Source organism: Streptomyces virginiae, from assembly GCF_040638905.1.
GTDB lineage: Bacteria > Actinomycetota > Actinomycetes > Streptomycetales > Streptomycetaceae > Streptomyces > Streptomyces virginiae_B.
The window spans coordinates 57,672-113,626 of sequence record NZ_JBEZYV010000003.1; the positions used below are offsets into that span (position 1 = coordinate 57,672).

Genomic DNA, 55,955 nt, shown 5'->3' on the forward strand with positions numbered 1-55,955 from the left:
GGTGCCCGCGGGCACGAAGAAGCCCAGCCGCGATGCGCCGCAGTCGGCGAGCACCGGGCCGGGCCGGTCGGTCAGCAGGGCAGCGCGGTCGGCTCAGCTGTCGAAGCCGAGGCCGAGCTTGTCCATCGCCTTCAGCCACAGGTTCCGGTGTCCGCCCCGGGCGTCCGCGCGGGCCAGCGACCACTTGGTGAGCGCGATCCCGGTCCAGGCGAACGGCTCGGGCGGGAACGGCATCGGCTTGGACTTCACCATCTCCAGCCGGGTGCGCTCGGTCGACAGGCCGTCGAGCAGGTCCAGCATCACGTCCGCGCCGAAGCGGGTGGCGCCCACTCCGAGGCCGGTGTAGCCGGCCGCGTACGCCACCTTGCCGGAGTGCGCCGTTCCGAAGAAGGCGGAGAAACGCGAGCAGGTGTCGATCGCGCCGCCCCACGCGTGGCTGAACTTCAGCCCCTCCAGTTGGGGGAAGGCGGTGAAGAAGTGTTCCGCGAGCCGGAGGTAGGTCTCGGGGCGGTGGTCGTACTCGGAGTCGAGCTTGCCGCGGTACGGATAGATCGCGTCGTAGCCGCCCCACAGGATCCGGTTGTCCCTGGTGATCCGGAAGTAGTGGAACTGGTTGGCGCTGTCGCCCAGGCCCTGCCGCCTCTTCCAGCCGATCGCGGCCAGCTGCGCGTCGTCCAGCGGCTCGCTCATCAGGGCGTAGTCGTAGACCGGGACGGTGAAGGGGCGGATCCGCCGGACCAGCGACGGGAAGATGTTGGTGCCCAGGGCGACCCGGCGGGCGAGGATCGTGCCGTAGGGGGTCTGCACGATCATCCCGCGCCCCGCCGGGGCGAGCTTCAGGCCGCGGGTGTTCTCGTAGATCCGCACCCCGAGGTCGAGGCACGCCCGCTTCAGGCCCCAGGCCAGTTTCGCCGGGTTGAGCATGGCGACGCCGTCGCGGTCCCACAGGCCGGCGAGGAAGGTCGGGGAGTCGACCTCGGCGCGCACGGCGTCCCGGTCGAGCCATTCGGACCCGTCGGCCAGGCCGAGGCGGAGCGCCTCCTCGTGGAGTTCGCGCAGCTCCTCGACCTGGTGGGGTTCGGTGGCGACGTCGATCTCGCCGGTCCGCTCGAAGTCGCAGTCGATGCCGTAGCGGGCGACGGCCTCCTCGATGGCGTCGAGGTTGCGGGCGCCCAGCTCCTCCAGCTTCGCCAGCTCGCCGGGCCAGCGGGCGATCCCGTTGCCCAGGCCGTGGGTGAGGGAAGCGGCGCAGAAGCCGCCGTTGCGGCCGGAGGCGGCCCAGCCCGCCTCCTTGCTCTCGATCAGTACGACGTCCCGCCCGGGGTCGCGCTCCTTGGCGAGCAGCGCGGTCCACAGGCCGCTGTAGCCGCCGCCGACGACCAGCAGGTCGCAGCGCTCGTCAGAGGTGAGCGCCGGCTCGGCGGCCGGCTTGCCGGGGTCGTCCAGCCAGTACGAGACCGGCTTCGCTTCGGAAAGTGACGCAGCAACACTACGCATGGCGACTGGGGCCATGGCTTCCAACTCCCTACGGAACTGACGACGTGCTTTTCCGAATTACTTCGGTTGTGCCTTCTTGCGGCGGTTGCCGGCCATCTGGCCGGCGAGGACCACCAGCACCGCGATGACGAACATCTCCGTGCCGATGACGTTGATCTGCACGGGCGTACCGCGCTGGGCCGAGCCCCACACGAACATGGGGAAGGTGACGGTGTTGCCCGAGTTGAAATTGGTGATGATGAAATCGTCGAACGAGAGCGCGAAGGAGAGCAGCGCGCCCGCCGCGATACCGGGTGCCGCGATCGGCAGGGTGACCCGCAGGAAGGTCTGCACCGGGCCCGCGTAGAGGTCCCGGGCGGCCTCCTCCAGCCGCGGGTCCATGGACAGGACGCGGGCCTTGACGGCGGCGACGACGAAGCTGAGGCAGAACATGATGTGGGCGATCAGGATCGTCCAGAAGCCCAGCTGGATGCCCATGTTGAGGAAGAGCGCGAGCAGCGAGGCCGCCATCACGATCTCCGGCATGGCCATGGGCAGGAAGATCAGCGAGTTGACCGCGCCGCGCGCCCTGAAGCGGTAGCGCACCAGCGCGAAGGCGATCGCGGTGCCCAGGGCGGTCGCCGCGAGCGTGGACCACAGGGCGATCTGCAGCGAGAGCCCGAGGGAGCCGCACATGTCGGCGACGCCGCAGGGGTCCTTCCAGGCGTCGAGCGAGAACTCCTGCCAGGCGTAGTTGAAGCGCCCGGAGGGGTTGTTGAAGGAGAAGACGGTGACGACGACGTTCGGCAGGATCATGTACGCGAGCGTGGCGAGCCCCGCGATCACGACCAGGTTGCGCCGCAGCCAGGTGAGGGGGGTGCGCATCAGACCAGGTCCTCCGTCCCCGCTCGGCGGATGTAGATGGTGACCATGATCAGCACGATCGCCATGAGAATGAAGGACAGCGCGGCCGCCGTCGGGTAGTCGAGGATCCGCAGGTACTGCGACTGGATGACGTTGCCGATCATCCGGGTGTCCGTGGAGCCGAGCAGTTCGGCGTTCACGTAGTCGCCGCTCGCCGGGATGAAGGTGAGCAGGGTCCCGGAGACCACGCCCGGCATGGAGAGCGGGAAGGTGACCTTCCGGAAGACCGTGGCGGGGCGGGCGTACAGGTCTCCGGCCGCCTCGTGGAGGCGGGTGTCGATGCGCTCCAGAGAGGAGTACAGCGGCAGGATCATGAAGGGGAGGAAGTTGTAGGTCAGGCCGCAGACGACCGCGAGCGGCGTGGCCAGCACCCGGTCCCCCTCGGTCATGCCGAGCCAGCTGGTGACGTCGAGGAAGCCGATCGCGTTGAGTCCGGCGACGACCGGTCCGCCGTCGGCGAGGATCGTCTTCCAGGCCAGCGTGCGGATCAGGAAGCTGGTGAAGAACGGGGCGATGACCAGGACCAGGAGCAGGTTGCGCCAGCGGCCGGCCTTGAAGGCGATCAGGTAGGCCAGCGGGTACCCGAGCAGCAGGCACAGCGCGGTGGCGGTGCCGGCGTAGAGCAGGGAGCGCAGGAACTGCGGCAGGTACTCGGTGAAGGCGTCCCAGTACGTCTGGAAGTGCCAGGTCACCTCGAAGCCCTCTTCGAGGGAGCCGGTCTGCACCGATGTGGAGGCCTGGTAGACCATCGGCAGGACGAAGAAGACCAGCAGCCACAGGATGCCGGGGAGCAGCAGCCAGTACGGGACCAGCCGCTTGCGCACGGACGGCTTGTGGACCGGGGGTCCGGCGGGGGCGGGCGCCTGGGGCGGCGCGGCGGTGGCGGTCACGCGCTCTCCTCGACCGTCTCGATGCCCGCGTCGCCCATCGTCCCTGCAAGCACGGACTGGCCGGCGTCGAGGCCGAAGGTGTGCTCCGGGTTCCAGTGCAGGACCACCTCGGCGCCCGGGACCAGGCGGCTGTCGCGCTCGATGTTCTGGACGTAGACCTCGAGCCGGGGGCAGACGGGGCTGTCGATGACGAACTGGGTGGAGACGCCGATGAAGGAGGAGTCCGCGACACGGCCGGTGATCTTGTTCCGGCCGGTGGCTATGGTGTGCTCCTCCTCGGCCGGGACCAGGGAGATCTTCTCCGGGCGCACACCGACCAGCAGCTTCCCGCCGGCGCTGGGCGTGGTCGAGCACCGGGCGGCGGGCAGCCGGAGGGTGGTGCCGCAGGCCGAGACCACGACGTCGGAGCCGGCGGACTCCACGGAGGCCTCGATGAGGTTGGAGGTGCCGAGGAAGTTGGCGACGAAGGTGGTCCGCGGGTTCTCGTAGAGCTCGGCGGGGGCGCCCAGCTGCTCGACGCGGCCGCCGTTCATCACGGCGACCGTGTCGGCCATGGTCATGGCCTCCTCCTGGTCGTGCGTGACGTGCACGAAGGTGATGCCGACCTCGGTCTGGATCCGCTTGAGCTCCAGCTGCATCTGGCGGCGCAGCTTGAGGTCGAGGGCGCCGAGCGGCTCGTCGAGGAGCAGCACCTGGGGGTGGTTGATCAGGGCGCGGGCGACGGCGACGCGCTGCTGCTGGCCGCCGGAGAGCTGGTGCGGCTTGCGCTGGGCGAACTGGCCGAGCTGGACCAGGTCCAGCATGTCGTCGACCTGCTTCTTGACCGACTTGATTCCGCGGCGGCGCAGGCCGAAGGCGATGTTCTCGAAGATGCTGAGGTGCGGGAACAGCGCGTAGCTCTGGAAGACCGTGTTGACCGGGCGCTTGTACGGCGGCAGGTCGGTGACCTCCCGGTCGCCGAGGTGGACCGTGCCGGTGGAGGGCTCCTCCAGTCCCGCGATCATGCGCAGGGTGGTGGTCTTGCCGCAGCCGGAGGCGCCGAGCAGGGCGAAGAAGGAGCCCTGGGGAATGGTCAGGTCCAGCGGGTGCACGGCGGTGAAGGTGCCGTAGTGCTTGCTGATCCCGGAGAGGCGGACGTCGCCGCCCGCGGTCTTGTCAGTCATGGATGGTCCCGGGGTTGGGTGGGCGAAGAGGTCGGGGGAGGAGCGGGCGCGGTGCGGCGCCGGCCGTTACGCGCCGATGAGCTTGGCGAACTTCTCCTCGTACGCCGTCTCTTCCTCACTGGTGAGGGAGCGGAAGGCGTGGGACTTGGCGGTCATCGCCTTGTCCGGGACGATCAGGGTGTTCTCCGCGAGCTCGGCGTCGATCTTCGCGAGCTCGTCCTTGACGCCCTCGACGGGGCAGACGTAGCTGATGTACGCCGCGAGCTGGGCGGCGACCGGGAGCTCGTAGTAGTAGTCGATGAGCCGCTCGGCGTTGGCCTTGTGCCGGGCCTTGGCGGGGACCAGCAGGTTGTCGCTGGAGGTGATGTAGCCGGCGGCGGGGATCGCGAACTTGATGTCCGGGTTGCCGGCCTGGAGCTGGATGACGTCGCCCGCCCAGGCGAGGCAGGCCGCGAGGTCGCCCTTGTCGAGGTCGGAGGTGTAGTCGTTGCCCGTGAAGCGCCGGATCTGGTTCTTGTCGACGCCCTTCTGGAGCCGGCCCATCGCCTCGTCGAAGTCCGCGTCCGTGAAGGAGGAGGGGTTCTTGCCCTGGTCGAGCATGGTCATGCCGACGCTGTCGCGCATCTCCGTCAGGAAGCCGACGCGGCCCTTGAGGGACGGGTCGTCGAGCATCTGGGTGACGGAGTCGACCTTTTTGCCGTCCGTCGCCTTCTCGTTGTAGGCGATGACGGTGGATATGCCGGTCCAGGGGTAGCTGTACGCGCGGCCCGGGTCCCAGTCGGGGCTGCGGAACTGCGGCGACAGGTTGGCGTAGGCGTGCGGCAGGTGCGAGGGGTCGAGCTTCTGGGCCCAGCCGAGGCGGATGAAGCGCGCGGCGAGCCAGTCGGTGACGACGATCAGGTCCCGGCCGGTGTCCTGGCCGGCCGCGAGCTGCGGTTTGATCTTTCCGAAGAACTCGACGTTGTCGTTGATGTCCTCGGTGTACTTGACCTTGATCCCGGTCCGCTTGGTGAACTCCTCCAGCGTGGGACGGGACTTCTCGTCCTCGCTGGTGTCCATGTACTCGGTCCAGTTGGAGAAGTTGATCTCCTTCTCCTGCGCCGAGTGGTCGTCGGAGGCGGCGGCCGCGCCGCCCTCCCGCTTGGCGGGCGGGATGCCGCACCCGGCGAGGGTGGACAGGCCGCCGAGGGTGAGCGCTCCGACTCCGGAGGCGCGCAGCAGCGAGCGGCGGGTGAGGGCGCCGCGCCCACTGCCGAGGCTGCGCCGCATCGCGGCGAGTTGCACCGCCGAGAGGCGGTCGGGCTCGTACTGCTCCATGCGCTGTGGCCTTTCGGGAGGTGGACCGCTGGTCAGGCGGTGATCGGTTATCGGTCCCCGAAGATCGTGCGGTGCCAGTCCTTCGCGGCTACCGCTGTGTTGTCGTACATCACGTGCTTGACCTGCGTGTACTCCTCGAAGGAGTAGGCGGACATGTCCTTTCCGTAGCCGCTCGCCTTGTAGCCGCCGTGGGGCATCTCGCTGATGATCGGGATGTGGTCGTTGACCCACACGCAGCCCGCCTTGATCTCGCGGGTGGCGCGGTTCGCCCGGTAGAGGTCGCGGCTCCAGGCGGAGGCCGCGAGTCCGTACGGGGTGTCGTTGGCCAGCGCGATGCCCTCGTCGTCGCTGTCGAAGGGCAGGACCACGAGGACGGGGCCGAAGATCTCCGACTGGACCACCTCGCTGTCCTGGGCGGCGCCGGTGATGAGGGTGGGCCGGTAGTACGCGCCGGGGGCGAGCTCGCCGCCCGGGACCTCGCCCCCGGTGACGACGGTGGCGTAGTGGCGGGCGCGCTCGACGAACCCGGCGACGCGGTCGCGCTGGGCGTGCGAGACCAGCGGGCCGAGGTCGGTGCCGGGGGCGAAGGGGTCCCCGAGGCGGACGGTCTCCATCAGCTCGGCGACCCGGGCGACGAAGGCGTCGTGCAGGGGGCGCTGCACGTAGGCGCGGGTCGCGGCGGTGCAGTCCTGGCCGGTGTTGATCAGGGAGGCGGCGACGGCGCCGTGCGCGGCGGCCTCCAGGTCGGCGTCGTCGAAGACGAGGAAGGGGGCCTTGCCGCCGAGCTCCAGGTGCAGGCGCTTCACGGTGGCGGTGGCGATCTCCGCGACCCGCTTGCCGACGGCGGTGGAGCCGGTGAAGGAGGTCATCACCACGTCGGGGTGGCCCACCAGGTGCTCGCCCGCGTCGCGGCCGGCCCCGGTGACGATGTTGATCACGCCGTCGGGCAGGCCCGCGTCCTTGGCCGCCTGGGCGAACATCAGGGAGGTCAGCGGGGTGAGCTCGGCGGGCTTGAGCACGATGGTGTTGCCCGCCGCGATCGCCGGGAGGATCTTCCAGGCGGCCATCTGCAGCGGGTAGTTCCAGGGGGCGATGGAGCCGACGACCCCGATGGCCTCGCGGCGAACGTACGAGGTGTGGTCGCCCGAGTACTCTGCGGCGGCCTGCCCCTGGAGGTGGCGGGCGGCGCCCGCGAAGAAGGCGGTGTTGTCGATGGTGCCCGGCACGTCGAACTCGGTGGACAGCTTGATCGGCTTGCCGCACTGGAGGGACTCGGCGTGCGCGAAGTCCTCGGCCTGCTCCGCCAGCACGGCGGCCAGCCGGTGCAGGGCGTCGGAACGCTCGCCGGGGGTGGCGCCGGACCAGGCCGGGAACGCGCGCTCGGCGGCGGCGACGGCCTCGTCGACGTCCGCGGTGCTCGCCAGCTCGTAGGTCAGGACCTCCTCGCCGGTGGCCGGGTCGACCACGGTGTGTGACCGGCCGGAGGTTCCGGCCCGGAGCTTTCCGTCGATGTACTGCGCGCCGTCCGCGAAGCGGTCCCTGACCTGGAAGCGGTTGCCCATCACGCTCTCACGCTCTCCGTAGCTACAGTTCGAGCTACAGCTCGAATTGAGTGCCGATCCTGACAGAGGCGGTGCCCTCGGCCAAGTGATTCCGTTGTTGCCTTTTGATTACGCGACGGAATCGGTCGACCATGTGTCGAGGCACGCCGAAAATCCCGTACGAAGTGTCAGTGGCGGGTGCCACACTCGCGTGCATGGAGATGATCGAGGACCTGATCAAGCAGGTCAGCCGTGGTGAGCGGGTGAAGTACCTGCCGTTCTGGGGGCACCGGGCGCGGCCCGACGGCAAGCTCGGTCCGAGCTGCCTGAGCCAGTGGTGGCCGTCCGCATTCACTGTCGGTGACGTCCGATATGCCACGGCCGAGCACTGGATGATGGCCGGCAAGGCCCGGCTGTTCGGGGACCCGGAGGCCGAGCGCGCCGCGGTGGAGGCGAAGAGCCCGGCCGAGGCGAAGAAGGTCGGGCGGCTGGTGCGCGGCTTCGACAACGCGGTGTGGGAGCGGGAGCGCTTCAGCCTGGTCGTCGAGGGCAGTGTGCACAAGTTCGGTTCCGACCCGGCGATGCGCGCCTACCTGCTGGGCACCGGGGACCGTGTGCTGGTGGAGGCGAGCCCGATGGACCGGATCTGGGGGATCGGGCTGGCCGCCGACGACGAGCGCGCCCTGGATCCGGCGCGCTGGCGCGGGCTGAACCTGCTGGGCTTCGCCCTGATGGAGGCCCGGGAGCGGCTGCGCGAAGGCGGCGCGTGACGAAACACCGCTGGTGGCGGCGGAGCCCCAGCCGGCGGTAATTGGCTGGCGGAGCCGGAAGGGCGCCGCATAACGTGTTCCTCGTCCAGGTGCGAAGGCGAGACCTACTTCGACTCCAGATCGGGCGGCCGCGGGTTCGAGTCCCGTCACCGGCTTCCGGCCGGTGTAGCTCAGTTGGCAGAGCACCTTGTGGTTTCGCCGGCCTTGTTCTCTGGACACCTACGTCACGCACCTCCCGGTGCGCAGGCTGCGGCTCCTTCTTTTGCAAAGAAAACCCAGGCCGCCGCCACCTTGATCTCGGGAGGCCGCGTGGGGGACGCCCGGTGCGCAGGCGACGGTTACTTCTTCTCATCAGCGGGTCGCGGGTTCAAGTCCCGCCCGGCTCCGGCCGGTAGCTCAGAAGATCAGAGCAGCTGACACAAGTCCGCCGCCGACTCCCGATCTCGGGCATCCTCCACGCAACGCCTCCCCCGCTTCCATCGAATTCGGGGGGATTCACATGGCTCGCTTCAACCTGCGCGCGCTCGTCAAGTCGGCGTCCGCCGCGCCCACTTCCCCGGTGCGCTCCACCGGACACGCCCGCACCGCCCAGGGCGGGCCGGGCCGTCTGCGCGATCCGCGCTCCGAACTCTTTCTGCTCGCCGTCGCCAACTTCGTCACGCAGCGCACCGCTTACGAGAGCGGTGAGGCGCGCGACGACCGCTTCGCCGCGCTCGTGCGTACCCTGGCCGTCGAGGACCCGGAGTGGACGGCCGGCCTGCTGGGCTGGCTGCGCGGGGACGCGAACATGCGCACCGCCTCCCTCGTCGGCGCTGCGGAGTACGTGAAGGCCAGGCTCGACGCGGGCGTAACCGACGGCCCGTCGAACCGCCGGGTCGTGGACTCCGTACTGCGGCGCGCGGACGAGCCCGGTGAACTGCTGGCCTATTGGACGGCCGCGTACGGGCGGGCGGTGCCCAAGCCCGTCAAGCGCGGGATCGCCGACGCCGTGCGCCGGCTCTATTCCGGCACCTCGCTGCTGAAGTACGACACCGACTCCAAGGCCTACCGCTTCGGTGACGTCCTCAACCTCGTGCACGCCTCCCCCGACCCCGACAAGCCCTGGCAGGGCGAGCTGTTCCGCTACGCCCTGGACCGCAGGCACAACCCGCAGACCGCGCAGGTCCCGGCGGGCGCCCGCACCCTCGCCGCCCATCGGGCGCTGATGGAGCTGCCGGTCTCCGAGCGGAGGGCCGTGGTCCTCGCGGCGGACGGCGCCGAGCGGCTCGCGGCGGCGGGCATGACCTGGGAGGCGCTGGCCGGCTGGCTGCAGGGGCCGCTGGACGCGGCCGCCTGGGAGGCGGTCATTCCGTCCATGGGGTCGATGGCGCTGCTGCGCAACCTGCGCAACTTCGACGAGGCCGGGGTCTCGGACGCGGTGGCCGCGCAGGTCGCCGCGAAGATCTCCGACCCGGAGGTCGTCGCCCGGTCGCGGCAGTTCCCCTTCCGCTACCTGGCCGCCTACCAGCACGCGCCCTCGCTGCGCTGGGCGTACCCGCTGGAGCAGGCGCTCGGCCACTCACTGGCCAACGTACCGGCGCTGCCGGGCCGCACGCTGGTCCTCGTCGACCGTTCCGGGTCGATGTGGTCCCCGCTCTCGGACCGCTCCCGCCTCAACCGGGCCGACGCCGCGGCCGTCTTCGGAGCGGCGCTGGCCCTGCGGGCCGAGCGGGCCGACCTCGTGCAGTTCGGGACGTCCAGCGAGGCGGTCCCCCACACCCGGGGCGAGTCCGTGCTGAAGGTGCTCGAACGGTTCGGGGACCTCGGTGGCACCTACACCGCCGAGGCCGTGAAGAAGCACTACCGGGACCACGACCGGGTGCTGATCGTGACGGACGAGCAGGCGGGCTCCTACGGCTACAGCGGGGACCCGACGGAGCACGTGCCGTCCGACGTGCCCGTCTACACCTGGAACCTGGCCGGCTACCGGGTGGGCCACGCTCCCTCGGGCAGCGGGAACCGGCACACCTTCGGCGGCCTCACGGACGCGGCCTTCCGGATGGTCTCGCTGATCGAGGGCGGCCGGAACGCCGACTGGCCGTGGCTTCAGACCCGTTCGTGAAGCCGTGAGTCCGAATACGGGCTCTCGCGGCGCGGGCCGTCGTCCCATCCGCCGTCGAGGAACGGGGCGAACATGGCGAACAGCATCAGGAGGCCCAGCGCGATGCCGACCGCGCCCAGGATGATGCCGGCGAGGGCCATTCCGCCGTTGTCGGCCTCGCCGCGGTTGGCCTTGCCCTTGCCCAGGGCGCCGAAGACGACGGCCCCGATCCCGAGCGCCACGGCTATGAAGCTGGTGATGCAGCCCACGACCGCGAGGATGCCGAGGACCAGCGAGGTGATGCCGAAGCCGTTGCTGGGCTGACGCCCGTACGGCGGGTAGCCGCCGGGGAACGGGTACCCCTGCTGGGCGGGGTACCCGGGATGGCCGGGATACCCGGGACCGGGATACCCCGCGTCGCCGGGGTATCCGTAGCCGGGCTGGGCCGCCGGGTATCCGTACGCCGCCGGGGCGGGGCCGGCCGCCGGGGCGCTCGCGGCGGGACCGGACGTGCCGGGCCCGGGCCCGGCGGGGGTCGTCGTCCCGTCGCCGGGCATCCCGGCGAGCGTCGGCTGGTCGTGCACGGACGGCGGGCCCGACCCGCTCGATGTGCCGTGCGCGGCCTGCGCTTTGCCCAGGTCCACCACGGGCCGCTCGGGCGGCGCCCACGGGTCTCGCGGCTCGGGACTGCTGTCGTTCATACGGAGCCCCCCTCTCTCGTACGGCCATGCTAAGCGCTGCCACCGACCGTCACGGCCGTGCCTACGATGAGGGCGTCCTGCCCGCACCCCCGCCCGTCCGGAGGCACCCCCATGACCGACCTGCACCCCTTCATCGCGGGGCTGCCCAAGGCCGAGCTCCACGTCCACCACGTCGGCTCGGCCTCCCCGCGCATCGTGGCCGAGCTCGCCGCCCGGCACCCCGACTCCAAGGTGCCCACCGACCCCGACGCCCTCGCCGACTACTTCACCTTCACGGACTTCGCCCACTTCATCGAGGTCTACCTGTCGGTCGTCGACCTCGTCCGCACCCCCGAGGACGTACGGCTGCTGACTTTCGAGGTCGCCCGTGACATGGCCCGGCAGAACATCCGCTACGCCGAGCTGACCATCACCCCGTACTCCTCCACCCGCCGCGGCATCGAAGAGAAGGCCTTCATGGAGGCCATCGAGGACGCCCGCAAGGCCGCCGAGAAGGAACTCGGCGTCATCCTGCGCTGGTGCTTCGACATCCCCGGCGAGGCCGGCCTCGAAGCCGCCGCCGAGACCGCGCGGCTCGCCGTGGACCTGCGCCCCGAGGGCCTGGTCTCCTTCGGCCTGGGCGGCCCGGAGATCGGCGTTCCGCGCCCGCAGTTCAAGCCGTACTTCGACGCGGCCCGGGCCGCCGGCCTGCACAGCGTGCCGCACGCCGGCGAGACCACCGGCCCGGAGACCGTCTGGGACGCCATCCGCGACCTGGGCGCCGAGCGCATCGGCCACGGCACGAGCTCCGTCCGGGACCCGGAGCTCCTCGCCCACCTCGCCGAGCACCGCATCGCGCTGGAGGTCTGCCCGACCTCGAACATCGCCACGCGCGCGGTGACCGACCTCGACCGGCACCCGGTCAGGGAGATGGTCGCGGCGGGCGTGCTCGTCACGATCAACAGTGACGACCCGCCGATGTTCGGCTCCGACCTCAACAACGAGTACGCGGTGGCCGCGCGCCTCCTCGACCTCGACGAGCGCGGGCTCGCGCAGCTCGCGAAGAACGCCGTCGAGGCCTCCTTCCTGGACCCGGCCGGCAAGGAGAAGCTCAACGCGGAGATCGACACGTACACCGGGCAATGGCTCGCGCGCTGAACTCCCCCGAGAATGGGGCCCATGCGCACCCTGACTGCCATCGGCCACCGCGGCGATCCCTACCGCATCCGTGAGAACACCCTTCCCTCGATCCGCTCCGCCTTCGCCCGCGGGGCGGACGCGGTAGAGGTCGACGTACGGCTGACCCGCGACGGGGTGCCCGTCCTCCTCCACGACGAGTCGCTCCAGCGGCTGTGGAACCACGACGTGCGGCTCGACGAGATCTCGGCCGCACAGCTCAAGGAGCTGACCGGGGGCGCCGTTCCGACGCTGCGCGACGCGCTGACGGCGGCCGGGGCGGGCCGGCTGATGCTCGACCTCCCCGGCGCCACGCCCGAGGCGGTCCGCACCGTCGTGGGCCTGGTCCGCGAGTGCGGAGCGCGCGAGCGCACGTTCTACTGCGCGGGACCGGGGTCGATGCTGGTGCTCCGCGCGGCCGATCCCGGCGCGGAGATCGCGCTGACCTGGACCACGCTCTCGCCGCCCCGGCGGGTCCTGATCGACGCGGTGGCGCCGCGCTGGCTCAACTACCGCTTCGGGCTGGTGAGCCGGGAGCTGGTGGACGCGCTGCACCGGGACGGCCTGCTGGTCTCGGCCTGGACCGCCGACACCAGGCGGACGATGAAGGGGCTCATCGCGGCGGGGGTCGACGCGATCACCACGAACCGGATGGACGCGCTGACGGCCGTGCGGGCCGAGTTCGGCCGGTGACAGCCGCGCTGGACGGAAGGGTCCGGCGCCCGCGCCGGGCCCGGCCGTGGGTGGACCTGGGCCGCAGCGGCCGGGTCGTGCCGCAGGCCCAGCTGGAGGCACACCTGGAGGCATGTTCACGGTGCCGGGCGTGAAGGACTTCGAGAGCGGGAAGCCGGCGGCGATGGCGGCCGGCCTGCCCAGGATCGTCCTGCCGGACGGCACGGCGGTCTGGGGCAGGGCGGGCAGCCGGCACGGCTGCACCACGCGATGGGCGCGACCCGGGACCTCTCCCACACCTCGGTCCACTCGGTGAACGCGACGGACGCCGAGGGCCAGGACGTGAACCCGGTGGCCCTCGGCATCGTCATGGCGGCGTTCACGAGGTAGTCGCGGTCTCCAGCCGTTGGATCATGCGGCGCAGGATCACGAGGGGGAGCACCCCGAAGACGCCGAACGACATGTCGATGACGCTCCACCAGAAGGGGATGCCGCGGATCGGCCCGCAGATCAGGGCGAGGGGGATCACTCCGACGCAGGCGATCATGCCGGCCTCGACGATCCAGATGTTGCGGACGGGGTCGCGGTACACGCCGTAGAAGAAGACGGCGATCACGAGGTGGGCGAAGGCGAGCCAGTCGGTCCCGTACAGGAGGAAGGGGTAGTCGGCGTCGGCCCGCTCCAGCCCTTCGCCCACCCGTCGCAGCCATATGTTGTCGACCAGGGCGTTGCCCCAGCGGACCTCGCTGACCAGGGGGAAGGCCGTGAGGCCGCTGAGCACCAGGCAGACGACGAAGACGATCAACCAGGCACGGATCCTGCGCTCGAGGGCGCTTGTCTCGCTCATGGAAGAAGCCTATGCAAGTTTCTGAACACGTTCAGCCAAATCACTGAACATGTTCAGTTCTGTGTCCGGACCGTGATCAGAGCCCGACGATCGCGTGCCACCGCCTGGCGAGGGAGCGCCGCTCGGCCGAGGAGATGTCCCGGGCGACGGCGAGCCGCTCGCGCATGTCGTCGTCGGGGAAGACCAGCGGGTTCTCGGCGAGAGTTCGCCGCCTTCTTCGGGGACCACGAACTCGATGTCCGGGTTGTCGGCCTGCAGCTGGACGGCGTCGCCGGAGTAGGCGAGGCGGGGGAACGCCGCATCCGGTGAGGGCGGCCGACAGGCCCGCGGCACCGAGTCCGGCGAGCGCGGCGCGGCGGGAGAAGGCGAGTTGAGGCATGGGCACGGCCTCGGCGAACGCGGAAGGGGCGGGCAATAGACATGTTGTCCACTGCCCGCCCCTTCAGCGCTCTGCTGTGATCGATGCGGCCGATCAGCCGTCGAGCGAGGTCATCACGTGCTTGATGCGCGTGTAGTCCTCGAAGCCGTAGGCGGAGAGGTCCTTGCCGTAGCCGGACTTCTTGAAGCCGCCGTGCGGCATCTCGGCGACGAGCGGGATGTGGGTGTTGATCCACACGCAGCCGAAGTCGAGGTTCTTGGACATGCGCATCGCACGGCCGTGGTTCTTGGTCCACACGGAGGAGGCGAGGGCGAACTCGACGCCGTTGGCGTACTCCAGGGCCTGGGACTCGTCCGTGAAGGACTGGACGGTGATGACGGGGCCGAAGACCTCGTTCTGGATGATCTCGTCGTCCTGCTTGAGGCCGGAGACCACGGTCGGGGCGTAGAAGTAGCCCTTCTCGCCGACCTGGTGACCGCCCGCCTCGACCTTGGCGTGGGCGGGGAGCCGCTCGATGAAGCCCGCGACCTGCTTGAGCTGGTTCGGGTTGTTCAGCGGGCCGTACAGCACGTCCTCGTCGTCAGGCGCGCCGGTCTTGGTGTCGGCGGCGGCCTTGGCGAGCGCGGCCACGAACTCGTCGTGGATCGACTCGTGCACGAGCACGCGGGTGGCGGCGGTGCAGTCCTGGCCGGCGTTGAAGTAGCCGGCGACCGCGATGTCCTCGACGGCCTTCGGGATGTCGGCGTCCTCGAAGACGACGACCGGGGCCTTGCCGCCCAGCTCCAGGTGGACGCGCTTGACGTCCTTGGAGGCGCTTTCGGCGACCTGCATGCCCGCCCGCACCGAGCCGGTGATCGAGGCCATCGCCGGGGTCGAGTGCTCGACCATGGCCCGGCCGGTCTCGCGGTCACCGCAGATGACGTTGAAGACGCCCTTGGGCAGGACCGAGTCGATGATCTCCGCCATCAGGACGGTGGAGGCCGGGGTGGTGTCGGAGGGCTTGAGCACGACCGTGTTGCCCGCCGCGATGGCCGGCGCGAACTTCCACACGGCCATCATCATCGGGTAGTTCCACGGCGCGACCTGGGCGCACACGCCGACCGGCTCGCGGCGGACGATCGAGGTCATCCCGTCCATGTACTCGCCGGCCGAGCGGCCCTCGAGCAGGCGGGCCGCACCCGCGAAGAAGCGGATCTGGTCCACCATCGGCGGCAGCTCCTCGCTGGCCGTGAGGCCCAGCGGCTTGCCGGTGTTCTCCGACTCCGCGGCGACGAGCTCGTCCGCGCGCGCCTCGAAGGCGTCCGCGATCTTCAGCAGCGCCTTCTGGCGCTCGGCGGGGGTGGTGTCGCGCCAGCCCGGGAAGGCGGCCGCGGCGGCGGCCATGGCGGCGTCGACATCGGCTTGGCCCGAGAGCGGGGCGGTCGCGTACACCTCGCCGGTGGCGGGGTTGACCACCTCGGTGGTGCGCCCGTCGGCGGCGTCCTTGAACTCCCCGCCGATGTAGTTGCGCAGACGACGCAGTTCGGTGGTCACTACAGCCACACTCCTGATCACATGTCCAACGATTGAGACGAATACCAAGCCTAGCCTCTCGGCGGAGGCTTTCGACAGACCCGAAGGCCACCACCTACGAAATCAGTGAGATCAGCATGGCCAAACAACGGATTTCATTGATTCCGTCTTGCGGAACAGACGACTCCTCGTGCACAGTGGGCTCGTGGTCAGTCGAAGCGCAGATTCCAGGAACAGACAACCGTCCCCTTCGGTCGATGCTGTGTCCCTGGCGATCATCGAGCAACTGCAGGAGGACGGCCGCCGTCCTTATGCGTCGATCGGCAAGGCCGTCGGCCTGTCGGAGGCGGCTGTGCGCCAACGCGTGCAGAAGCTGCTCGACCAGGGCGTCATGCAGATCGTCGCCGTCACCGACCCGCTCACCGTGGGCCTGCGCCGTCAGGCCATGGTCGGCATCAACGTCGAGGGCGACCTCGACCCGGTGGCCGACGCGCTGACCGCGATGGCCGAGTGCGAGTACGTCGTGATGACCGCGGGGTCGTTCGACCTGATGGTGGAGATCGTCTGCGAGGACGACGACCACCTGCTCGAAACGATCAACAAGAAGATCCGCACGCTCCCCGGCGTGCGATCAACCGAAAGCTTCGTTTATCTGAAGCTGAAGAAGCAGACCTACATGTGGGGAACTCGATAGCCCGTGAGCCAGGACCTCTCCAAGACCGCCTACGACCACCTGTGGATGCACTTCACCCGCATGTCGTCGTACGAGAACGCACCCGTCCCCACCATCGTGCGTGGTGAGGGCACCTACATCTTCGACGACAAGGGCAAGCGCTACCTCGACGGTCTCGCCGGACTGTTCGTGGTCAACGCCGGTCACGGCCGCAAGGAGCTGGCCGAGGTCGCCTTCAACCAGGCGCAGCAGCTCGCCTTCTTCCCGGTGTGGTCCTACGCCCACCCCAAGGCCGTCGAGCTCGCCGAGCGCCTGGCGAACTACGCCCCGGGCGACCTCAACAAGGTCTTCTTCACCACCGGCGGCGGCGAGGCCGTCGAGACCGCCTGGAAGCTGGCCAAGCAGTACTTCAAGCTCCAGGGCAAGCCCACCAAGTACAAGGTCATCTCACGCGCGGTCGCCTACCACGGCACCCCTCAGGGCGCCCTGTCGATCACGGGTCTGCCGGCCCTCAAGGCTCCCTTCGAGCCGCTGGTGCCCGGCGCGCACAAGGTGCCGAACACCAACATCTACCGCGCCCCGATCTACGGCGACGACCCCGAGGCCTTCGGCCGCTGGTGCGCCGACCAGATCGAGCAGCAGATCCTCTTCGAGGGCGCCGACACCGTCGCGGCCGTCTTCCTGGAGCCGGTGCAGAACGCCGGCGGCTGCTTCCCGCCGCCGCCCGGCTACTTCCAGCGGGTCCGCGAGATCTGCGACGAGTACGACGTGCTCCTCGTCTCCGACGAGACGATCTGCGCCTTCGGCCGCCTCGGCACGATGTTCGCCTGTGACAAGTTCGGCTACGTGCCGGACATGATCACCTGTGCCAAGGGCATGACCTCGGGCTACTCCCCGATCGGCGCCTGCATCATCTCGGACCGCCTCGCGGAGCCGTTCTACAAGGGAGACAACACCTTCCTGCACGGCTACACCTTCGGCGGACACCCGGTGTCCTCCGCGGTGGCCATCGCCAACCTCGACATCTTCGACAAGGAAGGCCTCAACCAGCACGTGCTGGACAACGAGGGCGCCTTCCTCAAGACGCTGCAGAAGCTGCACGACCTGCCGATCGTCGGCGACGTCCGCGGCAACGGCTACTTCTACGGCATCGAGCTCGTCAAGGACAAGGCCACCAAGGAGTCCTTCACGGACGAGGAGACCGAGCGCGTGCTCTACGGCTTCCTCTCCAAGGCGCTCTTCGAGAACGGCCTGTACTGCCGGGCCGACGACCGCGGCGACCCGGTCATCCAGCTGGCGCCGCCGCTGACCGCGGACCAGGGCACCTTCGATGAGATCGAGGGCATCCTGCGCACGGTGCTCACCGAGGCGTGGACCAAGCTCTGAGCAGGCTGTGAACAGTCTGCGGTAGTCCGATCACACGGCCCGGATCCTTCGTTCGAGTGAGAACACGGGGGTCCGGGCCGTGTGCTGTCACCATCCAAGCGGTTCATCTCTTTACATCTCAGTGCGGCGCCAGTGACCGAAAGGGCTCCGTTTCGTTCCCTCGGACGGAGGTGTACGCCATGGTGGCCCCACCGGACAATGCCCCGCCGGACAATGACGTTCTCTGGGCGCGGTCCCTGCACTACGCGCACGGCGGTGCCCCGGCCCTCGTCGGTGTCTCCCTCGGAGTCCGCCAGGGTGAGATCGTGGCCCTGACCGGAGCCCGCGGCAGCGGCAAGACGACGCTGCTGCGGTGCCTGTCCGGGCAGCTGCTCCCCACCGAGGGCGAGGTCTGGTTCAACAGCGTCCCCGTGCACACCATGGGGGACCTGTCCCGTGAACGGCTGCGCCGCGACCGCTTCGGCTGGCTCGGTCCCGAACCCCAGCTGCTGCCCGAGCTGAAGGTCTGGGAGAACGCCGCCCTGCCGCTGCTGCTCGCCGGGGCCTCCCACCGCAGCGCCAAGCACGCCGCCTGCGAATGGCTCGACCGCCTGGACATCGGCGCCTTCGCCCGCAAGCGGCCCGCCGCGCTCAGCCGCGCCGAGTGCCAGCGGGTCGCCCTGGCCCGTGCCCTGGTCACCGTGCCCTCGGTGATCTACGCCGACGAGCCCACGGCACCGCTGCACCGGGCCGACCGGGCCCTGCTGCTGCGGACGCTGACCACCGCGGCCCGCTCCCACGAGATCACCGTGCTGCTGGCCACCGACGACGGGGCCACCGCGGCCGTCGCGGACCGTCGCCTGACCCTGGTAGACGGCCGCCTCGCCGGGGCCGGCGACACCTCCGCGCTCCCCGACACCCCGGAGGGCCAGGCCGCGTGCTCGCTCTCCGCCTAGCCCGCGGCTCCCGGCCCGCCGTGCAGCTGCGGCGGCTGTTCGTCGCCGCCGCCTCCGCCGGGACCGGCTTCCTGCTGCTGTACGTACTCGCCGAAGCCGTGGACCGCCCTGCCGGATCGTTCCCTCGCCTGCTGTGGGCGCTGGTCCCGCTGGCCGCGACGGTCCACTTCGCCGTCGCCGTCGCCCGGGCCGACCCCGCGACCCGCCCCCGCGAGGGGCTGGACGCCGCCGGGCTGGGACCCGTACGGCTGACCCTGGCCGCCGCTATCTCCACGGCCGTCGCCTGCACCCTGGGCAGCGCCCTGGCCCTGGCCGTCTTCCTCCACCTGCGCGGGGACCTCGCCGGCCTGCCGTTCGACGGCTCCGGCGCCCGGCTGCTCCACGCCGAGCAGCCGCTGCCCCTGGCGGCCGCCCTCACCCTGCTGGCCCTCGTACCGGTGACCGCGTCGGCCGCCACCGTGCTCGCGCTGCGTCCGCACCGGCCACTGGCCCCGCAGACCGCTCTGCCCTGGGGCATCGCAGTGACCGCCTGCGGGCTCGCCGTCGAGGCCTACGCCGGCCGGGACGGCGGCGGGGTCCTCGCCGGCTGGGTGTTGACCGCCGTCGGGCTGGCCCTCGCCGGGCCGGGTCTGGCCTACGCCTGCGGCAGCCTGGTCCAGGCCGGGCGCCCGGGCGCGCTCCGGCTGCTGGCCGGGCGGTACCTGCAGGAGCAGGCCTCCCGGATCGGGCCGCCGCTGGGCGTGCTGTGCTCCGTGGCCGCCGGGGCCCTGACCGCCCTGGCCCTGCGGGACCGGGGCGGGCTGCACGTTCCGCTGGGGCCGCTGGCCTGGCCGGCCGCAGCCCTGGTGGCGCTGTGCGCCGCCGCGACCCTTCTCACATCCGCGGTGGAGGGCCGCCGGAGCCGGGCCGCCGGGCGGGAGGCCATGCTCGATCTGGCAGCTCCCGCAAGGGTCCTGCGGACGGCGGCGGGCCTGCGGGCCACCGCGCTCGTGGCCGTGTGCGCTCCGCTCAGCTGGGGTGTGGCACAGCTGACGTCGCTGGCGCTGACCCGCTGAGGCACACAGCCCTTAGGGTGGGCCGAATGGTCAACGCAGACATCGAGATCGAGACGCTCGCCGAATTCGACCAGGTCGTGGCACGCGGCTCGCTCAGCGGCTACCGGATCCAGTCGGTCAACCTGCTGGAGCGGACCTTCGCGCTGCTGGCCGCCGACACCTCGGCGGCCGTCTTCCTGGGCTGCGCGATGGAGCCCGATGCCTCGGCGAAGGTCCGCGCGGACGGCGCGCTGGTCTTCCCGCCCGTTCCGGACCTGCCCTTCGACCCGTACCGGGGCCTGCTCTACTCGCCGGAGGAGCTCTTCGACGGGCTGCCCGACGGGTACGAGGCCACCCCGGACGCCGGGGCATACGCCTGGTTCCAGGAGACCGCGACCGACCGCGACGTCTTCTCCTCGATGCTGCGCTCCGTGCACGACGACGCCATCTCCGACGCCCTCGACGAGCATCTCGCCGCCGCCCGCGTGGTGGGCGTGATGGGCGGCCACGCCATGTCCCGGGGCAGCGCCGACTACCGCGGTGCGGCGGAGCTGGGCCGGGCGCTGACCCGGTCCGGGCTGACCGTGGCCACGGGCGGCGGACCAGGCGCGATGGAGGCCGCGAACCTCGGCGCCTACTTGGCGCCGGCTCCGGACGAGGCCCTCGCGGAGGCCCTGGAGCTGCTGGCCAAGGCCCCGTCCTTCGAGCCGTCGGTGTCCGACTGGGCGCGCGCGGCCTTCGCCGTACGGGACCGCTGGCCCGGCGGCGGCGACTCGGTGGGCATCCCCACCTGGTTCTACGGTCACGAGCCGCCGAACGCCTTCGCCGCCCACATCGCGAAGTACTTCGCGAACGCCACGCGCGAGGACGGGCTTCTGGCCCGGTCAACGGCGGGCGTGGTGTTCCTGCCCGGCGCGGCCGGCACCGTCCAGGAGATATTCGACGCCGCGACGCCGAACTACTACGGGTCCCGGGGCGAGCCGGCGCCAATGGTCCTGGTCGGCCACACCCACTGGACCGAGCACCTCCCGGCCTGGCCCCTGCTCCGGGCACTGGCCCGGGGCCGGGCGATGGAGTCGCGGATCGCGCTCGTCGACTCGGTGGACGAGGTCCCCGGCGTCCTCGCCTCGATGCGCTGAGCCGGGCTTTCGACGAACTGGGCTGCGGAGGCAACTTCCGGGCCGATATCCGCGTCTGGCAGAGGTACCGCAAAACCTGCCAGACGTGAACGGAGCCATCGGTGCTCATAGGCCTGCTGACCGCTGTCGCGGCATCCATCTGCTACGGCACGGGATCCGTGCTGCAAGCCGTCGGATCGCGCCGCGCCGCCCGGATGTCCCCGACCGCGGCCGGGGTGACCGCCCACGGCGGCCCCAACCTCTCGTCCACCGCGAAGGCGGCGATGACGTGGGAGTTCATCGTCGGCACGATCCTGGACTTCGTCGGCTTCGGGCTCGGCGCCCTCGCCGCCCGCCTCCTCCCGCTGTTCCTGTCCCAGACGGTGATCAGCGCCAACCTGGTGATCACGGCCGTGCTGAGCGTGAAGATGCTGGGCATCCGGCTGAGCCGCAAGGAATGGGCCTCGATCGGGGTCGTCTGCACCGCGCTGGTTCTGCTGGCGACGGCGGCGGGCCACGAGGGCGGCCACCACGCGCCGATGTCCACGCACTGGTGGCTGCTGGGGATCACCACGCTGCTGATGGTCGGCGGCACGGTGGCCGTCCGCCTCCTCGGCGGCGGCGCCGCGATCCTGGCGGGCCTGCTGTCGGGTCTGGGCTTCGGCGCGCTCGGCGTCGGCGTGCGGATCCTGGACGGCGTCGACCCGTTCGGCCTCGGCACCCTCCTCACCGACCCGGCCCTCTACGCCATCCTGCTGGCCGGCATCGGCGGTATGTACCTGCACACCATCGCCCTGCAGATCGGCTCGGTCAACGGAGCCACCGCGGCCCTCGTCGTCGGCGAGACGGTGCTCCCCGGCGCGATCGGAGTGCTCTGGCTCGGCGACGCGTCCCGCCCCGGCCTCGCCTGGCTGGCGGTCGCCGGTTTCGTCATGGCGGTGACCGGCGCCGTGGCGGTCGCCTGGTACGGCAAGCACGAGGGCGCCGAGGAGGATACGGCGGCCCCGGTACCGCAGCCGGTCGGCTGAACCCCGGCCGGGCGGCCGAACCCCGGCCGCGCGGCGCCGCCGCCCCGCTCCCTCACCCGGTCGGCCGTCCCCCGCTGGTGACGCGGCGGCGGCCGGCGCTTGCTGGACCGGGGGAGAGAGCGAGGGGTTCATGGAGCCCACGACCGATCGGCTGAAGACGCCGCGCGCGGCCGGGATGGCCGGTGTCGCCTTCGCCCTGCTGCTCGGTGCGGCGATCGTCCTGATGCGGATCTCCGTTCCGGCCGGCGACGCCGCCGACGCGACCATCGACCCGGACCGCCGCTGGGCGGTCCAGCTGGCCCTGCAGATCGTGCCGTTCGCCGGCATCTTCTTCCTCTGGTTCATGGGCGCCCTCCGCGCGCACACCGGTGAGGCCGAGGACCGGTTCGTCGCCACCGTGTTCCTCGGCAGCGGCTTCGTGTTCGTGGCCACTCTCTTCGCCGCCGCCGCGGCGGCCGGCACCGTGCTGAACGAGGAGACGCCCTCCGACTTCGGCCGCCACTACGCCTACACCCTGCTCGCGACGTACGCCATGCGCATGGCCGCGGTCTTCGTCCTCGCGACCTCGATGATCGGGCGGACGCTCGGCGTCTTCCCCCGGCCGCTGGCCATGCTGGGCACCCTCGTCGGCCTGGTCCTCATCGTGGCGGGCTCCGGCGTCCCCTGGTCCGAGCTGCTGTTCCCGGCCTGGGCTCTGGTCATCAGCCTCTACATCCTGCGCGTCCGGCGCACGGCCTCGCCCGCGGTCCGCTCCGGGCCGCCCCTGAACCCCTCCTGACCTGGCGGTCCGTGCTCCGGCAGGCGGCCCCCGGGGACCGCGTGCATGCTGGTGGACAAGGGAGGGACCGGGGGTGGCCGGGGGGCGACGGGGATCAACGGCCGAGGGAAAGGCAGATCCGTCATGAGGCTTGTCGTCGACCTCAACCGCTGCCAGGGATACGCCCAGTGCGCATTCCTCGCTCCCGACGTCTTCGCCATGCACGGCGACGAGTCGCTCCTCTACAACCCGGAGGCGGCTGCCGAGCAGCGTGAGAACGTCGCCCGCGCCGTGGCCGCCTGCCCCGTCGGCGCGATCCTCCTCGAACTCACCGACGAGGACATGGCAGGCATGGTGTCCCAGGACGCCGCCGGGGCCGGGGCCGGCGCCGGTTCCGGAGGTTCACGGTGACCGGTGAACGCACACGGGACGGCGCCTTGGAGCACCTCAAGCGCGAGGGACGCATCGTCGTCGTCGGTGCGTCCCTCGCGGGTCTTCGGGCCGCCGAGACCATGCGCGACAAGGGGTTCGCCGGTTCGCTCACGATGATCGGCGACGAACCCCACGAGCCGTACGACCGGCCCCCGCTGTCGAAGCAGGTCCTGCTGGGCAACGCGGTGGCGGACCACACGGCGCTCCCCCGCCGCCGGGCGATCGACGCCGACTGGCGGCTCGGAGTCCCCGCGACGGGCCTGGACATGGCCGCCCGCCGGGTCCGGCTCGGCAACGGCGACGAAGTCGAGTACGACCGGCTGCTGATCGCCACCGGTGTCCGCGCCCGGCCCTGGCCCAACCCGGAGGAGGGCGAGCTCGAAGGGGTCTTCGTCCTGCGCACCCGCGACGACGGCGAACGACTGCAACGCGCCCTCGCCGCCCGTCCCCGCCGGGTGCTCGTCATCGGGGCCGGGTTCACCGGGTCCGAGATCGCCTCCGCCTGCCGGGAACGCGGCCTGAAGGTGACCGTCGCCGAACGCGGCTCGGCGCCGCTGGTCGGCGCCCTCGGCGGAGTGATCGGTGAAGTGGCGGCCGAGATGCACCGCGAGCACGAGGTCGACCTGCGCACCGGCGTCATGGTCACCTCGCTGGAGGGCGATCCGGCGGGCCGGGTCCGCGCCGCCCACCTCTCCGACGGCTCCACCGTGGAGGCCGACGTGGTGGTCGTGTCCCTCGGCGCGCAGCGCAACACCGAGTGGCTCGCCGGGTCCGGACTGGGCGCCGGGCCCCGGGGCATTGCCTGCGACGCGGGCTGCCGGGCCTTCGACGTCCGGGGCATCGTCACCGACGACATCTATGTGGCGGGTGACGTGGCACGTTCCCCGCACGCCCTGTTCGGCTACCAGTTCCTGTCCCTGGAGCACTGGGGCAACGCCCTCGCACAGGCCGACACCGCCGCGCACAACATGCTCAGCGAGAGCGCGGACCGTCGCCCCCACCTGTGGGTGCCGGCCTTCTGGTCCTCTCAGTTCGGCGTGAACATCAAGTCGGTCGGAGTGCCGCCGATGGGGACCGAGATCCTCATCACCCAGGGCTCGCTGGTCGAGCGCCGGTTCGCGGCCGTCTACGGGTACCAGGGGCGGGTGATCGCCGCCGTGACCTTCGACAACTGCCGCTGGCTGCCGTTCTACGAGCAGCAGATCGAGAGCACCGCGCCGTTCCCGCCCCCGTTCTCCACCGTGGACCGCAGGCCGGAGGGGAACAAGCCGGTGCCGGCGGACTTCCCCGACCCCTCGGTGCCGACCCACGGCCCGACCATCACCCTCAGCGGCTACTCGCCGGCCGACCGGAAGATGACCTTCACCCCCGGGCGCTGACCGCGCCGCGACCGCCCCCGAGGATCACGAGGACCCGTCATGACACAAGCCCTCCTGCGGGAGATCATCGACTACGCGAACCGGGCCAATCCGTACCCGCTGTACGAGGAGCTCCGCAAGACCCCGGTGTCCCACGACGGGAACGGCCCGTACGTCATCAGCACGTACTACGAGATCCACAGCCTGCTGCACGACCCCCGGATCAGCTCCGACTCGCGCAACCTGAAGGCGACCGGTGACGATCCGCTGGGGCAGTCCGCCGACGACGAGGGGACGGCCCTGCCCCCCTCCTTCCTCAAGCTCGACCCGCCGGACCACGACCGCCTGCGGCGCATGACGAACCGGCCGTTCGGGCCGCCGCACACCCCGCGCCGGGTGCACGACATGCGCGACGAGCTCGACGGCCTCGTCGCCGGGCTCATCGACGGCATCGCCACATCCGGCGACCTGGACCGGGTGGACCTGGTCGACCAGTTCGCGTACCCCTTCCCGGTCACGGTGATCTGCCGGCTGCTCGGGGTGCCGCACGAGGACGAACCGCGCTTCCACGTCTGGGCGGAGACCCTCGCCGCCAGCCTGGACCCCGACCCGGACGCGGACCCCGCCCAGCGGGGCAAGGGCACCACGGACGCCCGGATGGAGCTGGGCATGTACCTGGCCGGGCTGATCGAGGAGCGGCGCAAGAACCCCGGCGACGACATGCTGTCCCAGCTGGCGACGGCGGACGGCCCGGACGGCTCGATGACCACGATGGAGGCGCTCAGCACCTCCGCGCTGCTGCTGATCGCGGGCCACGAGACCACGGTCAACCTCATCACCAACGGCATGCTGACCCTGCTGCGCCACCCGGAGGTCCTCAAGCGGCTGCGCGAGGACCCCGGTCTGTCGGTTCCGATCGTGGAGGAGCTGCTGCGGTACGAGCCGCCGGTGCAGCTGCTGCCGCAGCGCACCACGCTCTCCGACATCGAGGTCTCGGGGGTCACCATCCCCAAGGGCGCCTCCCTGTGGCTGATGCTGGCCTCCGGCAACCGCGACCCGAAGCGCTTCGAGAACCCGGACAGATTCGACCCGGACCGCAAGGACATCCAGCACCTCGGGCTCGGCAGCGGCATCCACAGCTGCTTCGGGGCGCCGCTGGCCCGGCAGGAGGCGCAGCTGGCGCTGAGCGAGCTGGCCCGCCGGCTGGTGAACCCGCGGCTGCTGGAGGACCCGCCGCCGTACCGCCAGAACGCGGTGCTGCGCGGCCCCCGGCACCTGCCGATCGCCTGCGACGGCGTCCTTGCGAAGGCCGCCTGAGCCGGGCTAGCGGATGCCCGGAGGGAGGACCACGACCTCGGCGGGGGCAAAGGCCACCGCGACCCGGTCGCCGACGGCCGGAGCCCCCGCCAGGCCGCACTCGGCCTCCAGTACCGGGCCGCCCTCCGGCCGCAGCAGCAGGGCGACATGGGTGCCGCGGAAGGTCCGGGAGGCCACCTCGCACCGCAGGCCCGCCGCGCGGAGCACCACTCCCGCCGGGCGGATCAGCAGCCGCTGCTCCCCCTCGGGGGAGCCGGCCGGGACCGGGACCTCGCCCCAGGCGGTCGCCGCGACCGCTCCCGTCACCGTCGCCGGGACGACGTTGTCGAAGCCGAGGAAGCGCGCCACGAACTCCGATGCGGGCCGTTGCCACACCTCCAGCGGCGTCCCGGCCTGCGCGATCCGGCCGTCCCGCATCACCACGACCCGGTCGGCCAGGGCGAAGGCCTCCCCCTGGTCGTGCGTGACGGCCAGGACCGTCGTCCCCAGCCGCGAGAACAGCTCCCGCAGCTCGACCACGAGCCGTTCCCGCAGCCCCCGGTCCAGCTGTCCGAGCGGTTCGTCGAGCATCAGCAGCCGCGGTGACGGCGCGAGCGCGCGGGCCAACGCCACCCGCTGCTGCTCGCCGCCGGACAGGGAGGCCACCGCCCGGCCCTGGGCCCCGGGGAGCCCGACCAGTTCCAGCAGCTCCGCGACCCGGGCGGCGTACGAAGCGCGCCCGCCGCCGCGCATCCGCAGGCCGAAGGAGACGTTCGCGCCGACGTCGCGGTGCGGGAAGAGCTGGTGGTCCTGGAACATCAGGCCCACACCCCGCCGGTGCACGGGGACGCAGGCCTGGTCCGCCCCGCCCAGCAGCACCCGCCCCCCGGACACCTGCTGGAGCCCGGCGACGACCCGCAGCAGCGTGGACTTCCCGCTGCCGCTCGGGCCCAGGACGCACACGGTCTCGTGCTCGGCCACCGCCAGGTCCACGGAGTCGACGACCGCGCGCTCACCGAAGCGGACCGACACCCCTTCCAGCTGAAGCAGTGTCATCAGAACTCTCCGGAGGTCTTGTCGGGTCGCAGTCGCTCCAGCACCAGCAGGGACACCGCGCACACCAGCATCAGGATCGTGCTCAGGGCCATGGCCTGCCCGTAGTTCAGCTCGCCGGCCCGCCCCAGCAGCCGCGCCACGGCCACCGGCAGCGTCGGCCGGTCGGGCCGCGCGATGAAGACGGTCGCGCCGAACTCCCCCAGCGACACGGCGAAGGCGAACCCGGCCGCGATCAGCAGCGCCCTGCGGACCAGCGGAAGGTCCACCTCCCGCCAGGCGCGCAGCGGTGACGCGCCGAGCACGGCGGCGGCCTCCCGGAGCCTCCCGTCGATCGCGCGCAGGACCGGGAGCATGGTCCGTACGACGAAGGGCACGCCCACCAGCGCCTGCGCCAGCGGCACCAGGATCCACGAGGTCCGCAGGTCCAGCGGCGGCTCGTCCAGGGTGATCAGGAAGCCGAAGCCGACCGTCACGGCGGACACCCCGAGCGGGAGCATCAGCATCGCGTCGAAGCCCCGGACGAAGCGGCCCCCGCGCCGGGTCAGGGCGGCGGCCGCGAGTCCCCCGACGGCCAGGGCGATCGCGGTGGCGGCGAGCGCGTACTGCAGGGAGTTCCAGATCGCCTCCAGCGGCGGCACCAGGAAGGTTCCGCCGCCGGCGCCGGCGTCCTGCAGGGCCCGGTAGTAGCCCAGGCCGTAGCCGCCGGGGATGTCGAAGGACCGCTCGACGAGCACGGCCAGCGGCGCCACGATCAGCAGCCCGACGGTCAGCAGGACGCCGCCCAGCAGGGTGCGCTGCGCCCAGCCGCGCGGCCGGTGCGTGGTGCGGCCCGGGTCGACCAGGCGCAGCGCGGTCTCGCGCCGGCGCACGGTCCAGGCGTGCAGGGCGAGGATCGCGCCGATCGCGGCGAACTGCACGAGCGTCAGGACGGCGGCCGTCGACAGGTCCAGGAGCTGCGCGGTCTGCCGGTAGACCTCCACCTCCAGGGTGGAGTAGGCGGGTCCGCCCAGGATCAGGACGACGCCGAAGGAGCTGAAGGTGAAGAGGAACACCATGAGGGAGGCCGCGGCCACGGCCGGGGCCAGCGCCGGCAGCGTCACCTTGCGCCAGGCGGCGAACCGGCCGGCGCCCAACACCCGCGCGGCCTCCTCCTGGCGCGGATCGAGCTGGGCCCACAGCCCGCCGACCGTGCGGACGATGACGGCGTAGTTGAAGAAGACGTGCGCCAGCAGGATCGCCCAGACGGTGGTATCGAGCCGGACGTCCGCCAGTTCGTCCAGCAGTCCCCCGCGCCCGAGCAGCGCGAGGAAGGCGGTGCCCACGACCACGGTCGGGAGCACGAAGGGAACGGTCACCACGGCACGCAGCAGCTGCTTGCCGGGGAACTCGAAGCGCGCGAAGACGTACGCGCCGGGCAGTGCGATCAGCAGTGTGAGGACGGTGGAGGCGAGCGCCTGCCAAGTGGTGAACCACAGCACGTCGGCGATGTCGGGCCGGGCCAGCACCTCGCCCAGCCGGCCGAACTGCCAACCGGTGTCGGTTTTGAGGCCGCGGCCCACGATTGCGGCGACGGGGTAGGCGAAGAACAGCCCGAAGAAGGCGAGGGGAACGGCCATCAGGGCGAGGCGGACGGCGGTGGCCCGCCCGCTCTCGCCCTGTCCGGGCACCCGCCCCGGTCCGGGGGCCGGGGCGGCGTCGGCCGACGCCGCGCCCGGCTCCTTCGTACCGCTTACTTCACGACGAGCGCGGTCCATGCCTTGACCCACTGCTCACGGTTCTCGGCGATGGTCTCCGGAGTGACGTTCTCCGGCTTCTCGACCACCACACCGTGCTTGGTGAACAGCTCCGGCAGCGCGGCGTCCTTGGTCACCGGGTTCACGAACATCTGCAGGGGCATGTCCTCCTGGAACTTCTTGCTGATCAGGAAGTCCACGAGGGCCTTGCCGCCCGCCTCGTTCTTCGCGCCCTTGAGCAGGCCCGCGAACTCGATCTGGCGGAAGCAGGTGCCGGTGGCGACGCCCGTGGGGGCCTCGGCCGGCTGCGGCTCGCCGTACAGCACCTCGACCGGCGGGCTGGAGGCGTAGGAGACGACCAGCGGGCGGTCGCCCTTGGCCTTCTTGCCGCCCGCGGAACCGGAGAAGCGCTCGTTGTAGGCCTGCTCCCAGCCGTCGACGACCTCGACGCCGTTGGCCTTCAGCTTGCTCCAGTAGTCCTTCCAGCCCTCCTCGCCGTACTTGCCGACGGAGGCGAGCAGGAAGCCGAGGCCGGGAGAGGAGGTCGCGGCGTTCTCGACCACCAGCAGGTTCTTGTACTCCGGCTTGGCCAGGTCCTCCAGGGTCTGCGGCGGGGCGATCTTCTTGTCGGAGAAGTAGGCCTTGTCGTAGTTGACGCAGATGTCGCCGGAGTCGATCGGGGTGACCCGGTGCTCCTTGTCCAGGACGTACTCGGGCTTCACCTCGCCCAGGCCCTTGGCCTCGTACGGAGTGAAGATGCCGTTGTCGAGGGCGCGCGAGAGCAGGGTGTTGTCCACGCCGAAGAAGACGTCGCCGCGGGGGGAGCCCTTGGTGAGGATCTCCTGGTTCAGGGCGGCGCCCGCGTCTCCGGACTTCAGGACCTTGACGGTGTAGCCGCTCTGCTGCTCGAACTCCTTCAGGACCGACTCGGTCACGTTGAAGGAGTCGTGGGAGACGAGCGTGACGGTCTTGGACTTCGGGGCGTCGCTCGTGTCCGCGGACTTGTCCTTGGCGTCGCCGCCGCAGGCGCTGAGCGTGGTGACGCCCAGCGCGGCCGCGAGCGCAGCGCCCGCGATCTTCTTGGTGGTGCTCACTGGTGATTCCTCCTGGGATGACCAGGAGAAGACGCGGCCCTGCCCGGCGCTCTGTTCGGAGCGGACGCCGGGCAGGGCGCAACAGCTTGAGTGGTGACCGAACTTCCTACCCCGAATGACCGGGGCGAGGTTCAGAGGGTCTGCGGATGACGGATACCGCACTCTCAGCGCTGTGGCGCTCCCCTGTCGGAATATGCAATTGGTTCGGCCACAGGGTACCCCGGGGCCGAATGTGACCGGTCAGAAGCGGACGCTAGCGCTCCGAGGCGGCCAGCTGGCCGCACGCGCCGTCGATCTCCTGGCCGCGGGTGTCCCGTACGGTGACGGGCACGCCGTGGCGGGCGATGGCCTCGACGAAGGCCTTCTCGTCCTCGGGCCGCGACGCGGTCCACTTGGAACCGGGCGTCGGGTTCAGCGGGATCAGGTTGACGTGTACGCGCTTGCCCTTGAGCAGCCGGCCCAGGAGGTCGCCGCGCCAGGCCTGGTCGTTGATGTCGCGGATCAGGGCGTACTCGATCGAGATCCGGCGGCCGGACTTCTCGGCGTACTCCCACGCGGCGTCGAGTACCTCGCGGACCTTCCAGCGGGTGTTCACCGGGACCAGGGTGTCGCGCAGCTCATCGTCCGGGGCGTGCAGCGAGACGGCGAGGCGGCACTTGAATCCCTCGTCGGCGAAGCGCAGCATGGCCGGGACCAGGCCGACGGTGGAGACGGTGATGCCGCGCTGGGACAGGCCCAGGCCGTCGGGCTCGGGGTCGGTGAGCCGGCGGATGGCGCCGACGACGCGGTTGTAGTTGGCCAGCGGCTCGCCCATGCCCATGAAGACGATGTTCGAGAGCCGGGCGGGGCCGCCGGGGACCTCGCCGTCACGCAGCGCGCGCATGCCGTCGACGATCTGGTGCACGATCTCGGCGGTGGAGAGGTTGCGGTCCAGGCCTGCCTGGCCGGTGGCGCAGAACGGGCAGTTCATGCCGCAGCCGGCCTGCGAGGAGATGCACATGGTGACCCGGTCGGGGTAGCGCATCAGCACGGACTCCACGAGCGTGCCGTCGTGCAGCTTCCACAGGGTCTTGCGGGTGGTGTCGTCGTCACAGCTGATGTGCCGGACGACGTTCATCAGGTCCGGGAGGAGCTCCTGCTGGAGCTTGGCCCGGGAGCCCGCGGGGATGTCCGTCCACTCCGCCGGGTCGTGCGCGTAGCGGGCGAAGTAGTGCTGGGAGAGCTGCTTGGCCCGGAAGGGCTTCTCACCGATCGCGGCGACCGCCTCGCGGCGCTCGGCCGGAGTCATGTCGGCGAGGTGTCGGGGCGGCTTCTTGACCCCGCGGGGCGCGACGAAGGTGAGCTCACCCGGAGCGGGACGGGGGGCCATGCGGTACTCCTCAGTGCGACGAGGTGGGGGTCACCCCGCGCGTGCAGGGCCGGTCCGCGGCTCGGCCGCTGGACGGAAAGGGCGCGCCGCGTACACGCGGCGCGCCCTCCAGGATAACCCGACCGGGACCGGTCAGCCGGTGCCGACGAAGGCGGCCAGCAGCAGCCACACCACCGGGGCGGTGGGCAGCAGCGAGTCCAGCCGGTCCATGATGCCGCCGTGCCCCGGCAGCAGGGTGCCCATGTCCTTGATGCCCAGGTCCCTCTTGATCATCGACTCGCCCAGGTCGCCCAGGGTGGCGCTGACCGCGACCGCCAGGCCGAGCAGCAGGCCCTGCCACCAGGCGCCGCCGTCGATCAGGAACTCCATGCAGAGCGCGCCGGCGCCCATGGCGAAGGCCACGGCGCCGAGCAGGCCCTCGCGGGTCTTGCCGGGGCTGATGCGCGGCGCGAGCTTGGTCTTCCCGAAGCGCCAGCCCACCGCGTAGGCCCCGGTGTCGCTGACCACGGTCAGCAGCAGGAAGGTGATCACGCGCTGCGGCCCGTCGTCCGCGGTGAGCAGCATCGCGACGAAGGTGGCCAGGAAGGGCACGTAGAACGCCGCGAAGGCACCCGCCGTGACGTCCTTGAGGTAGTCCTCGGGCGGTTCGGTCATCCGCCACACCAGCACGGCCAGCACCGTCAGCGCCATGGCGACCCAGGCGCCTTCGGCCCCCCGGACGTATCCGGCGATGACCATGGCCGCGCCACCGACCGCGAGCGGGACCAGAGGGGCCTTGATGCCCTTCTTCTCCTGGAGCCGCGAGGTGAGCTCCCACAGGCCGACGACGACCGCGACGACGACGACGCCGACGAAGACCGCCTTGACGATCAGGAGCGAGGCGAAGATCACCGCGCCGAGACCGACGCCCACCCCTATCGCGGCGCGCAGGTCCCGTCCCGCGCGCTTCTTCTGCGGCGGGGGTGAGGAGTCCTGCGGGTGCTCGGCATGCGGGGGCGGGGGGCTGGGCATGGGCTCCTGCGGCGGCGTATCGGCGCGGAAGAGGGGGCCGCCGTTCGAGGCGGCCCCCCGATCGCGTGCTTCCCGGTCGTCGAAGTCACGGCCGGCGGCATCGGGCACGATGGGCATGGGCCGAGTGTGCGGGCCCACCTGCGCATCGTATGCGGGACCCGCCGGAACCGGCTCCGGCTGCCAGGAAGAGTCGTTCATCAGACTTCGAGGAGCTCGGCTTCCTTGTGCTTGAGGAGCTCGTCCACCTGCGTGACGTACTTCGCGGTGGTGTCGTCGAGCTCCTTCTCGGCGCGGCGGACCTCGTCCTCGCCGGCCTCCTTGTCCTTGACGAGCTTGTCGAGCGCGTCCTTGGCCTTGCGGCGCACGGAACGGATGGAGACCTTGGAGTCCTCGGCCTTGTTCTTGGCGACCTTGATGTACTCCTTGCGGCGCTCACCGGTCAGCTCGGGGAAGGTCACCCGGATGATCCGGCCGTCGTTGCTCGGGTTGACACCGAGGTCGGAGTCGCGGATGGCCTGCTCGATGTTGCGCAGCGCGGACGCGTCGAACGGCGTCACGATGGCCATGCGCGGCTCGGGAACCGCGAACGAGGCGAGCTGGTTGATGGGCGTGATGGCGCCGTAATAGTCGGCGACGATCTTGTTGAACATCGCCGGGTGCGCTCGGCCGGTACGGATCGCGGCGAAGTCCTCCTTCGCGACGACGACGGCCTTCTCCATCTTCTCCTCGGCCTCGAGGAGGATTTCTTCGATCACCACGTGCTCCTGCATGTCTTGAATGGATGGTTCAGGCGGGGCGGGCGGGCCGGTCCGGGCCGCCCGGACCGGCAGCGGACTGCTCAGGCCCGGGTTTCCTGGTCGCTGACGAGCGTGCCGATCTTCTCACCCTTGACGGCGCGGGCGATATTGCCCTCGGCGAGCAGCTCGAAGACGAGGATCGGCAGCTTATTGTCACGGCAGAGGGTGATCGCGGTGGCGTCGGCGACCTTGAGGTCGCGCGAGAGGACCTCGCCGTACTCCAGCGCGTCGAACTTCACCGCGTCCGGGTTCTTCTTCGGGTCGGAGTCGTAGACCCCGTCGACACCGTTCTTGCCCATGAGCAGGGCTTCGGCGTCGATCTCCAAGGCGCGCTGGGCGGCCGTGGTGTCGGTGGAGAAGTAGGGCATGCCCATGCCCGCGCCGAAGATGACGACGCGGCCCTTCTCCAGGTGGCGCACGGCGCGCAGCGGGATGTACGGCTCCGCGACCTGGCCCATGGTGATGGCGGTCTGCACGCGGGAGTCGATGCCCTCCTTCTCCAGGAAGTCCTGGAGTGCGAGGCAGTTCATGACCGTTCCGAGCATGCCCATGTAGTCGGACCGCGCCCGGTCCATGCCGCGCTGCTGGAGCTCGGCGCCTCGGAAGAAATTGCCGCCGCCGATCACGATGGCGATCTCCGCGCCGTCGCGGACCACCGCGGCGATCTCACGCGCGATGGCGTGGACGACGTCGGGATCGACGCCCAGTCCTCCGCCACCGGAGAAGGCCTCGCCCGACAGCTTCAGCATGAAGCGGCGGCCCTTCTTGAACTGGTCGCTCTTGTCGTCGGAAGCGGTGTGGGGGTCCACGCCCTGATTCATGGAGATCTCCTCGTGCACATACGAAGAAGGCCATTGCCGGTGGGTCCTTGCGGTTCCCTCTACGGCAATGGCCTCCTCGTCAGATCTGCGGTCGCCTCGCGCAAGCGCGGACGACTGCTTCAGACCCTACCGGGGTCCGGTGTCCGTCGCGTACGGACGGACTCAGATGCCGACCTTGATGCGGGTGAAGCGCTTCAGGGTGACACCGGCCTCGTCCAGAACCTTCTGGACGGACTTCTTGTTGTCCAGGGCGTAGGCCTGGCCGAGCAGCGTGGCGTCCTTGAAGAAGCCGTTGACGCGACCCTCGACGATCTTGGCGATGGCAGCCTCGGGCTTGCCCTCCGCGCGGGTGACCTCTTCGGCGATGCGGCGCTCGGACTCGACCTTCTCGGCCGGGACGTCCTCCGCGGACAGCCACTGCGGGGCGAACGCGGCGATGTGCTGCGCGACGCCGCGGGCGACCTCGGCGTTCTCCTTGTCGAGCTCGACCAGGACGCCGATCTGGAACGGCAGGTCGGGCATCGTGCGGTGCATGTACGCGGTCACGTAGCCGCCGGTGAACTGCGCGAAGCGGTCCAGGACGATCTTCTCGCCGAGGTTGGCGTTGGCCTCGTCGACGAAAGCGGTGACGGTCTGACCGGGCTTGATCTCGGACGCGAGCAGCGCCTCGAGGTCGGCCGGGGAGGTGGCGGCGACGTGCGCGGCCAGCTCGTTGGCGACGGCCAGGAACTTCTCGCCCTTGGCGACGAAGTCGGTCTCGCACTTCAGCTCGACGATGACACCGGAGGTGTTGTCGTCGGCGATGAGGGAGACCACGGCACCGTTCTCGGCAGAACGGCCCTCGCGCTTGGCGACGCCCTTCTGACCCTTGATGCGGAGCGCTTCCTGGGCCTTGTCGACGTCACCGTCGGCGTCCACGAGCGCGTTCTTGCAGTCCAGCATGCCGGCGCCGGTGAGCTCGCGGAGCTTCTTGACGTCAGCGGCGGTGTAGTTCGCCATGAGTCTGTGATTCTCTCTCGAAGTCGTAGATCTACGGGTGAACGGCGGAGGCGCCGCGCTCGTGGCGCGGCTCCCCCGCCGTCATCGTCCGTGCTGTGAGTGCCCGGCGCGTGAACGCCGGGCGCTCTCAGTGGGTCAGGCCTGCTCGGCGTCGGCGGCCGGGGCCTCGGCGGCGGGGGCCTCGACGGCCTCGACGGCCGGGGTGACCTCGGCGGCGACCTCGGCTGCGGCGTCGGCGTCCACCTTGGCGGCGTCGACATCGGCGGCCGGGGCCTCGTCAGCCTTCTTGTCGCCCTCGAGCAGGTCGCGCTCCCACTCGGCGAGCGGCTCGGCGGCGGCCTTCTCGCCCGGCTTCGAGTCGCCGGTCGCAGCGCCGGAGCGGGCGATGAGGCCCTCGGCGACGGCGTCGGCGATCACGCGGGTGAGCAGGGTGACGGAACGGATCGCGTCGTCGTTGCCCGGGATCTTGTAGTCGACCTCGTCGGGGTCGCAGTTGGTGTCGAGGATCGCGACGACCGGGATGTGGAGCTTGCGCGCCTCACCGACGGCGATGTGCTCCTTCTTGGTGTCGACGATCCAGACGGCGCTGGGAACCTTCGACATCTCGCGGATACCACCGAGGGTCTTCTCCAGCTTGGCCTTCTCGCGGGAGAGGACCAGGAGCTCCTTCTTGGTGAGACCCGAGGCGGCGACGTCCTCGAAGTCGATCGCCTCAAGCTCCTTCAGACGCTGGAGGCGCTTGTAGACGGTGGAGAAGTTGGTGAGCATGCCACCGAGCCAGCGCTGGTTGACGTACGGCATGCCAACGCGCGTCGCCTGCTCGGCGATGGCCTCCTGGGCCTGCTTCTTGGTACCGATGAACATGATGGAGCCACCGTGCGCGACGGTCTCCTTCACGAACTCGTAGGCGCGGTCGATGTACGACAGCGACTGCAGCAGGTCGATGATGTAGATGCCGTTGCGCTCCGTGAAGATGAAGCGCTTCATCTTCGGGTTCCAACGGCGGGTCTGGTGACCGAAGTGGACGCCGCTTTCCAGCAGCTCCCGCATCGTGACGACGGCCATGGCCATCTCCTTGGTTTCTCGGTTTGGTTCCTGACGCCCCGCCGCGCCCTGCCCCATGAGGGACCGAGAGACGCTGTCACCTGGCCGTTTCGGGCTGGTGCCGGGGCGTGCGAAGTCGACCCGGTGACCCGGATCGCCACAAGAAGTGTACGGGACCCGGCGGTATGCCGGGTGACGCCGTTGTCCACAGTGCCCGGACCGTCCACAGTCCGGCCCAGCGGCCCGGGGGACCGCGGGACGCTGTGCGGCATGACGACACTGCTGCTCAGCCTGCTCATGCTCCTGGCCCGGACCGCCCTGCCCGCGGCACCGGCCGTGGTCCGGCCGCTGCCCGCGCCGCTGTCGGTGGCGCGCTGGTGGGACCCGCCCCCGACCCCGTACGCGGCCGGCCACCGCGGGGTGGACCTGGCCGCCCCGGTGGGTGCGCAGCTGCGGGCGGTCGCCGCCGGCCGGGTCCACTACGCCGGGCAGGTCGCAGGCCGCGGGGTTCTCTCGCTCGCCCTGCCGAACGGCCTGCGCACGACCTACGAGCCCGTCCGGCCGCTGGTCACGGAGGGCGAGGAGGTCTCGGCGGGGCAGGTGGTGGCGGTGCTCACCGAGGGGTCCCACTGTCCGGCGCCGTGCCTGCACTGGGGGCTGCTGTCGGGCGAGGCGTACCTCAACCCGCTGGCCCTCCTGACGCGGCCCACCCCGCGCCTGCTGCCGGACCCGCGTCCGGACGGCGTACGGAGCGGGGCGGGGGCCGCCGACGGCACGGGGCTCAGCCCCGGACGCCCCGCAGGGCGATGGCCAGGGCCGTCTCCGTGATGACTTCGGGATCTTCCGCGGCGCCGAGCTCGATGCGGCGCACGGCGGCGTCCACGACCCCCTGGAGGAGCATCGCGGCCAGCCTGGGCTGCTCCTGACCGAGGGCGGCCAGCGCCTCGACGATCATCGCGATCAGTCCGCCGTGCGCGGCCCGGATCTTCTCCCGGGCCCCCGCGTCCAGCTCGCTGGCCGAGATCGCCACGACCGCCCGGTGCCGGCGGTCCCCCACCAGTCCCAGCTGGCTGCGCACGTAGGCCTCGACCTTCGCCTCCGGCGCATCGGCCCGCTCCATCGCCGCCTCGATCTCGGCGGCCCACACGGGGAAGTCCACGGCGCACAGCTCTTCGACCACGGCCGCGCGGGAGCGGAAGTACTCGTACACGGAGGACCGGGCGAGTCCGGTGCGCTCCGCCAGGGCGGGGAAGGTCAGCGCCTCCGTACCGCCTTCGGACAGCAGGGAACGCGCGGCGTCCAAGAGGGCGCCGCGCTGCATCGACCGGTGCTCGGCCACGGAGGCCGCTCGAATCCTGGGCACACATCCACTCTACGGAGGTACCGCAAGCTCACCGCCCCACATCTGCCAACTTCGCGCGCAGTTGCAGCACGGACTTGGTGTGGATCTGGCTGACCCGGCTCTCGGTGACGCCCAGCACGTTGCCGATCTCGGCCAGGGTGAGGCCCTCGTAGTAGTAGAGGGTCACGACGGTCTTCTCGCGTTCGGGCAGCGTGTTGATGGCCCGTGCCAGCAGACGCCGCAGTTCGCGGTCCTCCGCCACCTCCACCGGGTTGTCGGCGGCGGTGTCCTCCAGCGTGTCCATCAGCGACAGGCGGTCGCCGCCCTCGCCGCCGGCGTGCAGCAGCTCTTCCAGGGCGACCACGTTCGCCAGCGACAACTGGCTGAAGACGGTGTGGAGGTCCTCCACGCCGATCCCCATCTCGCGGGCGACCTCGGTCTCCGTCGGGGTGCGCCGCAGCTGGGCCTCCAGCGTGGCGTAGGCCCGCTCCACGGCGCGCGCCTTCTGCCGGACCGAGCGGGGGATCCAGTCCAGCGCCCGCAGTTCGTCGATCATCGCGCCGCGGATCCGGGTGATCGCGTACGTCTCGAACTTGATCGAGCGGTCGATGTCGAACTTCTCGATGGCGTCGATCAGCCCGAAGACCCCGGAGGAGACGAAGTCGGCCTGCTCCACGTTGGGCGGCAGGCCCACGCTGACCCGTCCGGCCACGTACTTCACCAGGGGTGAGTAGTGCAGGATCAGTTGCTCCCGCAGCCGTTCGTCACCCGAGTCCTTGTACGAGCGCCACAGCACCTCCAGGGACGAGGGCGCGGTGGACCGCACGCTGCCGCGGGCAGCGGGAGGCACCGCAGCGCGGTCGGACCCTGAGGTGTGTGGGGGCATGCTTCGCCTTTGCCGGAGCCGGATTCCTTGGGAGCGTAGCGTGACGAAAGTGTCGCGGTGCGCGAAGAGTACGGGATGGCGCGGGGGCCGGTGGTCGTCCCGGATCGCGCGGGCGACCCGGGACCGGCGCCTGGCGCACGGTCCCGGCGACTGCCACCGGGAGGACCGCGTCTCTCATCGCTTTCACTCTTCCACCGGAAGTCCCCAGGTCAACGACCGCCTCGCCGGGGATCCTGGGTTTGTATGCCCCCTCCAGCCGTTCATCTGCTCAACTGCCAGCCGTCGCCCTGCCGTTCGACGAACCCCAGAGAGTGAAGTTCGTACAGTCTGCCGATGACTTCATCGGTGCCGGTGCCACAGGCAAGTGCCAGCTCGGCCGCGGTCGCCGGGCGTCCGGCCGGGAGGGCTTCGAGCACGCGGGCCGTGTCGCGGTCCAGCAGGTCGCGGGCGAGCACGGGGCCGCGCCGCTCGGGAGCCAGCTCCCCCATGGAGCCGACGAGTTCGACCACTTCCGCCGCGTCGGAGACCAGCACGGCCTCGCCCCTGAGCAGTTCGTGCACACCGGCCGAGAGCCCGCTGGTGGCGGGCCCGGGGACGCCCATCGTGAACCGCCCGAGCCGCTGGGCGCGCCGGGCGGTGACCAGGGAGCCGCTGCGGTGGGCGGCCTCCACGACGACGGTGCCGCGGGTGAGGGCGGCGATGACCCGGTTGCGCAGGACGAACCGGCTGGGCGTGGGGTGGCTGCCCGGCGGCAGCTCCCCGACGACGAGTCCCTGGCCGGCGATCCGGCCGAGCAGCCCGGCGTGTCCGCGGGGATAGGCGACGTCCACCCCGCAGGCGAGCACCGCCGCGGTCGCCCCGCCGGAGGCGAGGGCTCCCCTGTGCGCGGCCCCGTCGATCCCGAAGGCCGCGCCGGAGACCACGACCCAGCCCCGCTCGGCGAGCCCGGCCGCCAGCGTCTGCGCCATGTGCGCGCCGTACGGGGTGCAGGCCCGGGCCCCGACCACGGCGACCGAACACAGCGCCCACGTACGCAGATTGGGCCGGCCCCGCAGCCAGAGGCCGACGGGCCGTTCGTCGCCGAGGTCGTCCAGCTGCGTCGGCCACTCCGCCGACCCGGGAACGACGAACCGGCCCCCCGACCCGGCGGCCAGTTCGAGGTCGCGCCGGGGGTCTGCCAGCGCCGCCCGCCTGCGGTAGGCGGCGAGCCGCTCCGGCCCGACCCCGGGCGGAGTGCGCCATGGCGCCTCCGGGTCGGCCAGCAGCCTCAACAGCCCGGTGGCACCGTGCTCGCGGATCCAGCGCCCGCCGTGCGTGTCCCCGGGCTCCAGCACCCGTGTCAGTGCCGCCCGCGCCAGCAGCTCCTCGTCCTGTGCGCCGGTCATGTCCCCGCCCCCGGCACCGACATGGCCCCACGGGCGATACCGGTCCGCAGCTCCAGCGCCACGGCCACGTCCAGCGCCTCGGGCCGGTCCCGTCCCCGCAGGTCGGCGACGGTCCAGGCGACCCTCAGGACCCGGTCCAGCCCGCGCGCGGTGAGCATTCCCCGCTCCAGTTCCCGTTCGGCCTGCGCCAGCGCCCCCGGCGCCGCCTGCCAACGGGTCCTCAATTCCTGTCCCGGGACTTCCGAGTTGAGCCGCCAGCCCGTGCCGGCGAGCCGGGTCCCGGCACGCTCCCGGGCCTCCCGCACCCGGTCGGCGACCACCGCGGTGGACTCCCCCCGCCCTCCCCGGCCCAGCAGGTCGCTGCGGGTCACGGGCTCGACCTCCACCCTCAGGTCCACGCGGTCCAGCAGCGGCCCGGACAGCCGGGCCTGGTAGCGCCGGATCACCGAGGGCGGGCATTCGCATCCCGCGCCGTGCAGGGTGTGCCGTCCGCACGGGCAGGGGTTCGCGGCGAGGACCATCAGGAACCTGGCGGGCAGCCGTACCACGCCGGCGGCGCGGGCGATGACCACGTGCCCCGATTCCAGGGGCTGGCGCAGCGCGTCCAGCGCCCGGCTGTGGAACTCCGCGGCCTCGTCCAGGAAGAGCACCCCTCGATGGGCGAGGGAGACCGCTCCGGGCCTGGGCACCCCGGTACCGCCGCCCACCAGGGACTGCATGGTCGCCGAGTGGTGCGGGGCGCAGTAGGGCGGCCGGGAGACCAGGGGTTCGCCGGGCGGCAGGATTCCCGCGACCGAGTGGACCGCGGTGACCTCCACGGAGTCCTGGCGGGTGAGCGGCGGCAGGATCCAGGGCAGCCGCTCGGCCATCATCGTCTTGCCGGCGCCGGGGGGCCCGCTGAGGAACAGGTGGTGGCCTCCGGCGGCGGCCACTTCGAGGGCGCGGCGCGCCGTGTGCTGCCCGGTCACGTCGGCGAGGTCGGGAAAGTCGGCGCAGTCCCCGCCCGGCCGGCCCGGGGCGAGACCCGTACCCAGGCCCGCCCCCGGGACGAGCAGTCCGGCCAGCATCGGGTCCGGGCGGCCCGGCGGGCCTCCGCAGTCCTCCTCGGGCACCGTCCCGTCGGTCAGGACGGCGATCAGCTGGCGCAGGCTGCGCACGCCGAGCACCGAGACGTCCGGTACGAGCGCGGCCTCCGCGGCGCACTGCTGGGGCACGACCACCTGCCGGTAGCCGGCCTCGGCCGCGGCGAGGACGGCCGGCAGGATCCCCCGGACCGGACGCACCCGCCCGTCCAGCCCCAGCTCGCCGATCAGCACCAGGTCGGCGATGGCCGCCGGGTCGACCACCTCGGCCGCCCCGAGCACGGCCGCCGCGACGGCCAGGTCGAATCCGGCGCCGGACTTCGGTACGGAGGCCGGGCTCAGCCCCACCGTGAGCTTCTTCTGCGGCCAGGCCGCCCCGGAATTGACCACGGCCGCTCGCACCCGGTCCCGGCTCTCGACGAGGGTTTTGTCCGGCAGCCCCACCAGGGTGAAGGCCGCGACTCCGGGCTCCAGGTCGGCCTGGACCTCGACCACCACGCCGTCGACGCCGACCAGGGCCACGGAGCAGGCTCGCGCAAACCCCATCAGGCCGCCCCCCTGACGTGTTCCACCAGGGGCGCGCCGCGCCGCGGCAGCAGGACTCCCACGAGGTCGATGCGGACCCCGCCCGGCGGTGGTCCGCCGTGATCGGCGAGCCAGCGCCCGGCGAGGCGCCGCAGCCGATCGGCCTTCGCGGCCCGTACGGCCGCCATCGGGTGCTCGAAGTCACCCGCGCGCCGGGTCTTGACCTCGCACACGACGAGGGCGTCCCCGTCGCGCGCCACGATGTCGATCTCCCCGGCGCGGCACCGCCAGTTCCGTGCGATCACGGTCATCCCGGCCTCGGTCAGCCGCCGTGCCGCGAGCTCCTCGCCGTACCGCCCCATCGCCTGCCGTGCCACGCTCTTCGCGTCCATCCGGCACCACCTCCGGCACCGACGGTCCCGCGTCCCCGCCCACCCTGTGGATCTTGGTGGACAACCGGGCCGCTGTGGACGGAGGCGTCACCCTCCCGGGTGAGGCGATCAGCTGCCGGGCAGTTCGAGGTCGCTCTTGTTGAGCTCCTCGATGTTCACGTCCTTGAAGGTCAGCACCCGGACCTGCTTGACGAAGCGGGCCGGCCGGTACATGTCCCAGACCCAGGCATCGGCCATCGAGACCTCGAAGAACACCTCCCCCTGGACCGAGTGCACCTGCATCTCGTAGTCGTTGGTGAGGTAGAAACGGCGTTCGGTCTCGATCACATACTTGAACAGCCCGACGACGTCGCGGTACTCCCGATAGAGCTTCAGCTCCATCTCGGTCTCGTACTTTTCGAGGTCCTCGGCACTCATGGCATGTTCCCCTTCAGCCGTGCGTCCCCCTATTGTGCGCCAGCGCCGTGCGCCCCTAAACGATTTCCGGGGCCAGGACCACCGGGGCACCCGGAGGACCCTCGTCGAGCAGCGTGCGGAGCAGCTCGGCGAGTCTGGTCGGGTACACCGTCTCATGTGCCGTGAGAAGTTCCTCGGAGGTCCACCACCTGGCTCCGGTCACGCTGCGCCGCTCCAGCTCGGTCAGACCGCCCATCCAGGTCGCGGTCTGGCTGGTCCGGGCCAGGAAGTACCACTCGTCCTGCTCCCAGCGCCGGCCGTCGAAGGGGAAGGAGCAGTAGCGGTGCCACAGCACCGGCCCCAGCTCCACCTCGGTGATCCCGGTCTCCTCGGCCAGCTCGCGCAGCGCGGCCTCCTCCCGGGTCTCCGTCCCCTCCAGTCCGCCGCCCGGGGTGAACCACCAGTCGTCCGCGGGGTCGGCCGGTTCGAAACCGTGCAGCAGCAGGATCCGGTCCGCCGGGTCGAGCAGGATCACCCGGGACACCTGACGGGGGCGAGGGTCACCGGCCGGGTCAGGCGACACCGGCCCGCTCCCGCCGCCCGCGCCCCAGGACCCGCGCGAGGGGCCCGTACGCGGCTCCCAGCACCACCAGGGCGGCCCCGGCGGCCACGGCCGTCACCTGGAGCGGCAGCGGCCCGTGCCCCGAGGTCCCGCCGGGCAGGGCGGCGTACGTCCGCGGCCGCTCCAGCATCGTCATGGACGGCCAGGCCAGGGCGTCGACGCGGGCGCTGACGGCGGAGCGCGGCACGGTGCCCTGGCCCGCCTCCTGGAGGTGGGAGCGCGAGTCCAACGAGGCCGCACGCCGGTCGCCGAGCAGGAAGAGGTTCTCCTCGGGGACCGTCACCTCGAAGGGGGTCCCGGGCGGCGGGGCCTGGCCGGGCGGCATGACCAGGCCCGGATCCGGCCGGCTGGTGTCGGCGTAGGGCTCGTCCAGCGGGACGCCGTTCACGGTCAGCTCACCGCCCGTGCCGCAGCACTTCACGGTGTCGCCGCCGATGCCGACGACCCGCTTGACCATGGGCGAATCGCTCCACATGGAATCAGTGAAGATGACCACGTCCCCGCGGCGCACCTCACCGCCGTCGATGCGCTGTGCCAGCAGCCGGTCGCCGGGCCGCACCGTCGGCATCATCGAGTCCGTCGGGACCGTGTAGGGCTGGTAGACGAGCGCCCCCCACACGAAGCCGCCGAGGAAGAGCGCAAAGCCGATGGCCACGACGATTCCCGACAACACGTTGCCGAGCCCGCCGCGGCCATCCTTGCCCCTGCGTATCGCTTCTGTTCCGCCCATCACAGCGCCCCCACATCGGGATCGTCGACCTGGGCGGCACCCTACCCGTCGGTACGGCCGCTGGTCAGCTTCCGGCGGCGCCACATGACGAGCGGGACGGCTCCGGCGAGCCCCAGCGCGCCCGGTCCCAGTCCGACCGGCGCCAGTCCGGCGGCCCCGAGGCCGAGCGCGGTGGCCGCGGCCTGGTTGCCGATGCCCGGCTGGTCGAAGGTCTCCGGGACCGGCAGCGTGGACCAGCGGGTCACCGGCCACGCGATCACGACGGCCCGCCCGACGACCTTGTCGACCGGCACGAAGCCCTGGGTGGAGTCCTCCATGTGGTAGCGGGAGTCCTGGGAGTTCTGCCGGTGGTCGCCCATCACCCAGATCTTGCCCTCGGGCACCTTGAGCGGGCCGAAGGGGTGGTCGTCGCACGCGGTGTTGCCGGGGTAGATGTACGGCTCGTCGAGCGCCTTGCCGTTGACGACGACCGGTCCCCCCTTCTTGCACTCGACCGTGTCACCGCCGATGGCGATGGTCCGCTTGATCAGGTCCTTCTCCTCGGCGGACGGCATCAGGCCGATCCAGCTGAGGGCCTTCTGCGCGATGTTCGGCTCCGGCGTGGGCTCGCCGGACAACCAGCTCGCGGGGTCGTGGAAGACCACGACCTCGCCGCGCTCCGGCTCGGATCCGAACCACGGGGTGAGCTTGTCGACCAGCACCCGGTCCCCGCGCTGCAGGGTGTCCTGCATCGAGTCCGAGGGGATCGAGAACGCCTGGACCAGGAAGGTCTTGATCAGCAGGGCCAGCAGCAGGGCGATGCCGATGAGGAGCGGGAGCTCCTTCCAGAAGGAGCGGTGCGGCTTCTCCAGAGCGCCGTCCTCCTCGGTCTCGCGCGCGACGGCGTCGTCCGGCCGCTCCTCGCCCTCGTCGCGTCCGGACCGTGCGCCTACCGCCACGTCCCCCACATCCACTCCTCACTCACGATCGCCGCCCGCGCCGAACCGGACACGGGCCCTCCCCTCCCTTAACGAGCGGGAGTTCCCTAAGGCGCGGGAGACCCAGGACACACTATGCGAACGGCGCGCCCGAACGGCGTCGCCCGCGGCCGCGTCCGGCACGGCGTGCCTGATCGGGCACCATGCGGAAGGTCGCGGGCTGCTCCAGACGGGTCCAGTGTCCGAACGGCCAGGCGATCACCACGGCCTCCCCCACGACCCCGTTCTCGTCGATGGTGCCCTCGAAGGCCTCGTCGAGGTGGAAGCGGGAATCGGCCGAATTCGCCCGGTGGTCGCCCATCACGAACAGCCGTCCGGCCGGCACCTCCACCTCGAAGGGGATGTCGGAGGGGGTATTGCCGGGGTTCACGTACGGCTCGTCGAGCGGCGAGCCGTTGACGGTGACCCGGCCCTTGGCGTCGCAGCACTTGACGGTGTCACCGCCGACGCCGATGACGCGCTTGATCAGGTCCTGTTCGTCCGACGAGGGCAGCAGGCCGATGAAGGTCAGGGTCTGCTTGATCTGCTTGACCACGATCGGGTCCGGGGCCTGCCGGGCCGACTCGCCCTTGAGCCAGCCGCCGGGGTCCTTGAACACGACGACGTCCCCGCGCTCGACCTTGGAGCCGAACCACGGGGTCAGCTTGTCCACGAGGACCCGGTCGCCGATCCGGATGGTCTGCTCCATGGAGCCCGACGGGATGAAGAAGGCCTGCACCAGGAAGGTCTTGAGGAGGAGGGCTATGCACAGCGCCACCACCACGAGCAGGGGCAGCTCGCCCGCCCGGCGCGTGCGGCGCCGCCGCCGGACCCTGCGGGCCAGCCGGCGCCGCTGGGCCCGGCCGCCCTCCGCCACGACCGGCTCCGGCTCCGGCTCGGGCCGGTGTCGGCCCCGCGGTCGTGCGCGCTGCTCCGGTTCGGGCTCGTCATCGAGCCAGTCCCGTCGGCTCCGCGTCCTTGCGCGCGGCGCCGGTTCGGGCTCCTGCTCCCGTCGGCCGCGCGGCCGCCCGCGGCTACCCATGGCCGCCGCCGACGGTGCCCCAGCGCGAAACCGGCCAGCCGATCCAGTCGGCCCGTCCGATCACTTTCTCCACCGGCACCATCCCCCCGCCCGGTTCCCCGAGGTGGTCACGCGAGTCGCGGGACTGGGAACGATGATCACCCATCACCCACAGGGTCCCGAGGGGCACGACGATCCGGAAGGGCACCGCCGAGGGCGCGTCCCCCGGGTAAAGGTACGGCTCGTCCAGCGGGACGCCGTTGACCGCGACCCGGCCGCCCGCGTCGCAGCAGACCACGTCGTCACCGCCCACGCCCACCACCCGCTTCACGAAGTCGGTGTCGGAGGGCTCCGCGAGCCCGAGCGCCGAGGCCGCGCCGTGCACCAGGCCACCGACCGGGTTGCCGTCCGCGCGCTCCCGTACGAAGGACCCCGTGCCGTCGAAGACCACCAGGTCGCCGCGGCGCGGCTGGTCCCCGAAACGGTACGCCAGCTTGTTGACCAGCACCCGGTCCCCGACCTTGAGCGTCGGCTCCATGGAGCGGCTGGGGATCAGGAAGGGCTGCACCACGAAGTTGCTGAACAGGAGCAGGAACACCGTGCAGACCACGCCGAGCACCCCGGCGCGGCGCCAGGTGAGAGGTCGCCCGGAGGCCCGCCGTCCGTGCCCGGGCGCACCGCTCCCGGAGAACGCAGAACGCGGCCACCCTTGCCCCTCGCGGGGGGAAGAGTGACCGCGCTGCGTGTGAGGTGCTTCGGTGTCCATCGGGGGCGAGCCTATCCGGCCGCCCCCCGACACCGGCGGCGACCTTACTTGTCGCGCTTCTCCTTGATCTTCGCGGCCTTGCCGCGGAGCTCACGGAGGTAGTACAGCTTCGCACGACGCACGTCACCGCGGGTGACGAGCTCGATCTTCTCGAAGATCGGGGAGTGGACCGGGAAGGTACGCTCCACGCCGACGCTGAAGGAGACCTTGCGAACGGTGAAGGTCTCGGAGACACCGGCGCCCTGGCGGCGGATGACGACACCCTTGAACTGCTGGATACGGGAGCGGTTGCCCTCGATCACGCGGACGTGCACGTTGATCGTGTCACCCGGGCGGAAGGCCGGGACGTCCGAGCGGAGCACGGCGGCGTTGACGCCATCGAGCAGGTGAGACATGTTCTTCGTCTGCTTTCTTCGCATGACGCCACAGGTCGCCGATGCGGGTTTCCGTAGAGAATTCGGGAGCCGTGCCACTCGGCGGCCGACGGTCCCCCTGTGGCAGGGGCGTCCGGCGAGCACACAGCAGCGGCCTATTCTTCCACGGCCTGCGGCCTGCGCCAAAATCGGCCGTCCGGCGACGGCTGCCAGCCCAGGATGGAGAGGATCTCGCGGTCCTTCTTGTCGAAGGCGGAGGCCTCGCAGCGCTCGATCAGGTCGGGGCGGTTGCTCGCGGTCCGGCGGAAGGCCTCGTCCCGGCGCCACCGGGCGATCTTGCCGTGGTGGCCGCTGAGCAGCACGTCGGGGATGTCCCGGCCGCGCCACACCGGCGGCTTGGTGTAGACGGGCCCCTCCAGCAGGTTCGCCATCTCGCCGGGCGCGAAGGAGTCGTCCCGGTGCGACTCGGCGTTGCCGAGGACCCCGGGCAGCAGCCGGGCCACGGCCTCGGTGACGACCAGGACGGCCGCCTCGCCGCCCGCCAGGACGTAGTCGCCGATGGAGACCTCGTACACCGGCATGCGCGTGGCGTACTCGTCCATCACGCGGCGGTCGATGCCCTCGTAGCGGGCGGGCGTGAAGATCAGCCAGGGCCGCTCGGAGAGCTCGACGGCCAGTGCCTGGGTGAACGGACGGCCGCTGGGCGTGGGGACCACCATGACGGGGCCGTGCGCGCCCGCCTCGTAGCCGTCGGCAAGCGCCTCGTCCAGTGCCTCGCCCCACGGCTCGGTCTTCATGACCATGCCGGGGCCGCCCCCGTACGGGGTGTCGTCGACCGTGTTGTGCCGGTCGTGGGTCCAGTCCCGCAGGTCGTGGACGTGGACGTCGAGCCGGCCGCGGGCGCGGGCCTTGCCGACGAGGGAGACGTTCAGCGGTTCCAGGTACTCGGGGAAGATCGTGACGACGTCGAGACGCATCAGGCGTCGTCCTCGGAGCTCGCGGCCTCGGCGTCACGGGTGGAGACGATCTCGGCGCGGTCGTCGATCAGCCCGGGCGGCGGGGTGATGACGCAGCGCTGCTCCTCCAGGTCGATCTCGGCGACGATCTCCTCGACGAAGGGGATCATCACCTCGGTGCCGTCGGGGCGCTCGACGATGAAGAGGTCCTGCGAGGGCAGGTGGGAGATCTCGGTGATCCGGCCGATCTCGGTGCCGTCCTCGAGCACCACGTCCAGGTCCATCAGCTGGTGGTCGTAGTACTCGTCCTCCTCCTCGGGCAGCTCCGCCGGGTCCACGTCGGCGATGAGGAGGGTGTTGCGCAGTGACTCCGCGGCGGTGCGGTCCTTGACGCCGGCGAAGCGCAGCATCAGCCGGCCGCTGTGCACCCGGCCCGTCTCGATGGTCAGCGGGCCGACCGAAGCCGGTTCGGTGCGCAGCACGGCGCCGGGGCTGAGCCGCAGTTCCGGCTCGTCCGTGCGCACCTCGACGCTGACCTCACCCTTGATGCCGTGGGCGCGGCCGATCCGCGCGACTACCAGCTCCACTGTCTGTGCCTCTCCTGTTCAGACGACGACGGGCCGGGGCGGGCACGTATGCCCTCCCCGGCCCGTGCCGGTGATTCAACTGCTCAGCGGACCTGGTCCACGTCGACGAGGTCGACGCGGATCCCCCGGCCGCCGATGGCGCCCACGACGGTACGCAGGGCACGTGCGGTGCGGCCGTTGCGGCCGATCACCTTGCCGAGGTCGTCGGGGTGGACCCGGACCTCCAGCACCTGCCCGCGGCGCAGGTTGCGCGAGGCGACCTGCACGTCGTCGGGGTTGTCCACAATGCCCTTCACGAGGTGCTCAAGAGCCTCCTCGAGCATGCTCAGGCCTCGGTCGACTCGGCGGCGGCCTCAGCCTCGTCCGCCTTCTTGTCGGCCTTCTTCTTCTGCGTGATGGCTTCGCCCTTGCCCTCGCCGATGCCCTCGAGGGCCTTGGCGAACTCGTCGAAGGAGCGACGCTTGTCTTCCTTCGTGGCCGGCTGCAGCAGCGGCGCGGGGGCCGGGAGGCCCTTGTGCGCCTGCCAGTCACCGGTGAGCTTCAGAATGGCGAGAACAGCCTCGGTCGGCTGGGCGCCGACAGAGAGCCAGTACTGGGCGCGCTCGCCGTTGACCTCGATGCGCGACGGGTTGTAGGTCGGCTGGTAGATGCCGATCTCCTCGATCGCGCGGCCGTCCCGGCGGGTGCGGGCGTCGGCGACGACGATGCGGTAGTGGGGAGAGCGGATCTTACCGAGGCGCTTGAGCTTGATCTTGACTGCCACTGGAGTGGTGTCTCCTGAACTTGACGTGGTTGGGCACATGAGATGCCACGTGGGGTTGCGGTACTCGGGTGCCCGATGGACGCGTCAGCCGGAGGAGAGAGGGGTCCTATGCGACTGTCGAGTACAGCTAGCCATTGTGCCATACGCCTGCGGCTCACTCGGCCGGGCGGGCAGGACGGACTGCCGCCGGCGGTACGGCGCCGCGGGGTGCCCTCACGTGCGCAGACCGGCCGCCCCGGTGGGGGCGGAGGTCCGACACTCGCTTCGCCGTGGGGCGGTGGCCCCCAAGCGGGCGGGAGGGCGGGTCAGGAGGCCGCCGCGATCGCGACTTCGGGGATGCGGAAGGGCTTCATGCAGCCGCCGCACACGATCGGCGCCTGGGCGAGCACGGAGGGGACGACCCGTACGTTGCGCCCGCAGTCGCAGACCGCCTTGACGCGTACGCCGCCGCCCGAGGAGCCGTGCCGGGCGGCGGGTCCGCGGAAAGTGCGCTTGGTGTCGGAGGCGGTGGCCGCGGTGTGCGCCTTGAGGGCGCGCTGCAGCCGCTCCATGGTGGGACGGTAGCGCCGCTTGGCCTCGGGATTGAGCGTGACCAGCGAGAAACCGCTGCTCGCGTGCGGCTCGTCGGAGTGGTCCAGCCCCATCTCCTCGGCGATCGCGAGGAATCTGCGGTTGTGGTAGCGGCCTGCGCGCGAGGTGTCACGGACACCGCGGGCGGCCGCGATGCCGTGGACTGCCTCGTGCAGCAGTCGCTCGAAGGAGAGTTCGGCGCCGCAGGCGGACGAGGACTCTCCGATCAGGGACTCGGGCGCGGCAAGGTCAGGCAGCTCGGGGTGGTACCGCTGAATGTCGGCCCACGCCTGCGCCAGCTCTGCGGCGAGAACAGGTGGTGTCGTGCTCACGTCGTGACAACGAGCCGGGGTGCCCGGGTGTTCCGATTCCGGGCCATTCCAAATTTTTTTGCACGTACCAGTCAGTTCATGCTCATGCGTCCGGACGAGGACGGGTGCGCCGAACTCAGGAGGAGTCGGTACGTAACGCCGACCAAAAAAGGACCGGCCCCGGCGCGCGGCACCAGCCGCACGCCGGGGCCCGGAAGCCTCGCGGCGTGATCAGTACGAGCGCGCCACGATCGCGAGGGTACCGGGAGCGTCGTCGGCGTCCGGCACGGACCCGTCCTCGGCCACCAGGCAGCGCACGGAGACGGCCTGCTCGGCCAGCTTCGCCTCGCCCTCCGCACCGAGGTCGGCCCACGGGATCCGCGCCCAGCCGCCGGCGACGGCGGCCTCGGCGGCCTCCTCGATGGTCGCGACGTCGCAGGTGCGGGACTCGCGGCGCTCGCGGGACTCGCGCAGCAGCTGCGCCTGGTCCTCGTCCAGCACCTTGGGCAGCAGGTCGACGAGGGCGTCGATCTGCACCGGGGTCTTGCCGCCCGGGATCCGGCGGGCGAGCATCGCGGTGCCGGCCTCCAGGTCGCGGGGGCCGATCTCGATGCGGACCGGCACGCCCTTGAGCTCCCAGTCCACGGCGCGGCGGCCGAAGGGGGTGTCGACGCGGTCGTCGACGTGCACGCGGATGCCGGCGGCCTTCAGCCGGTCGCCCAGCTCGCGGACCTTGGCGACGGCCTCGTCACCCTTGATCGCCATGACGACGACCTGGACGTGCGCGAGACGCGGCGGGACGCGCAGGCCGTTGTCGTCGCCGTGGGACATGATCAGGCCGCCGACCATGCGGGTCGAAACGCCCCACGAGGTCTGCCAGACGAGCTCCTGCTTGCCTTCCTTCGACAGGTACTGGGTGTTGAAGGCCTTGGCGAAGTTGGTGCCGAGCTCGTGGCTGGTGCCCATCTGCAGGGCCTTGCCGTCGCCCATCATGCCCTCGAGGGTGAGGGTGTTGATGGCGCCGGCGAAGCGCTCCTTGGCGGTCTTGCGGCCGAGCACGACGTCGATGCCGAGCACGTTCGTCATGAAGTCGCCGTAGACGTCGCGGTGGATGCGGGCGGCGTAGTCGCGGGCGTCCTCGTAGGTGGCGTGGGCCGTGTGGCCCTCCTGCCAGAGGAACTCGCTCGTGCGGAGGAAGACGCGGGGGCGCATCTCCCAGCGGACCACGTTGGCCCACTGGTTGATCAGCAGGGGCAGGTCGCGGTAGCTCTGGACCCACTTGGAGAAGTAGTCGTTGATGATCGTCTCGGACGTGGGCCGGACGACGACCGGCTCCTCCAGCTCCTTGCCGCCGCCGTGCGTGACGACCGCGAGCTCGGGGGCGAAGCCCTCGACGTGCTCGGCTTCCCGCGTCAGGTACGACTGCGGGATGAAGAGGGGGAAGTACGCGTTCTGGGCGCCCTGGTCCTTGATGCGGGCGTCCATCTCCTGCTGCATCCGCTCCCACAGGCCGTAGCCGTACGGTCGGATGACCATGGTGCCGCGGACCGGACCGTTGTCGGCCAGCTCGGCCTTGTTGATCAGATCCTGGTACCAGCGGGGGAAATCCTCCGCCTGCGGGGTGAGAACGGGTGCCTTTGCCATGCCGCGAATCGTACGGCGCCCGGCACAGGATGCGTGAATCGGGTGCCGCGCTCCTCTGGACGCGGGGGCGAATGGGGAGTTCCCTGGCAACGGGGGCTGGGGGGCGACACGGAATCAGGAGCGCTTCTTCGATGACACCGACGCCGACCGCGACGCTCGTCGCCCGGGACTGGGCGGAGATCCAGGAACGGATGCTGGTACCGCTGTACGAGGCGGTCTACGACCGGCTGGAGGTCGGGCCGGGTGACCGGCTGCTGGACCTCGACTGCGGGGCCGGCCTCGCCCTGCTGCTGGCGGCCGCGCGGGGAGCCGCGGCCACGGGCGTGGAGGCGGATCCGGCCCGGCGGGCACTGGCCCGCGAACGGCTGCTGGAGGTGCTGGCGGCCCCGCCCGCGGCGTCCGCGCCGCCCCGCCCCTACGACGCCCTGCTGGCCTTCTCCCCCACGCCGGCGGCCCTGGCCTCCGCCCTGCCGGCGGTCAGACGCGGCGGGGCCGTGGTGCTGGCCGACTGGGGTCCCGCCGAACGCTGCACGGTGCCCTCGGTGCTGGGCGGCGGTCCGGCACCCGGGGACCTGGACGCGGTGGTGGAGCGCGCCGGGCTGCGGCCGGACGGTTCGGGGCGGGTGTTCTGCCCCTTCGGCTACGCGGACGTGGACAGCGCGGTGCGGGGGCTGTTGTCCACCGGGCTCTACGACGGCGCGTCCGATGCCGCGCTCGCGGAGAAGGAGCTCGCCGAGGCGCTTCACCCGTTCGAGCGGCCCGACGGCACCGTGTGGCTGCCGAACATCTTCCGGTACGTCATTGCCCGGGTGGCGTAACGGCCGCGGGGAGCATCGGGGCGGGTCGGAGCGGCACGTCGGCGAACGGAAGGGCCCCGACCGTGTGAACTTGTGCTCACATCCGGGTCGGGGCCCTCGTCGCGGCTGTCCGCGTACTACTTCATGAACTTCTTGAACTCGTCCGGCAGGTCGAAGTCCTGACCGCCCTGACCGCCGGCGGGAAGGCCGAACGGGTTGGAAGCGGCCGCCGGGTCGACCACCTGCGGGCCCTGCTCGCGGCGGGCAGCGGCTGCGGCCTCCTCTTCCTTGCGCTTCATCGGGTTGCCGCTCTTGCGCTTGCCCTTGGCCTGCTTGACCTGCTTCTTCTGCCGGCCGGGACCGCCACCCATCCCGGGGATGCCCGGCATGCCGGGCATGCCGCCGCCCTGGGCCATGCGGGACATCATCTTGCGGGCGTCGAAGAACCGCTCGACCAGCGACTTGACGGCGCTGACCTCGGTGCCGGAGCCCTTGGCGATACGGGCGCGGCGCGAGCCGTTGATGATCGTCGGGTCCTGGCGCTCGGCCGGGGTCATCGACTTGATGATCGCGGCGGTGCGGTCGACGTCGCGCTCGTCGATGTTGTTGATCTGGTCCTTGATCTGCCCCATGCCGGGCAGCATGCCGAGCAGCTTGGAGATGGAGCCCATCTTGCGGACCTGCTCCATCTGGGCCAAGAAGTCGTCGAGCGTGAACTCCTTGGGCCCCTTGGCGAGCTTGGCCGCCATCTTCTCGGCCTCGGCCTGCGAGAAGGTCTTCTCGGCCTGCTCGATGAGGGTGAGCATGTCACCCATGTCGAGGATCCGGCCCGCCATGCGGTCGGGGTGGAAGGCGTCGAATTCGTCGAGCTTCTCGCCGTTCGAGGCGAACATGATCTGCTTGCCGGTGACGTGCGCGATGGAGAGCGCGGCACCGCCTCGGGCGTCGCCGTCGAGCTTGGAGAGCACCACGCCGTCGAAGCCGACGCCGTCGCGGAAGGCCTCGGCGGTGTTGACCGCGTCCTGGCCGATCATGGCGTCGACGACGAAGAGGATCTCGTCCGGGCTGACGGCGTCGCGGATGTCCGCGGCCTGCTGCATCAGCTCCTGGTCGATGCCGAGGCGGCCGGCGGTGTCGACGATGACGATGTCGAACTGCTTGGTGCGCGCGTACTCGACGGAGTCCTTCGCGACCTGGACCGGGTCGCCGACGCCGTTACCGGGCTGGGGCGCGTACACGGCGACGCCGGCGCGCTCGGCGACGACGCTGAGCTGGTTGACGGCGTTGGGGCGCTGAAGGTCGCAGGCGACGAGGAGCGGGGCGTGGCCCTGCCCCTTCAGCCAGAGGCCGAGCTTTCCGGCGAGGGTGGTCTTACCCGCACCCTGCAGGCCGGCCAGCATGATCACGGTGGGGGCGGTCTTGGCGAAGCGCAGCCGCCGGGTCTCGCCACCGAGGATGGTGACGAGCTCGTCGTTGACGATCTTCAGGACCTGCTGGCCCGGGTTCAGGGCCTTGCTGACCTCTTCACCGCGCGCGCGTTCCTTGACGTTCGCGATGAAGGAGCGGACGACCGGGAGGGCGACGTCGGCCTCGAGGAGCGCGATACGGATTTCCCGGGCCGCTGCGTCGATGTCAGCCTCGGACAGCCGGCCTTTGCCGCGCAGGCCCTTGAAGGTATTCGCCAAGCGGTCGGAGAGCGTATCGAACACGGTGGTCGCGATTCCTCGGGTCGGGGGCGTTGTGGTCGTCCCCCAGGGTATCGGGCCCTTCCCCCGTCCGGGGACCTGCCTGCTCCTGGTGCGGTCCGCCGCTGCTCGGGAACCCCGGGCAGCGGCGTCGTACCCGGCTACGACAGGGCGGCCGCCACCGAGGCGGCGAGGGCGGCCGCGTCCGCGGCGTCGAGGGGCTTGCCCTCCGGGGTCGTCACGTACAGGGTGTCCACCGCGTTGGCGCCGAGCGTGGAGACGTGCGCACTGCGCACACGCACCCCGCCGCTCTCCAGTGCCCGTCCGACGCGGTGGAGCAGGCCGACGGCGTCGGGCGCACGCACCTCCAGCACCGTGGCCAGCGAGGAGACGTCCGGGACCACCGTGACCCGGGGCGGCGGCGGGACCACCCCGCGCCGGCGCGGGTAGGCCGCCTCGCGGTCCGCCAGTTTCGCCGGGACGTCCAGCGACCCGTCCAGGGCGCGCACCAGGTCGGTGCGCAGCCGGGCGGCCTCGGGCAGCGCCCCGTACTCGGCCGCCACCCGCCATCGCAGGACGAGGACCTCCCCCAGCCGGTCCGGGAGCTCCACGGAGCGCAGGTCCGCCGCCCGTACGGTGAGCCGGTGCAGGGCCAGCACGCCGGCCGCGGCGGGGAGGACCCCGGGCTGGTCGGGTACCGCCACCACGAGCTCCACGCCGACCGCGTCCTCTTCCTCCTGGCGGGCGTGGAGCGCCACGACGGGCTCGCGCGTGCGCAGCGCCTCCACCGCCAGGCGTTCCTGTTCGGCGCTCGGGATCTCCGGTTCCCGCTCGGCCGGGGCCGCGCCGCGCAGCACGGCGGCGACGCGCGCGACGAGGTCCGCCACGAGCGAGCCGCGCCAGGCGCTCCACGCGGCCGGCCCGGTGGCCAGGGCGTCCGCCTCGGTCAGGGCGTGCAGGATCTCCAGCGTGCCCACCGATCCCACGGCCTCGGCGACGGACAGGACGGTGGCCGGGTCGTCCAGGTCGCGCCGGGTCGCGGTGTCGATCAGCAGCAGGTGGTGGCGTACGAGAGCCCCCAGCACGGCGACGTCGCGGGCGTCGAAGCCCACCCGGGCGGCGACGTCCCGGGCGATGGTCTCCCCGGCGACGGAGTGGTCGCCGGGCCAGCCCTTGCCGATGTCGTGCAGGAGCGCGGCCATCAGCAGCAGGTCGGGGCGGCCGACCCGGCGGGTGAGGGCCGCGGCCCGCACGGCCGTCTCGATCAGGTGCCGGTCCACGGTCCAGGTGTGCACGGGGTTGCGCTGGGGGCGGCAGCGCACCCGCTCCCAGTCGGGGAGCAGCCGGGTGATCAGCCCCTCTGCCTCCATGGCCTCCCAGACGGCCACCGTCGGCTCCCCCGCGCCCAGGAGCGTGAGGAGTTGCTCACGGGCCTCGGCCGGCCAGGGCACCGGCAGGGCCCTGCCCTGCTGCGCGATTCGGCGTACGGCGTGCGGCGACACGGGGAGTCCGGCCTGCGCGGCCGCCGCGGCCAGCCGCAGGGCCAGCACGGCATCGCGGTCCGGGCGGGCGGCCAGGGCCAGGACGGCCTCCCCGTCGGACTCCACCACGCCTTCGGCCAGGGGTGCCCGGGCGGCGGTGGCGCCGCGGCCGCCCAGCAGCCCGCGGAGCCTGGGCCGGGCGGCGCGGGCCCGCAGCACCCGTCCGACCTCGCGCCAGGTCACGTCGCCCGCGTACGCGACCACGCGCGCGGCCTCGTAGACCTCGCGCAGCAGTGCGTCGGCGTCGAGCAGCCCCAGCCGCGCCGCGACCTGGTCCTGTTCCTGCAGGGAGAGCCGGTCGGTGGCCCGGCCGGTGACCAGGTGGAGGGCGTCACGCGCGTCCAGGAGCCGGCGGCGGGCCTCGGCGAGGCCTTCGCGCGGGGCGTCGGCGAGCCAGGAGGCGGCGACCGCCCGCAGCGCGGTGGCGTCCCGGAGACCGCCGCGGGCCTCCTTGAGGTCGGGTTCGAGCAGGAAGCGGAGCTCCCCGGCCCGCTCGGCCCGCTCCCGGCACAGGGAGTGCAGCTGCGGGAGGCGTTTGGGCGCCTGGTTGCGCCAGTCGGCCAGTACGGAGGTCCGCAGGCCCGCGAGGAGTCCGGCGTCGCCGGCGACCGTCCGGGCGTCCAGCAGGCCCAGGTGCACCTTGAGGTCCTCGGTGGCGGTCCTGCGGGCCTCGGCGGGGGTGCGTACCGAGTGGTCGAGGGCGACGCCGAGGTCCCACACCGGGTACCAGAGGCGGTCGGCGAGTGCACTGAGCGCCCGGGGCTCGGCCTTGCCGTCGTGCAGCAGCAGGAGGTCGAGGTCGCTGCGGGGGGAGAGTTCGGCCCTGCCGTAGCCGCCGACGGCCACGAGGGTGGCGCCGCGGACGCCGGTCTCGCGTACGGCGGTGGCGAAGAGGGCGTTCAGCCATGCGTCGGTCAGTCCGGCCAGGGCGGAACGCCGCGAGGGCCCGGACCGCGACTCCTCCTGGAGGAGTCGCAGCCGGGCCGCGGCGTATCCGCTGGGTCCCGAGTCGGCCGTGTGGTCCGTGGTGTCTTCCGTGCTCGTCACCCAGCAGCTCCCGTCAGCCTCAGAGCGCGTCGGCGCCGCGCTCGCCGGTGCGGACCCGGACGACCGAGTCCACGGGGACGCTCCACACCTTGCCGTCGCCGATCTTGCCGGTGGACGCCGCGCTCACGACGACCCGGATGAGCTCTTCGGCGTCGGAGTCCTCGACCAGCACCTCGATGCGGATCTTGGGGACGAGGTCGACCTGGTAC

General features: G+C 71.5%; 55 protein-coding genes and 2 pseudogenes (2 of these 57 cut by a window edge). 16 read left to right on the plus strand and 41 right to left on the minus strand.

The annotated features are described in order from the left end of the window. From AB0F82_RS06115 to AB0F82_RS06145, 7 genes and pseudogenes are all read right to left on the minus strand, one after another. A pseudogene (locus AB0F82_RS06115) lies at positions 1-75 on the minus strand (hypothetical protein); its annotated part reaches 204 nt to the left of the window's first position; the annotation flags it as partial. An 18-nt stretch (positions 76-93) separates the two neighbouring features. Next, positions 94-1,512: an NAD(P)/FAD-dependent oxidoreductase gene (locus tag AB0F82_RS06120; protein ID WP_362624500.1), complete on the minus strand. Its 1,419-nt coding sequence runs from the start codon at positions 1,510-1,512 to the stop codon at positions 94-96. A 42-nt stretch (positions 1,513-1,554) separates the two neighbouring features. Next, positions 1,555-2,361 (minus strand): ABC transporter permease, encoded by an 807-nt coding sequence (locus AB0F82_RS06125; protein WP_362624504.1) that lies wholly within the window; start codon positions 2,359-2,361, stop codon positions 1,555-1,557. Then, positions 2,361-3,290: an ABC transporter permease gene (locus tag AB0F82_RS06130; RefSeq protein ID WP_136231768.1), complete on the minus strand. Its 930-nt coding sequence runs from the start codon at positions 3,288-3,290 to the stop codon at positions 2,361-2,363. Before AB0F82_RS06130 ends, AB0F82_RS06125 begins: the two co-directional genes overlap by 1 nt. Next, the gene (locus AB0F82_RS06135) at positions 3,287-4,453 is read right to left on the minus strand and encodes an ABC transporter ATP-binding protein (RefSeq protein WP_362624511.1); all 1,167 of its coding nucleotides are present in this window, start codon (positions 4,451-4,453) and stop codon (positions 3,287-3,289) included. The genes AB0F82_RS06130 and AB0F82_RS06135 overlap by 4 nt, the downstream gene beginning before the upstream one ends. Before the next feature lie 66 nt (positions 4,454-4,519). After that, positions 4,520-5,770, minus strand: coding sequence for a polyamine ABC transporter substrate-binding protein (locus AB0F82_RS06140; protein WP_362624515.1), 1,251 nt, complete (start codon positions 5,768-5,770; stop codon positions 4,520-4,522). Between the two features lie 47 nt (positions 5,771-5,817). Beyond that, positions 5,818-7,332, minus strand: coding sequence for a gamma-aminobutyraldehyde dehydrogenase (locus AB0F82_RS06145; protein WP_362624908.1), 1,515 nt, complete (start codon positions 7,330-7,332; stop codon positions 5,818-5,820). Positions 7,333-7,526: 194 nt separating this feature from the next. On the opposite strand from AB0F82_RS06145, the gene AB0F82_RS06150 reads away from it, so the two are divergent. Beyond that, positions 7,527-8,081, plus strand: coding sequence for an NADAR family protein (locus AB0F82_RS06150; RefSeq protein ID WP_356813338.1), 555 nt, complete (start codon positions 7,527-7,529; stop codon positions 8,079-8,081). A 499-nt stretch (positions 8,082-8,580) separates the two neighbouring features. After that, positions 8,581-10,182 (plus strand): TROVE domain-containing protein, encoded by a 1,602-nt coding sequence (locus AB0F82_RS06155; RefSeq protein ID WP_362624520.1) that lies wholly within the window; start codon positions 8,581-8,583, stop codon positions 10,180-10,182. Here AB0F82_RS06155 and AB0F82_RS06160 read toward each other — a convergent pair. Next, a complete protein-coding gene (locus AB0F82_RS06160) occupies positions 10,167-10,862 on the minus strand; it encodes a DUF4190 domain-containing protein (RefSeq protein ID WP_362624524.1) in 696 nt (231 codons plus the stop codon). The genes AB0F82_RS06155 and AB0F82_RS06160 overlap by 16 nt on opposite strands. A 111-nt stretch (positions 10,863-10,973) precedes the next feature. Between AB0F82_RS06160 and AB0F82_RS06165 the strand changes: the two genes are divergently transcribed. Next, on the plus strand, positions 10,974-11,999 hold the full coding sequence (locus tag AB0F82_RS06165) for an adenosine deaminase (protein WP_362624527.1): 1,026 nt from the start codon (positions 10,974-10,976) through the stop codon (positions 11,997-11,999). 12 nt (positions 12,000-12,011) lie between these two features. Next, positions 12,012-12,710, plus strand: coding sequence for a glycerophosphodiester phosphodiesterase (locus tag AB0F82_RS06170; protein ID WP_356813342.1), 699 nt, complete (start codon positions 12,012-12,014; stop codon positions 12,708-12,710). A 358-nt stretch (positions 12,711-13,068) separates the two neighbouring features. Here AB0F82_RS06170 and AB0F82_RS06175 read toward each other — a convergent pair whose 3' ends face one another. The 3 genes and pseudogenes from AB0F82_RS06175 to AB0F82_RS06185 form a co-directional block, all read right to left on the minus strand. Next, a complete protein-coding gene (locus tag AB0F82_RS06175) occupies positions 13,069-13,536 on the minus strand; it encodes a hypothetical protein (RefSeq protein WP_362624532.1) in 468 nt (155 codons plus the stop codon). Positions 13,537-13,612: 76 nt separating this feature from the next. Then, positions 13,613-13,818 (minus strand): annotated as a pseudogene (locus AB0F82_RS06180) (hypothetical protein); the annotation flags it as partial. Between the two features lie 190 nt (positions 13,819-14,008). Beyond that, positions 14,009-15,448: a gamma-aminobutyraldehyde dehydrogenase gene (locus AB0F82_RS06185; protein WP_356813345.1), complete on the minus strand. Its 1,440-nt coding sequence runs from the start codon at positions 15,446-15,448 to the stop codon at positions 14,009-14,011. A 169-nt stretch (positions 15,449-15,617) separates the two neighbouring features. Here AB0F82_RS06185 and AB0F82_RS06190 point away from each other — a divergent pair, with 169 nt between their 5' ends. The 10 genes from AB0F82_RS06190 to AB0F82_RS06235 all read left to right on the plus strand — a co-directional run bounded on the left by AB0F82_RS06190 (position 15,618) and on the right by AB0F82_RS06235 (position 25,465). Then, complete coding sequence (locus tag AB0F82_RS06190) at positions 15,618-16,121, plus strand: Lrp/AsnC family transcriptional regulator (RefSeq protein WP_030651035.1); 504 nt, start codon at positions 15,618-15,620, stop codon at positions 16,119-16,121. A gap of 3 nt (positions 16,122-16,124) precedes the next feature. Further along, positions 16,125-17,486, plus strand: a complete 1,362-nt coding sequence (locus AB0F82_RS06195; protein WP_356813346.1) for an aspartate aminotransferase family protein — start codon at positions 16,125-16,127, stop codon at positions 17,484-17,486. Positions 17,487-17,665: 179 nt separating this feature from the next. After that, complete coding sequence (locus AB0F82_RS06200) at positions 17,666-18,421, plus strand: ABC transporter ATP-binding protein (protein ID WP_362624540.1); 756 nt, start codon at positions 17,666-17,668, stop codon at positions 18,419-18,421. Beyond that, positions 18,403-19,476 (plus strand): hypothetical protein, encoded by a 1,074-nt coding sequence (locus tag AB0F82_RS06205; protein WP_362624541.1) that lies wholly within the window; start codon positions 18,403-18,405, stop codon positions 19,474-19,476. The genes AB0F82_RS06200 and AB0F82_RS06205 overlap by 19 nt, the downstream gene beginning before the upstream one ends. A gap of 26 nt (positions 19,477-19,502) precedes the next feature. Further along, positions 19,503-20,594 (plus strand): LOG family protein, encoded by a 1,092-nt coding sequence (locus AB0F82_RS06210; RefSeq protein WP_362624543.1) that lies wholly within the window; start codon positions 19,503-19,505, stop codon positions 20,592-20,594. Positions 20,595-20,695: 101 nt separating this feature from the next. Continuing rightward, on the plus strand, positions 20,696-21,601 hold the full coding sequence (locus tag AB0F82_RS06215; protein ID WP_362624545.1) for a hypothetical protein: 906 nt from the start codon (positions 20,696-20,698) through the stop codon (positions 21,599-21,601). 130 nt (positions 21,602-21,731) lie between these two features. Then, positions 21,732-22,379: a hypothetical protein gene (locus AB0F82_RS06220; RefSeq protein ID WP_362624547.1), complete on the plus strand. Its 648-nt coding sequence runs from the start codon at positions 21,732-21,734 to the stop codon at positions 22,377-22,379. Between the two features lie 123 nt (positions 22,380-22,502). Next, positions 22,503-22,769, plus strand: coding sequence for a ferredoxin (locus tag AB0F82_RS06225; protein ID WP_362624549.1), 267 nt, complete (start codon positions 22,503-22,505; stop codon positions 22,767-22,769). Then, positions 22,766-24,169 carry an NAD(P)/FAD-dependent oxidoreductase gene (locus tag AB0F82_RS06230; RefSeq protein WP_362624551.1) on the plus strand — a complete coding sequence of 468 codons (1,404 nt, stop codon included), beginning with the start codon at positions 22,766-22,768 and terminating at the stop codon, positions 24,167-24,169. The genes AB0F82_RS06225 and AB0F82_RS06230 overlap by 4 nt, the downstream gene beginning before the upstream one ends. A 39-nt stretch (positions 24,170-24,208) precedes the next feature. Continuing rightward, on the plus strand, positions 24,209-25,465 hold the full coding sequence (locus AB0F82_RS06235; protein ID WP_362624553.1) for a cytochrome P450: 1,257 nt from the start codon (positions 24,209-24,211) through the stop codon (positions 25,463-25,465). 6 nt (positions 25,466-25,471) lie between these two features. Here AB0F82_RS06235 and AB0F82_RS06240 read toward each other — a convergent pair whose 3' ends face one another. The 9 genes from AB0F82_RS06240 to rpsB all read right to left on the minus strand — a co-directional run bounded on the left by AB0F82_RS06240 (position 25,472) and on the right by rpsB (position 35,389). Continuing rightward, complete coding sequence (locus tag AB0F82_RS06240; RefSeq protein WP_362624555.1) at positions 25,472-26,500, minus strand: ABC transporter ATP-binding protein; 1,029 nt, start codon at positions 26,498-26,500, stop codon at positions 25,472-25,474. Further along, positions 26,500-28,116, minus strand: a complete 1,617-nt coding sequence (locus AB0F82_RS06245; protein WP_362624910.1) for an ABC transporter permease — start codon at positions 28,114-28,116, stop codon at positions 26,500-26,502. Before AB0F82_RS06245 ends, AB0F82_RS06240 begins: the two co-directional genes overlap by 1 nt. 113 nt (positions 28,117-28,229) lie before the next feature. Beyond that, positions 28,230-29,327, minus strand: a complete 1,098-nt coding sequence (locus tag AB0F82_RS06250; RefSeq protein ID WP_356813357.1) for a thiamine ABC transporter substrate-binding protein — start codon at positions 29,325-29,327, stop codon at positions 28,230-28,232. Between the two features lie 253 nt (positions 29,328-29,580). Next, positions 29,581-30,696, minus strand: coding sequence for a 23S rRNA (adenine(2503)-C(2))-methyltransferase RlmN (gene rlmN, locus AB0F82_RS06255; protein ID WP_362624557.1), 1,116 nt, complete (start codon positions 30,694-30,696; stop codon positions 29,581-29,583). A 132-nt stretch (positions 30,697-30,828) separates the two neighbouring features. Then, entirely contained in the window at positions 30,829-31,905 is a 1,077-nt protein-coding gene (locus AB0F82_RS06260) for a phosphatidate cytidylyltransferase (protein WP_362624559.1), read from the minus strand. Next, positions 31,905-32,462 (minus strand): ribosome recycling factor, encoded by a 558-nt coding sequence (gene frr, locus AB0F82_RS06265; RefSeq protein WP_356810606.1) that lies wholly within the window; start codon positions 32,460-32,462, stop codon positions 31,905-31,907. The genes AB0F82_RS06260 and frr overlap by 1 nt, the downstream gene beginning before the upstream one ends. A gap of 83 nt (positions 32,463-32,545) precedes the next feature. Continuing rightward, a complete protein-coding gene (gene pyrH, locus AB0F82_RS06270; protein WP_356810514.1) occupies positions 32,546-33,325 on the minus strand; it encodes a UMP kinase in 780 nt (259 codons plus the stop codon). A gap of 162 nt (positions 33,326-33,487) precedes the next feature. After that, the gene (gene tsf, locus AB0F82_RS06275) at positions 33,488-34,324 is read right to left on the minus strand and encodes a translation elongation factor Ts (protein WP_202199506.1); all 837 of its coding nucleotides are present in this window, start codon (positions 34,322-34,324) and stop codon (positions 33,488-33,490) included. Positions 34,325-34,459: 135 nt separating this feature from the next. Then, on the minus strand, positions 34,460-35,389 hold the full coding sequence (gene rpsB / locus AB0F82_RS06280) for a 30S ribosomal protein S2 (RefSeq protein WP_356810515.1): 930 nt from the start codon (positions 35,387-35,389) through the stop codon (positions 34,460-34,462). Between the two features lie 249 nt (positions 35,390-35,638). Between rpsB and AB0F82_RS06285 the strand changes: the two genes are divergently transcribed. After that, on the plus strand, positions 35,639-36,196 hold the full coding sequence (locus AB0F82_RS06285; RefSeq protein ID WP_362624563.1) for a M23 family metallopeptidase: 558 nt from the start codon (positions 35,639-35,641) through the stop codon (positions 36,194-36,196). Here the strand turns inward: AB0F82_RS06285 and AB0F82_RS06290 are convergent. The 18 genes from AB0F82_RS06290 to proS all read right to left on the minus strand — a co-directional run bounded on the left by AB0F82_RS06290 (position 36,150) and on the right by proS (position 50,676). Next, the gene (locus AB0F82_RS06290) at positions 36,150-36,707 is read right to left on the minus strand and encodes a TetR/AcrR family transcriptional regulator (protein ID WP_356810607.1); all 558 of its coding nucleotides are present in this window, start codon (positions 36,705-36,707) and stop codon (positions 36,150-36,152) included. The genes AB0F82_RS06285 and AB0F82_RS06290 overlap by 47 nt on opposite strands. Positions 36,708-36,759: 52 nt before the next feature. Beyond that, positions 36,760-37,596 (minus strand): RNA polymerase sigma factor WhiG, encoded by an 837-nt coding sequence (whiG, locus tag AB0F82_RS06295; RefSeq protein WP_362624565.1) that lies wholly within the window; start codon positions 37,594-37,596, stop codon positions 36,760-36,762. Positions 37,597-37,856: 260 nt separating this feature from the next. Then, on the minus strand, positions 37,857-38,981 hold the full coding sequence (gene dprA / locus AB0F82_RS06300) for a DNA-processing protein DprA (protein ID WP_362624567.1): 1,125 nt from the start codon (positions 38,979-38,981) through the stop codon (positions 37,857-37,859). Next, positions 38,978-40,609 carry a YifB family Mg chelatase-like AAA ATPase gene (locus AB0F82_RS06305; RefSeq protein ID WP_356810519.1) on the minus strand — a complete coding sequence of 544 codons (1,632 nt, stop codon included), beginning with the start codon at positions 40,607-40,609 and terminating at the stop codon, positions 38,978-38,980. The genes dprA and AB0F82_RS06305 overlap by 4 nt, the downstream gene beginning before the upstream one ends. Continuing rightward, on the minus strand, positions 40,609-40,980 hold the full coding sequence (locus tag AB0F82_RS06310; RefSeq protein WP_362624570.1) for a YraN family protein: 372 nt from the start codon (positions 40,978-40,980) through the stop codon (positions 40,609-40,611). The genes AB0F82_RS06305 and AB0F82_RS06310 overlap by 1 nt, the downstream gene beginning before the upstream one ends. A gap of 108 nt (positions 40,981-41,088) precedes the next feature. Continuing rightward, entirely contained in the window at positions 41,089-41,397 is a 309-nt protein-coding gene (locus tag AB0F82_RS06315) for a DUF2469 domain-containing protein (RefSeq protein ID WP_005311352.1), read from the minus strand. 55 nt (positions 41,398-41,452) lie between these two features. After that, positions 41,453-41,959, minus strand: a complete 507-nt coding sequence (locus AB0F82_RS06320; protein WP_356810521.1) for an NUDIX hydrolase — start codon at positions 41,957-41,959, stop codon at positions 41,453-41,455. Further along, positions 41,949-42,728: a signal peptidase I gene (lepB, locus tag AB0F82_RS06325; RefSeq protein ID WP_362624572.1), complete on the minus strand. Its 780-nt coding sequence runs from the start codon at positions 42,726-42,728 to the stop codon at positions 41,949-41,951. The genes AB0F82_RS06320 and lepB (AB0F82_RS06325) overlap by 11 nt, the downstream gene beginning before the upstream one ends. Positions 42,729-42,769: 41 nt before the next feature. Beyond that, positions 42,770-43,666, minus strand: coding sequence for a signal peptidase I (gene lepB, locus AB0F82_RS06330; RefSeq protein WP_362624574.1), 897 nt, complete (start codon positions 43,664-43,666; stop codon positions 42,770-42,772). A gap of 112 nt (positions 43,667-43,778) precedes the next feature. After that, positions 43,779-44,561: a signal peptidase I gene (gene lepB / locus AB0F82_RS06335; RefSeq protein WP_390076169.1), complete on the minus strand. Its 783-nt coding sequence runs from the start codon at positions 44,559-44,561 to the stop codon at positions 43,779-43,781. A gap of 157 nt (positions 44,562-44,718) precedes the next feature. Next, positions 44,719-45,471: a signal peptidase I gene (gene lepB / locus AB0F82_RS06340; RefSeq protein WP_362624576.1), complete on the minus strand. Its 753-nt coding sequence runs from the start codon at positions 45,469-45,471 to the stop codon at positions 44,719-44,721. A 44-nt stretch (positions 45,472-45,515) separates the two neighbouring features. Beyond that, entirely contained in the window at positions 45,516-45,866 is a 351-nt protein-coding gene (rplS, locus tag AB0F82_RS06345) for a 50S ribosomal protein L19 (protein WP_356810525.1), read from the minus strand. Positions 45,867-46,000: 134 nt separating this feature from the next. Next, a complete protein-coding gene (trmD, locus tag AB0F82_RS06350; RefSeq protein ID WP_356810526.1) occupies positions 46,001-46,822 on the minus strand; it encodes a tRNA (guanosine(37)-N1)-methyltransferase TrmD in 822 nt (273 codons plus the stop codon). Beyond that, positions 46,822-47,388 carry a ribosome maturation factor RimM gene (gene rimM / locus AB0F82_RS06355; RefSeq protein ID WP_356810527.1) on the minus strand — a complete coding sequence of 189 codons (567 nt, stop codon included), beginning with the start codon at positions 47,386-47,388 and terminating at the stop codon, positions 46,822-46,824. Before rimM ends, trmD begins: the two co-directional genes overlap by 1 nt. An 83-nt stretch (positions 47,389-47,471) precedes the next feature. Next, a complete protein-coding gene (locus AB0F82_RS06360) occupies positions 47,472-47,711 on the minus strand; it encodes an RNA-binding protein (protein WP_007266827.1) in 240 nt (79 codons plus the stop codon). Between the two features lie 2 nt (positions 47,712-47,713). Further along, positions 47,714-48,151, minus strand: coding sequence for a 30S ribosomal protein S16 (rpsP, locus tag AB0F82_RS06365; protein WP_030031059.1), 438 nt, complete (start codon positions 48,149-48,151; stop codon positions 47,714-47,716). Positions 48,152-48,456: 305 nt separating this feature from the next. Continuing rightward, a complete protein-coding gene (locus AB0F82_RS06370) occupies positions 48,457-49,053 on the minus strand; it encodes a hypothetical protein (protein WP_356810528.1) in 597 nt (198 codons plus the stop codon). Positions 49,054-49,263: 210 nt separating this feature from the next. Next, positions 49,264-50,676 carry a proline--tRNA ligase gene (gene proS, locus AB0F82_RS06375; protein ID WP_362624580.1) on the minus strand — a complete coding sequence of 471 codons (1,413 nt, stop codon included), beginning with the start codon at positions 50,674-50,676 and terminating at the stop codon, positions 49,264-49,266. Between the two features lie 131 nt (positions 50,677-50,807). On the opposite strand from proS, the gene AB0F82_RS06380 reads away from it, so the two are divergent. Continuing rightward, positions 50,808-51,494 carry a methyltransferase type 11 gene (locus AB0F82_RS06380; RefSeq protein ID WP_362624582.1) on the plus strand — a complete coding sequence of 229 codons (687 nt, stop codon included), beginning with the start codon at positions 50,808-50,810 and terminating at the stop codon, positions 51,492-51,494. Between the two features lie 116 nt (positions 51,495-51,610). Here the strand turns inward: AB0F82_RS06380 and ffh are convergent, their stop codons facing one another. The 3 genes from ffh to AB0F82_RS06395 all read right to left on the minus strand — a co-directional run. Beyond that, a complete protein-coding gene (gene ffh, locus AB0F82_RS06385; RefSeq protein WP_356810531.1) occupies positions 51,611-53,182 on the minus strand; it encodes a signal recognition particle protein in 1,572 nt (523 codons plus the stop codon). Between the two features lie 137 nt (positions 53,183-53,319). Then, positions 53,320-55,746, minus strand: a complete 2,427-nt coding sequence (locus AB0F82_RS06390; protein WP_362624585.1) for a [protein-PII] uridylyltransferase — start codon at positions 55,744-55,746, stop codon at positions 53,320-53,322. 19 nt (positions 55,747-55,765) lie between these two features. Then, positions 55,766-55,955, minus strand: the 3' portion of a protein-coding gene (locus AB0F82_RS06395; RefSeq protein WP_030844530.1) for a P-II family nitrogen regulator. Its footprint extends 149 nt past the window's final position; only the last 190 of its 339 coding nucleotides appear in the window; its start codon lies off the right edge, out of view; the stop codon is at positions 55,766-55,768.

Excerpts from the sequence above, each read along its gene's own strand:
- rlmN (WP_362624557.1), bottom strand. The coding sequence starts at position 30,696 with ATGGCCCCCCGTCCCGCTCCGGGTGAGCTCACCTTCGTCGCGCCCCGC.
- AB0F82_RS06145 (WP_362624908.1), bottom strand. The coding sequence starts at position 7,332 with ATGGGCAACCGCTTCCAGGTCAGGGACCGCTTCGCGGACGGCGCGCAG.
- AB0F82_RS06200 (WP_362624540.1), top strand. The coding sequence starts at position 17,666 with ATGGTGGCCCCACCGGACAATGCCCCGCCGGACAATGACGTTCTCTGG.
- AB0F82_RS06160 (WP_362624524.1), bottom strand. The coding sequence starts at position 10,862 with ATGAACGACAGCAGTCCCGAGCCGCGAGACCCGTGGGCGCCGCCCGAG.
- lepB (WP_362624572.1), bottom strand. The coding sequence starts at position 42,728 with ATGGGCGGAACAGAAGCGATACGCAGGGGCAAGGATGGCCGCGGCGGG.
- AB0F82_RS06245 (WP_362624910.1), bottom strand. The coding sequence starts at position 28,116 with ATGGCCGTTCCCCTCGCCTTCTTCGGGCTGTTCTTCGCCTACCCCGTC.
- dprA (WP_362624567.1), bottom strand. The coding sequence starts at position 38,981 with ATGACCGGCGCACAGGACGAGGAGCTGCTGGCGCGGGCGGCACTGACA.
- AB0F82_RS06310 (WP_362624570.1), bottom strand. The coding sequence starts at position 40,980 with ATGGACGCGAAGAGCGTGGCACGGCAGGCGATGGGGCGGTACGGCGAG.
- AB0F82_RS06260 (WP_362624559.1), bottom strand. The coding sequence starts at position 31,905 with ATGAACGACTCTTCCTGGCAGCCGGAGCCGGTTCCGGCGGGTCCCGCA.
- AB0F82_RS06240 (WP_362624555.1), bottom strand. The coding sequence starts at position 26,500 with ATGACACTGCTTCAGCTGGAAGGGGTGTCGGTCCGCTTCGGTGAGCGC.
- AB0F82_RS06305 (WP_356810519.1), bottom strand. The coding sequence starts at position 40,609 with ATGGGGTTTGCGCGAGCCTGCTCCGTGGCCCTGGTCGGCGTCGACGGC.
- AB0F82_RS06285 (WP_362624563.1), top strand. The coding sequence starts at position 35,639 with ATGACGACACTGCTGCTCAGCCTGCTCATGCTCCTGGCCCGGACCGCC.
- AB0F82_RS06220 (WP_362624547.1), top strand. The coding sequence starts at position 21,732 with ATGGAGCCCACGACCGATCGGCTGAAGACGCCGCGCGCGGCCGGGATG.
- AB0F82_RS06165 (WP_362624527.1), top strand. The coding sequence starts at position 10,974 with ATGACCGACCTGCACCCCTTCATCGCGGGGCTGCCCAAGGCCGAGCTC.
- AB0F82_RS06120 (WP_362624500.1), bottom strand. The coding sequence starts at position 1,512 with ATGGCCCCAGTCGCCATGCGTAGTGTTGCTGCGTCACTTTCCGAAGCG.
- lepB (WP_362624576.1), bottom strand. The coding sequence starts at position 45,471 with ATGGACACCGAAGCACCTCACACGCAGCGCGGTCACTCTTCCCCCCGC.
- proS (WP_362624580.1), bottom strand. The coding sequence starts at position 50,676 with ATGGCAAAGGCACCCGTTCTCACCCCGCAGGCGGAGGATTTCCCCCGC.
- tsf (WP_202199506.1), bottom strand. The coding sequence starts at position 34,324 with ATGGCGAACTACACCGCCGCTGACGTCAAGAAGCTCCGCGAGCTCACC.
- AB0F82_RS06225 (WP_362624549.1), top strand. The coding sequence starts at position 22,503 with ATGAGGCTTGTCGTCGACCTCAACCGCTGCCAGGGATACGCCCAGTGC.
- rplS (WP_356810525.1), bottom strand. The coding sequence starts at position 45,866 with ATGTCTCACCTGCTCGATGGCGTCAACGCCGCCGTGCTCCGCTCGGAC.
- AB0F82_RS06170 (WP_356813342.1), top strand. The coding sequence starts at position 12,012 with ATGGGGCCCATGCGCACCCTGACTGCCATCGGCCACCGCGGCGATCCC.
- AB0F82_RS06125 (WP_362624504.1), bottom strand. The coding sequence starts at position 2,361 with ATGCGCACCCCCCTCACCTGGCTGCGGCGCAACCTGGTCGTGATCGCG.
- AB0F82_RS06150 (WP_356813338.1), top strand. The coding sequence starts at position 7,527 with ATGGAGATGATCGAGGACCTGATCAAGCAGGTCAGCCGTGGTGAGCGG.
- trmD (WP_356810526.1), bottom strand. The coding sequence starts at position 46,822 with ATGCGTCTCGACGTCGTCACGATCTTCCCCGAGTACCTGGAACCGCTG.
- AB0F82_RS06135 (WP_362624511.1), bottom strand. The coding sequence starts at position 4,453 with ATGACTGACAAGACCGCGGGCGGCGACGTCCGCCTCTCCGGGATCAGC.
- AB0F82_RS06315 (WP_005311352.1), bottom strand. The coding sequence starts at position 41,397 with ATGAGTGCCGAGGACCTCGAAAAGTACGAGACCGAGATGGAGCTGAAG.
- AB0F82_RS06360 (WP_007266827.1), bottom strand. The coding sequence starts at position 47,711 with ATGCTCGAGGAGGCTCTTGAGCACCTCGTGAAGGGCATTGTGGACAAC.
- rpsB (WP_356810515.1), bottom strand. The coding sequence starts at position 35,389 with ATGGCCGTCGTCACGATGCGGGAGCTGCTGGAAAGCGGCGTCCACTTC.
- whiG (WP_362624565.1), bottom strand. The coding sequence starts at position 37,596 with ATGCCCCCACACACCTCAGGGTCCGACCGCGCTGCGGTGCCTCCCGCT.
- AB0F82_RS06380 (WP_362624582.1), top strand. The coding sequence starts at position 50,808 with ATGACACCGACGCCGACCGCGACGCTCGTCGCCCGGGACTGGGCGGAG.
- AB0F82_RS06235 (WP_362624553.1), top strand. The coding sequence starts at position 24,209 with ATGACACAAGCCCTCCTGCGGGAGATCATCGACTACGCGAACCGGGCC.
- AB0F82_RS06155 (WP_362624520.1), top strand. The coding sequence starts at position 8,581 with ATGGCTCGCTTCAACCTGCGCGCGCTCGTCAAGTCGGCGTCCGCCGCG.
- AB0F82_RS06210 (WP_362624543.1), top strand. The coding sequence starts at position 19,503 with ATGGTCAACGCAGACATCGAGATCGAGACGCTCGCCGAATTCGACCAG.
- AB0F82_RS06175 (WP_362624532.1), bottom strand. The coding sequence starts at position 13,536 with ATGAGCGAGACAAGCGCCCTCGAGCGCAGGATCCGTGCCTGGTTGATC.
- AB0F82_RS06140 (WP_362624515.1), bottom strand. The coding sequence starts at position 5,770 with ATGGAGCAGTACGAGCCCGACCGCCTCTCGGCGGTGCAACTCGCCGCG.
- pyrH (WP_356810514.1), bottom strand. The coding sequence starts at position 33,325 with ATGAATCAGGGCGTGGACCCCCACACCGCTTCCGACGACAAGAGCGAC.